General features: G+C 72.2%; 54 protein-coding genes, 1 pseudogene and 2 riboswitches (1 of these 57 cut by a window edge). Of the genes and pseudogenes, 31 read left to right on the forward strand and 24 right to left on the reverse strand.

Annotation, left to right across the window (positions count from 1 at the left end; genetic code table 11):
• The 5 genes from lpdA to cobU form a co-directional block, all read right to left on the reverse strand.
• Nucleotides 1–9: the start of a dihydrolipoyl dehydrogenase gene (lpdA, locus tag E6W39_RS30260; RefSeq protein ID WP_141636202.1), read on the reverse strand. Its footprint begins 1380 nt before the window's first position; the window shows 9 of its 1389 coding nt (coding positions 1–9); the start codon lies at nucleotides 7–9; the stop codon falls past the left edge of the window.
• Nucleotides 10–424: 415 nt separating this feature from the next.
• Nucleotides 425–1915 (reverse strand): leucyl aminopeptidase, encoded by a 1491-nt coding sequence (locus tag E6W39_RS30265; protein WP_101380001.1) that lies wholly within the window; start codon nucleotides 1913–1915, stop codon nucleotides 425–427.
• 147 nt (nucleotides 1916–2062) lie between these two features.
• The gene (locus tag E6W39_RS30270; protein WP_141638032.1) at nucleotides 2063–2848 is read right to left on the reverse strand and encodes an adenosylcobinamide-GDP ribazoletransferase; all 786 of its coding nucleotides are present in this window, start codon (nucleotides 2846–2848) and stop codon (nucleotides 2063–2065) included.
• Entirely contained in the window at nucleotides 2845–3960 is a 1116-nt protein-coding gene (locus E6W39_RS30275; protein ID WP_141636203.1) for a nicotinate-nucleotide--dimethylbenzimidazole phosphoribosyltransferase, read from the reverse strand. The genes E6W39_RS30270 and E6W39_RS30275 overlap by 4 nt, the downstream gene beginning before the upstream one ends.
• A gap of 154 nt (nucleotides 3961–4114) precedes the next feature.
• Nucleotides 4115–4678 carry a bifunctional adenosylcobinamide kinase/adenosylcobinamide-phosphate guanylyltransferase gene (cobU, locus tag E6W39_RS30280; RefSeq protein ID WP_407658501.1) on the reverse strand — a complete coding sequence of 188 codons (564 nt, stop codon included), beginning with the start codon at nucleotides 4676–4678 and terminating at the stop codon, nucleotides 4115–4117.
• A gap of 98 nt (nucleotides 4679–4776) precedes the next feature.
• Between cobU and E6W39_RS30285 the strand changes: the two genes are divergently transcribed.
• On the forward strand, nucleotides 4777–4980 hold the full coding sequence (locus tag E6W39_RS30285) for a hypothetical protein (protein ID WP_141636205.1): 204 nt from the start codon (nucleotides 4777–4779) through the stop codon (nucleotides 4978–4980).
• A 19-nt stretch (nucleotides 4981–4999) separates the two neighbouring features.
• Here E6W39_RS30285 and E6W39_RS30290 read toward each other — a convergent pair whose 3' ends face one another.
• Nucleotides 5000–5716 carry a class I SAM-dependent methyltransferase gene (locus E6W39_RS30290; protein WP_180356416.1) on the reverse strand — a complete coding sequence of 239 codons (717 nt, stop codon included), beginning with the start codon at nucleotides 5714–5716 and terminating at the stop codon, nucleotides 5000–5002.
• A gap of 224 nt (nucleotides 5717–5940) precedes the next feature.
• Nucleotides 5941–6537 carry a DUF3043 domain-containing protein gene (locus E6W39_RS30295; RefSeq protein WP_141636206.1) on the reverse strand — a complete coding sequence of 199 codons (597 nt, stop codon included), beginning with the start codon at nucleotides 6535–6537 and terminating at the stop codon, nucleotides 5941–5943.
• A gap of 243 nt (nucleotides 6538–6780) precedes the next feature.
• On the opposite strand from E6W39_RS30295, the gene E6W39_RS30300 reads away from it, so the two are divergent.
• Nucleotides 6781–7584, forward strand: a complete 804-nt coding sequence (locus tag E6W39_RS30300) for a PspA/IM30 family protein (protein ID WP_141636207.1) — start codon at nucleotides 6781–6783, stop codon at nucleotides 7582–7584.
• A gap of 35 nt (nucleotides 7585–7619) precedes the next feature.
• Nucleotides 7620–7913, forward strand: a complete 294-nt coding sequence (pspAA, locus tag E6W39_RS30305; RefSeq protein ID WP_141636208.1) for a PspA-associated protein PspAA — start codon at nucleotides 7620–7622, stop codon at nucleotides 7911–7913.
• Between the two features lie 76 nt (nucleotides 7914–7989).
• Here the strand turns inward: pspAA and nadA are convergent, their stop codons facing one another.
• Nucleotides 7990–9162, reverse strand: a complete 1173-nt coding sequence (nadA, locus tag E6W39_RS30310; RefSeq protein ID WP_141638033.1) for a quinolinate synthase NadA — start codon at nucleotides 9160–9162, stop codon at nucleotides 7990–7992.
• 217 nt (nucleotides 9163–9379) lie between these two features.
• Here nadA and E6W39_RS30315 point away from each other — a divergent pair, with 217 nt between their 5' ends.
• From E6W39_RS30315 to E6W39_RS30325, 3 genes are all read left to right on the forward strand, one after another.
• Nucleotides 9380–10306: an NADP-dependent oxidoreductase gene (locus tag E6W39_RS30315; protein ID WP_141636209.1), complete on the forward strand. Its 927-nt coding sequence runs from the start codon at nucleotides 9380–9382 to the stop codon at nucleotides 10304–10306.
• Nucleotides 10307–10400: 94 nt separating this feature from the next.
• Nucleotides 10401–10868, forward strand: a complete 468-nt coding sequence (locus tag E6W39_RS30320) for an Lrp/AsnC family transcriptional regulator (RefSeq protein ID WP_101379992.1) — start codon at nucleotides 10401–10403, stop codon at nucleotides 10866–10868.
• 152 nt (nucleotides 10869–11020) lie between these two features.
• A complete protein-coding gene (locus E6W39_RS30325) occupies nucleotides 11021–12388 on the forward strand; it encodes a pyridoxal phosphate-dependent decarboxylase family protein (protein WP_141636210.1) in 1368 nt (455 codons plus the stop codon).
• Between the two features lie 34 nt (nucleotides 12389–12422).
• Here the strand turns inward: E6W39_RS30325 and E6W39_RS30330 are convergent, their stop codons facing one another.
• Nucleotides 12423–13292: a GNAT family N-acetyltransferase gene (locus tag E6W39_RS30330; RefSeq protein WP_141636211.1), complete on the reverse strand. Its 870-nt coding sequence runs from the start codon at nucleotides 13290–13292 to the stop codon at nucleotides 12423–12425.
• A 195-nt stretch (nucleotides 13293–13487) separates the two neighbouring features.
• Here E6W39_RS30330 and erpA point away from each other — a divergent pair, with 195 nt between their 5' ends.
• The gene (erpA, locus tag E6W39_RS30335) at nucleotides 13488–13841 is read left to right on the forward strand and encodes an iron-sulfur cluster insertion protein ErpA (RefSeq protein WP_101379990.1); all 354 of its coding nucleotides are present in this window, start codon (nucleotides 13488–13490) and stop codon (nucleotides 13839–13841) included.
• A 75-nt stretch (nucleotides 13842–13916) separates the two neighbouring features.
• Here the strand turns inward: erpA and E6W39_RS30340 are convergent, their stop codons facing one another.
• Nucleotides 13917–14597, reverse strand: a complete 681-nt coding sequence (locus E6W39_RS30340) for a hypothetical protein (protein WP_141636212.1) — start codon at nucleotides 14595–14597, stop codon at nucleotides 13917–13919.
• 113 nt (nucleotides 14598–14710) lie between these two features.
• Nucleotides 14711–14917 (reverse strand): hypothetical protein, encoded by a 207-nt coding sequence (locus tag E6W39_RS30345; RefSeq protein WP_141636213.1) that lies wholly within the window; start codon nucleotides 14915–14917, stop codon nucleotides 14711–14713.
• A gap of 207 nt (nucleotides 14918–15124) precedes the next feature.
• On the opposite strand from E6W39_RS30345, the gene E6W39_RS30350 reads away from it, so the two are divergent.
• Nucleotides 15125–16099: a carbohydrate kinase family protein gene (locus E6W39_RS30350; protein ID WP_141636214.1), complete on the forward strand. Its 975-nt coding sequence runs from the start codon at nucleotides 15125–15127 to the stop codon at nucleotides 16097–16099.
• On the opposite strand, the gene E6W39_RS30355 is transcribed toward E6W39_RS30350, so the two are convergent.
• The gene (locus tag E6W39_RS30355) at nucleotides 16096–17514 is read right to left on the reverse strand and encodes a cysteine desulfurase/sulfurtransferase TusA family protein (RefSeq protein WP_141636215.1); all 1419 of its coding nucleotides are present in this window, start codon (nucleotides 17512–17514) and stop codon (nucleotides 16096–16098) included. The genes E6W39_RS30350 and E6W39_RS30355 overlap by 4 nt on opposite strands.
• Nucleotides 17515–17864: 350 nt before the next feature.
• Here E6W39_RS30355 and ctaC point away from each other — a divergent pair, with 350 nt between their 5' ends.
• The 4 genes from ctaC to E6W39_RS30375 all read left to right on the forward strand — a co-directional run bounded on the left by ctaC (nucleotide 17865) and on the right by E6W39_RS30375 (nucleotide 22354).
• The gene (gene ctaC, locus E6W39_RS30360) at nucleotides 17865–18719 is read left to right on the forward strand and encodes an aa3-type cytochrome oxidase subunit II (protein ID WP_141636216.1); all 855 of its coding nucleotides are present in this window, start codon (nucleotides 17865–17867) and stop codon (nucleotides 18717–18719) included.
• Nucleotides 18716–20482 (forward strand): aa3-type cytochrome oxidase subunit I, encoded by a 1767-nt coding sequence (gene ctaD / locus E6W39_RS30365; RefSeq protein WP_141636217.1) that lies wholly within the window; start codon nucleotides 18716–18718, stop codon nucleotides 20480–20482. Before ctaC ends, ctaD begins: the two co-directional genes overlap by 4 nt.
• The gene (locus E6W39_RS30370) at nucleotides 20482–20898 is read left to right on the forward strand and encodes a cytochrome c oxidase subunit 4 (RefSeq protein WP_101379984.1); all 417 of its coding nucleotides are present in this window, start codon (nucleotides 20482–20484) and stop codon (nucleotides 20896–20898) included. Before ctaD ends, E6W39_RS30370 begins: the two co-directional genes overlap by 1 nt.
• A 238-nt stretch (nucleotides 20899–21136) precedes the next feature.
• Nucleotides 21137–22354, forward strand: a complete 1218-nt coding sequence (locus tag E6W39_RS30375; RefSeq protein ID WP_407658640.1) for a L,D-transpeptidase — start codon at nucleotides 21137–21139, stop codon at nucleotides 22352–22354.
• Nucleotides 22355–22385: 31 nt separating this feature from the next.
• On the opposite strand, the gene E6W39_RS30380 is transcribed toward E6W39_RS30375, so the two are convergent.
• From E6W39_RS30380 to ctaE, 5 genes are all read right to left on the reverse strand, one after another.
• Nucleotides 22386–22766 (reverse strand): GntR family transcriptional regulator, encoded by a 381-nt coding sequence (locus E6W39_RS30380; protein ID WP_228718416.1) that lies wholly within the window; start codon nucleotides 22764–22766, stop codon nucleotides 22386–22388.
• Between the two features lie 152 nt (nucleotides 22767–22918).
• A complete protein-coding gene (gene qcrB, locus E6W39_RS30385) occupies nucleotides 22919–24571 on the reverse strand; it encodes a cytochrome bc1 complex cytochrome b subunit (RefSeq protein ID WP_141636220.1) in 1653 nt (550 codons plus the stop codon).
• Nucleotides 24568–25662: a cytochrome bc1 complex Rieske iron-sulfur subunit gene (gene qcrA / locus E6W39_RS30390; protein ID WP_141636221.1), complete on the reverse strand. Its 1095-nt coding sequence runs from the start codon at nucleotides 25660–25662 to the stop codon at nucleotides 24568–24570. The genes qcrB and qcrA overlap by 4 nt, the downstream gene beginning before the upstream one ends.
• The gene (gene qcrC / locus E6W39_RS30395) at nucleotides 25659–26468 is read right to left on the reverse strand and encodes a cytochrome bc1 complex diheme cytochrome c subunit (RefSeq protein WP_141636222.1); all 810 of its coding nucleotides are present in this window, start codon (nucleotides 26466–26468) and stop codon (nucleotides 25659–25661) included. Before qcrC ends, qcrA begins: the two co-directional genes overlap by 4 nt.
• Before the next feature lie 146 nt (nucleotides 26469–26614).
• A complete protein-coding gene (gene ctaE, locus E6W39_RS30400) occupies nucleotides 26615–27235 on the reverse strand; it encodes an aa3-type cytochrome oxidase subunit III (protein WP_101379978.1) in 621 nt (206 codons plus the stop codon).
• Between the two features lie 312 nt (nucleotides 27236–27547).
• Between ctaE and E6W39_RS30405 the strand changes: the two genes are divergently transcribed.
• The 3 genes and pseudogenes from E6W39_RS30405 (at nucleotide 27548) to E6W39_RS30415 (ending at nucleotide 30829) form a co-directional block, all read left to right on the forward strand.
• Nucleotides 27548–27970 carry a hypothetical protein gene (locus tag E6W39_RS30405; protein ID WP_141636223.1) on the forward strand — a complete coding sequence of 141 codons (423 nt, stop codon included), beginning with the start codon at nucleotides 27548–27550 and terminating at the stop codon, nucleotides 27968–27970.
• 167 nt (nucleotides 27971–28137) lie between these two features.
• Nucleotides 28138–29211, forward strand: coding sequence for an anthranilate phosphoribosyltransferase (gene trpD, locus E6W39_RS30410; protein WP_141636224.1), 1074 nt, complete (start codon nucleotides 28138–28140; stop codon nucleotides 29209–29211).
• Nucleotides 29212–29291: 80 nt separating this feature from the next.
• Nucleotides 29292–29411: riboswitch (SAM riboswitch) on the forward strand.
• A gap of 51 nt (nucleotides 29412–29462) precedes the next feature.
• A pseudogene (locus E6W39_RS30415) lies at nucleotides 29463–30829 on the forward strand (aminotransferase class V-fold PLP-dependent enzyme).
• Nucleotides 30830–30883: 54 nt separating this feature from the next.
• Here E6W39_RS30415 and E6W39_RS30420 read toward each other — a convergent pair.
• Both E6W39_RS30420 and E6W39_RS30425 read right to left on the reverse strand, forming a co-directional pair.
• Nucleotides 30884–31165 carry an Lrp/AsnC family transcriptional regulator gene (locus E6W39_RS30420; protein WP_101379974.1) on the reverse strand — a complete coding sequence of 94 codons (282 nt, stop codon included), beginning with the start codon at nucleotides 31163–31165 and terminating at the stop codon, nucleotides 30884–30886.
• Complete coding sequence (locus E6W39_RS30425; RefSeq protein ID WP_228718418.1) at nucleotides 31162–31935, reverse strand: rhomboid family intramembrane serine protease; 774 nt, start codon at nucleotides 31933–31935, stop codon at nucleotides 31162–31164. The genes E6W39_RS30420 and E6W39_RS30425 overlap by 4 nt, the downstream gene beginning before the upstream one ends.
• 171 nt (nucleotides 31936–32106) lie before the next feature.
• On the opposite strand from E6W39_RS30425, the gene E6W39_RS30430 reads away from it, so the two are divergent.
• From E6W39_RS30430 to E6W39_RS30455, 7 genes are all read left to right on the forward strand, one after another.
• On the forward strand, nucleotides 32107–32352 hold the full coding sequence (locus tag E6W39_RS30430; protein WP_141636226.1) for a hypothetical protein: 246 nt from the start codon (nucleotides 32107–32109) through the stop codon (nucleotides 32350–32352).
• Between the two features lie 113 nt (nucleotides 32353–32465).
• Nucleotides 32466–33875 (forward strand): NYN domain-containing protein, encoded by a 1410-nt coding sequence (locus tag E6W39_RS30435; RefSeq protein WP_141636227.1) that lies wholly within the window; start codon nucleotides 32466–32468, stop codon nucleotides 33873–33875.
• Between the two features lie 199 nt (nucleotides 33876–34074).
• Nucleotides 34075–35100, forward strand: a complete 1026-nt coding sequence (locus E6W39_RS30440; protein ID WP_141636228.1) for a C40 family peptidase — start codon at nucleotides 34075–34077, stop codon at nucleotides 35098–35100.
• Between the two features lie 342 nt (nucleotides 35101–35442).
• Nucleotides 35443–35550, forward strand: a riboswitch (cyclic di-AMP (ydaO/yuaA leader).
• A gap of 24 nt (nucleotides 35551–35574) precedes the next feature.
• Nucleotides 35575–36666 (forward strand): C40 family peptidase, encoded by a 1092-nt coding sequence (locus E6W39_RS30445; RefSeq protein WP_141636229.1) that lies wholly within the window; start codon nucleotides 35575–35577, stop codon nucleotides 36664–36666.
• 177 nt (nucleotides 36667–36843) lie between these two features.
• Nucleotides 36844–37233 (forward strand): hypothetical protein, encoded by a 390-nt coding sequence (locus E6W39_RS43750; protein ID WP_323809108.1) that lies wholly within the window; start codon nucleotides 36844–36846, stop codon nucleotides 37231–37233.
• Entirely contained in the window at nucleotides 37131–37922 is a 792-nt protein-coding gene (locus E6W39_RS30450; RefSeq protein WP_323809109.1) for a C40 family peptidase, read from the forward strand. Before E6W39_RS43750 ends, E6W39_RS30450 begins: the two co-directional genes overlap by 103 nt.
• A 20-nt stretch (nucleotides 37923–37942) precedes the next feature.
• On the forward strand, nucleotides 37943–39121 hold the full coding sequence (locus E6W39_RS30455) for a hypothetical protein (RefSeq protein ID WP_141636230.1): 1179 nt from the start codon (nucleotides 37943–37945) through the stop codon (nucleotides 39119–39121).
• A gap of 14 nt (nucleotides 39122–39135) precedes the next feature.
• On the opposite strand, the gene E6W39_RS30460 is transcribed toward E6W39_RS30455, so the two are convergent.
• Entirely contained in the window at nucleotides 39136–40521 is a 1386-nt protein-coding gene (locus tag E6W39_RS30460; RefSeq protein ID WP_228718419.1) for a glycosyltransferase 87 family protein, read from the reverse strand.
• Between the two features lie 244 nt (nucleotides 40522–40765).
• Between E6W39_RS30460 and E6W39_RS30465 the strand changes: the two genes are divergently transcribed.
• Entirely contained in the window at nucleotides 40766–41920 is a 1155-nt protein-coding gene (locus E6W39_RS30465; protein WP_141636231.1) for a glycosyltransferase family 4 protein, read from the forward strand.
• 89 nt (nucleotides 41921–42009) lie between these two features.
• Here E6W39_RS30465 and E6W39_RS30470 read toward each other — a convergent pair whose 3' ends face one another.
• The gene (locus E6W39_RS30470) at nucleotides 42010–43803 is read right to left on the reverse strand and encodes an AMP-dependent synthetase/ligase (RefSeq protein WP_141636232.1); all 1794 of its coding nucleotides are present in this window, start codon (nucleotides 43801–43803) and stop codon (nucleotides 42010–42012) included.
• A gap of 327 nt (nucleotides 43804–44130) precedes the next feature.
• On the opposite strand from E6W39_RS30470, the gene E6W39_RS30475 reads away from it, so the two are divergent.
• The 4 genes from E6W39_RS30475 (at nucleotide 44131) to E6W39_RS30490 (ending at nucleotide 47203) form a co-directional block, all read left to right on the forward strand.
• The gene (locus E6W39_RS30475) at nucleotides 44131–44565 is read left to right on the forward strand and encodes an SRPBCC family protein (protein WP_101379965.1); all 435 of its coding nucleotides are present in this window, start codon (nucleotides 44131–44133) and stop codon (nucleotides 44563–44565) included.
• Nucleotides 44565–45743, forward strand: coding sequence for an ArsA family ATPase (locus E6W39_RS30480; RefSeq protein ID WP_141636233.1), 1179 nt, complete (start codon nucleotides 44565–44567; stop codon nucleotides 45741–45743). The genes E6W39_RS30475 and E6W39_RS30480 overlap by 1 nt, the downstream gene beginning before the upstream one ends.
• Before the next feature lie 56 nt (nucleotides 45744–45799).
• Nucleotides 45800–46078, forward strand: coding sequence for a DUF5304 family protein (locus E6W39_RS30485; RefSeq protein ID WP_141636234.1), 279 nt, complete (start codon nucleotides 45800–45802; stop codon nucleotides 46076–46078).
• Between the two features lie 180 nt (nucleotides 46079–46258).
• Nucleotides 46259–47203, forward strand: coding sequence for an ROK family glucokinase (locus E6W39_RS30490; protein ID WP_141636235.1), 945 nt, complete (start codon nucleotides 46259–46261; stop codon nucleotides 47201–47203).
• Nucleotides 47204–47264: 61 nt separating this feature from the next.
• On the opposite strand, the gene E6W39_RS30495 is transcribed toward E6W39_RS30490, so the two are convergent.
• On the reverse strand, nucleotides 47265–47792 hold the full coding sequence (locus E6W39_RS30495) for a hypothetical protein (RefSeq protein WP_180356412.1): 528 nt from the start codon (nucleotides 47790–47792) through the stop codon (nucleotides 47265–47267).
• Between the two features lie 27 nt (nucleotides 47793–47819).
• Nucleotides 47820–48602 carry an alpha/beta hydrolase gene (locus E6W39_RS30500; RefSeq protein WP_141636236.1) on the reverse strand — a complete coding sequence of 261 codons (783 nt, stop codon included), beginning with the start codon at nucleotides 48600–48602 and terminating at the stop codon, nucleotides 47820–47822.
• A gap of 167 nt (nucleotides 48603–48769) precedes the next feature.
• Here E6W39_RS30500 and E6W39_RS30505 point away from each other — a divergent pair, with 167 nt between their 5' ends.
• Genes E6W39_RS30505 through E6W39_RS30515 form a run of 3 tightly spaced genes read left to right on the forward strand, consistent with a single transcriptional unit; the run spans nucleotide 48770 to nucleotide 51455 of the window.
• On the forward strand, nucleotides 48770–49588 hold the full coding sequence (locus E6W39_RS30505; protein ID WP_141638035.1) for a lysophospholipid acyltransferase family protein: 819 nt from the start codon (nucleotides 48770–48772) through the stop codon (nucleotides 49586–49588).
• A 38-nt stretch (nucleotides 49589–49626) separates the two neighbouring features.
• Nucleotides 49627–50781, forward strand: coding sequence for a MacS family sensor histidine kinase (macS, locus tag E6W39_RS30510; RefSeq protein ID WP_228718420.1), 1155 nt, complete (start codon nucleotides 49627–49629; stop codon nucleotides 50779–50781).
• Between the two features lie 5 nt (nucleotides 50782–50786).
• The gene (locus tag E6W39_RS30515; protein ID WP_141636237.1) at nucleotides 50787–51455 is read left to right on the forward strand and encodes a response regulator; all 669 of its coding nucleotides are present in this window, start codon (nucleotides 50787–50789) and stop codon (nucleotides 51453–51455) included.
• Here the strand turns inward: E6W39_RS30515 and E6W39_RS30520 are convergent.
• Nucleotides 51422–53380, reverse strand: a complete 1959-nt coding sequence (locus E6W39_RS30520) for an anthranilate synthase family protein (RefSeq protein WP_141636238.1) — start codon at nucleotides 53378–53380, stop codon at nucleotides 51422–51424. The genes E6W39_RS30515 and E6W39_RS30520 overlap by 34 nt on opposite strands.
• A gap of 289 nt (nucleotides 53381–53669) precedes the next feature.
• Between E6W39_RS30520 and E6W39_RS30525 the strand changes: the two genes are divergently transcribed.
• Nucleotides 53670–55019 carry a class II 3-deoxy-7-phosphoheptulonate synthase gene (locus E6W39_RS30525; protein WP_101379958.1) on the forward strand — a complete coding sequence of 450 codons (1350 nt, stop codon included), beginning with the start codon at nucleotides 53670–53672 and terminating at the stop codon, nucleotides 55017–55019.
• The last annotated feature ends 105 nt before the right edge of the window (nucleotides 55020–55124 follow it).

Raw genomic sequence — 55124 nt, forward strand, 5'->3', positions numbered from 1 at the left:
GTTCGCCACGTCACGTCCTCCATGCAATGGGTGTGGATCGTCCGGGCCGGTGCTGGTTCCGCCAGTACTGGTTGTCCAGGTGTCGGAAGCCCTTGTGAGGCGCCCAGTCGTGCCGGAAATACATCTTCGCACTTGTTCACCGCGACTGATGTCCGGGTCCGTGCCCCGGGGGTCGGACGGCCCGGTCCGCACCCCGCCGGGACCCGGGTTGACCCCCGTCTGCGCAGGTCAAGGCCGTGATCAGGCGGTTCTGGCGGGCCGCCGCGCCCGACCCGCCCCGGCGCGATTCCACTGTGTGGAACAAAGTTTCGCCGGAGGCGAACAGGGAGATGAACGGGATTCGGCGGGCTACCAACCGGTAACCAGGCGCAAAAGTCAACAGGGCCCGGTGCGAAAAGCACCGGGCCCTGTTCGAGGGGTCGGGTCAGCCCGCGGTCTCGACCGCCAGCTGCACCAGGGTGCGCACCGCGCTGCCGGTGCCGCCCTTCGGGGTGTAGCCGTACGGGGCGCTCTCGTGGAACGCCGGGCCGGCGATGTCCAGGTGCGCCCACTCGATGCCGTCGGCCACGAACTCCTTCAGGAACAGGCCGGCCACCAGGCCGCCGCCCATCCGCTCGCCCATGTTGGCGATGTCGGCGATCGGGGAGTCCATGCCCTTGCGCAGCTCAGCCGGCATCGGCATCGGCCAGGACTGCTCACCGGCCCGGCCGGCGATCGCGTGCAGCCGGTCGCGGAACTCGTCGCTGCTGCTCAGCACACCGAAGGTGCGGTTGCCCAGGGCCAGCACCATGGCGCCGGTCAGGGTGGCCACGTCGACGATGGTGTCCGGGTTCTCCTCACCGGCCCGCACGATCGCGTCGGCCAGCACCAGGCGGCCCTCGGCGTCGGTGTTGAGCACCTCGACGGTCTTGCCGCCGTACATGCGCAGCACGTCACCCGGGCGGGTGGCGGAGCCGGACGGCATGTTCTCGGCCAGCGCCAGCCAGCCGGTGACGTTGACGGCCAGGCCCAGCCGCTTGGCGGCGACCACGGCGGCGAACACGGCGGCGGCGCCGGACATGTCGCACTTCATGGTCTCGTTGTGGCCGGCCGGCTTCAGCGAGATGCCGCCCGAGTCGTAGGTGATGCCCTTGCCGACGAAAGCGAGGGTGGCCTTGGCCTTCGGGTGGGTGTAGGCGATCTTCACCAGCCGGGGCGGGTTGGTCGAGCCGTTGCCCACGCCCAGCAGGCCGCCGAAGCCGCCCTTGGTGAGCGCCTTCTCGTCCAGCACCTCGACCTTGAGGCCGTACTCCTTGCCGACGGTCTGCGCGATGGTCGCGAAGATCTTCGGGTTGAGGTCGTTCGGCGGGGTGTTGATCAGGTCGCGGGCGCGGTTCATCTCCTCGCCCAGCACGGTGGCGCGCTCGATCGCGGCCTTGGCGTCCTTGCTGCCCTTGCGGCTGGTCAGCACGGTGAGCTCGCCGACCGGCTCCTTGCCGCCCTCCGAGGTGCGGTAGACGGTGAAGTCGTACGCACCCAGCAGGCCGCCGAGCGCCACGGCCTCGACCTCCTCGGCCGAGTCGGCCGGCAGCAGCAGGCCCGCCTTCTTGGCCCCGGCCAGGGTGCGCGCGGCGACACCGGCGGCGCGGCGCAGCGCCTCGCCGTCGAAGCCGTCCTCGGAGGCGTCACCGAGGCCGACGGCCAGCACGAAACCGGCCTTGACACCGGCCGGAGCCGGCAGCTTGGTGGTCTCGCCCTCGGCGCCGGTGGCACCCAGGGTGGTGAGCAGATCGGTCAGCTTGCCTTCGAACGCCTCCGCCACGGCCTCTGCGCCGGCGGCGACCACCAGGCCCTTGGGGCCCTTGGCCACGCCGATCACCAGGGCGTCCGCGCGCAGCGCGGTGGCGGAGGAGGTGCTCACAGACAGTGCAGTCACGTATTGTGTCCTGTTCTTTCGCGGTCCACGGCCGGATTTGCGGCATGGCTACAGCCCAAGCATGCTCCGTCGTGGCGGCGCAGGGCTACGGTGCGCATGGTAGTCCGCGGGTTGGGATGCCGTGCCCCCTGGGATGCAGACGGTTCTTCAGGGACCCAGTGCGAGAGCGGCCAGCGCGGCCATGGCGGCCGTCTCCACCAGCGCACCCAGCACGTCCCCGGTGATCCCGCCGAACCGCCGCACGCAGCGCCGCAGCAGGAAGACGGCCGCCAGCTGACCGAGGATCAGGGCCAGCGCATACCGAGGGTGACGGCCGACCAGTGCCACCGCGCCCGCCGTCAGCACGGTCACCGCGAGTGCCGCCCGGGTCGGCACGGTCGCGGCCACCATGGCGCCCAGCCCGCCCGGTCGGGCGGCCGGCACCTGCTCCCGGCAGCCCCACAGCAGCGCACAGCGGCCGGCCGCCCCGGCGGTCAGCGCGGCAAGCAGACCCCGCCCCGCCGAGTGCCCGAACTGCTGGGCCAGCACGGCGATCTGACCTGCCATCAGCAGCACGAGGGTGAGTACGCCGAACGGGCCGATGTCGGACTGCTTCATGATCCGCAGCGCGTCCTCGGCGGGCTTGCCGCTGCCCAGGCCGTCGGCCACGTCGGCCAGCCCGTCCAGGTGCAGCCCGCGGGTGAGCACGGCCGGCAGCGCCACCGCGGCGACCGCGCCGAGCAGCGGCCCGGCGCGCCAGCAGAGCAGCGCGCCGACGGCCCCGGCCAGCGCCCCGACCAGCAGGCCGACCAGCGGCGCGGCCAGCATCGCCCGGCCGCCCGCCGCCCGGTCCCAGCGCTCGACCCGGACCGGAAAGACCGTCAGGGTGCCGAACGCGAACCGCAGTCCGGCCAGCCGCAGTCCGGGCGACGGCTGGGCATCCGGCGTGCTCAGAGCTTGCCCAGCAGCTCGGCGGCGGTCGGCAGCGGTCGCGGCCGGCGGGGCGTGGACGGCAGCGCCGGCTCGAACAGCTCCTCGGCCAGGGTGTCGGAGGCGGCCTGCAGCAAGGGCAGCGCCAGAGCCGAGCCGACGCCCTCGCCCATCCGGGTGTCCTGCTCGTGCAGCGGGGTCAGGGTGAGCCGGTCGTAGGCCTTGGCCAGCGCCGGCTCGCCGGTCAGCACGGCGGCCCGCCACCACTCCGGGGCCCGGAACGCCACCCGCTGCGCGACCAGCGCGCAGGCGGCCGACACCACGCCGTCCAGCACCACCGGCAGTCGGCGCACCGCGGCCTGCAGCAGGAACCCGGTGATCGCCGCGAAGTCGGCGCCGCCGGTGGCCGACAGCAGCGCCAGCTGGTCGCCGAGCACCGGGCGGGCGCGGCGCAGCGAGTCGCGGATCGCGGCGCACTTGACCATCCAGACCTGGTCGTCGATGCCGGAGCCGCGGCCGCAGACCGCGGCCGCGTCGGTGCCGCAGAGCGCGCCGATCAGCACCGCCGCGACCGTGGTGGAGCCGACCCCGAGGTCGCCGAGCAGCACCAGGTCGGTGCCGAGCTCGGCCTCCTCGTCGGCCAGCGCGGTGCCGACCGCGAACGCCGCGGCGGCCTCCTCGCGGCTGATCGCGTCCATCCGGTCGATCCGGCCCGAGCCGCGGCGCACCCGGTGCGCGGTGACGTCCTCGGGGAACTCCTCCAGCGGGGCGTCCACCGCCACGTCGACCACCCGCACGCCGGCGCCGTAGCGGCGGGCCAGCCGGGCCACCGGGGCGGTGCCGTCCAGCACCGCGTGCACCCGGCGGGCGGTGCCGCCGGTCGCGGGCAGCCGGGAGACGCCCAGCTCGGCGATGCCGTGGTCACCGGCGAACAGCAGCACCTTGGGTGCGGTGACCGGTCGCACGGGGGAGGCGCCCTGGACCGAGGCGAGCCAGTTGCCCAGCTCCTCCAGGCGTCCCAGCCCGCCGCGCGGCTGCTCCAGCTCCTGCCAGCGCTGCTCCGCGGCCCGGCGGGCGGCGTCGTCCGGCCGCTCGACCTGGGCGGCGAACATGTCGAGATCCACGGTGGTGTCCATCGCGGGGAACCTTACCAATCAGGTCTGGAGGGGCCGCCAGTAGTCGGGGCGGCGTCGCGACGCCCGGACTCTCTCCCCCAGCCTTCGGCCGGGAGGTGCCCCATCGTCGGCGCCGCCCAGACTCGGCCCGGACGCCGCTCCTCGATCCACCCCACTACTGGCGGCCCCTCTGGGCGTCCTTCACCGTCATCACCTGACCGGCCACCACCAGCAGCACCTGGTCGGCGGCCTCGGCGACGGCCATGTTGAGCCGCCCCAGGGTGTCCCGGAACCGCCGGCCGGCCGCGGTGGCGGGCACCACGCCCAGCCCGACCTCGTTGCTGACCAGCACCACCTGACGCGAGGTCAGCCGGACCGCCTCGGCCAGCTCGGCGCACCGCCCGGCCACCGAGGCCTCGGCGGACCGGACCCAGTCGCCGTCGTCCCAGGCGCCGGCCCGGTCCATCACATGGGTCAGCCACAGGCCCAGGCAGTCGATCAGCACCGGGGCCGGGTCGGCCCCGTCGGCCAGCACCGCCTCCAGGTCCCAGGTCTCCGCGGTGCGCCAGCCGGCCGGCCGGCGCCGCCGGTGCAGCTCGACCCGGGCCGCCCACTCGGCGTCGCCCTCACGGTTGCCGCCGGTGGCCACGTAGAGGACGTCGGGGTGCTCGCCGAGCAGCTGTTCGGCCCGGGTCGACTTGCCGGACCGGGCCCCGCCGAGGATCAGGGTGCGTGTCATACGCTCCATCCTGGCCCACCGGGGTTGACCGGTGGCAGGGCGGGCAGCCTGCCTGTCTGGAGCTCGCACGACAGAGACGACCGAGACGGAGTGGACCCATGGCGTGGACGTGGCAGTACCTGGGGGCGGACGGCGCGCAGCTGGACCCGGCGAGCGGCTCGGCCGAGGAGTTCTCCAGCCAGGGCGATGCGGAGAGCTGGATCGGCGAGGAGTGGAAGGGCCTCAAGGAGGACGGCGTCGACACGGTGGTGCTGCTGGAGGACGGCGCGAAGGTCTACGGGATGAGCCTGCAGGAGGGCTGACGGTCCGCCGGGGCGGGCACTACTTGGTGCCCACCAGGTGCAGCAGCGCGGCGACCTGGCGGTACGGGTCCTCGCGCCCGGCCCGCTCCTCGGCGTCCAGCAGCTGGCCGAGCTGGCGCCCGTCCACCGGGGCGGCGTGGTCCGGCGTCGCGTCGGTGAAGACCCGCACGCCGTACCAGTGCCGCAGCGGCACGGACACCTCGCGCAGGGTGGTGGCCAGATCGGCGAGCCGGTCGGCGCGGGCGCTCAGGCCGAGCCGGTTGGTGTAGTGGTCGGAGTCGAAGGCCTGCACGGCGGCGCGCCAGTCGCCGGTGAGGCCGGCCCGCATGGCCAGTGCGTCCCGGTTGCGGGCCAGCAGCGAGAGCAGGCCGCCGGGGGCGATCATCCGGGCCAGCGAGGCGATCAGCGGGCCGGGGTCGGGCAGGTACATCAGCACCCCGTGGCAGAGCACCACGTCGAAGCTGCCCGGGTCGAACCAGCGCCCGCAGTGGTGGCCGTCGCCGCTGAGCAGCCGGACCCGGTCGCGCACCTCGGGCGACTCGGCGCCGAGCAGCGCCTGGGCGGCGCCCAGGGTGACCGGGTCGGAGTCCAGGCCGGTGACCCAGTGGCCGGCCCGGGCCAGCCGGATGGCCTGGGTGCCCTGGCCGCAGCCGACGTCCAGCACCCGCAGCGGCTCCTGGACCACCCGCATCCCGAAGTGCTGCAGCAGCTGCTCGGCCAGCTGGCGGCCCACCATCTCCTGGCGGACCAGGTTGTGCAGCCCGCCCTGCCGCTCCAGCCAGGCTCCGGCGCCGCCGGCGAACGAGCCGCTGCGGGCGGGCAGGCCGTGCTGCGGGTAGCCGTTGCCAGTCGGGGCGGGGTCGCGCTCGTGCCCGCCGTCGGTCTGGCCGGGCAGCGCGTACAGGCCGGGCCCCGTGCCCGTGGCGGCGGGGGCCCAGTCGTACGGCAGCGGTTCCGCGGTCAGGGGTGCTCGCCCCGCTTCACCTGCGGCTTGGGCAGCCGCAGTCGGCGCAGCTGGAGGTTGCGCATCAGGCCGTACATCACGGTGCCGCGGCTGTCGGTGTCCGGGAACCGGTTGGCCAGCGCCCGGCGCAGGCCCAGGCCGAGCCGCACGAAGTCGACGATCACCAGGATCAGGAAGATCAGGAAGAGCAGCGTGGAGAGCAGCTGCAGGGCCGGCACCCGCACGATGCTGAGGATCAGGATCAGCACGGCGAACGGGAGGAAGAACTCGGCCACCGACCAGCGGGAGTCCATGTAGTCGCGGGCGAACTTGCGCACCGGGCCCTTGTCACGGGCCGGCAGGGCGCGCTCGTCACCGTTGATCAGGGCCTCGCGCTGCTTCTCGCGCTCGGCTCGAAGCCGCTCCCGGGACTGCCGGGACGCCTCCTTGCGGTCCTTGGGCACGCTCACCCGGACGCGGCGGTTGGCCTGGGCCTCGCTGCGCTTGGGGGTGGGGCGGCCCTTCTTCGCCTGCGGGTCGCGGGGCTGGGCGTCGTCCTGCTCGGCCAGCGCGGTGGCGGAGGAGGTGGCTTCATCTGAACGGCGTCGGAACACGATGACAAGGGTACGGGGTGGTCGTCCCGTACGGCTGCCCCCGTCCGGGCGGGCCGTGAGTAGGGGGTGCAGATCCACCCAGGGGATGAGGCCGGGGCATGGCCGGTCGTAGCAGTCTTGTTGCAGCGGAGTGCACTGCGGTGACGGCCCCGCTGCACCTACACTCGCAGTAGATAATTCGGTACGAGATAGCAATCCGCAGCCCGGAGAAGGGGGCACCCGAGGCCCATGAGCGACGGAATCATGAAGCGTATGGGGCTAATCTTCCGCTCCAAGGCGAACAAGGCCCTGGACCGGGCGGAGGATCCCCGCGAGACGCTGGACTACTCGTACCAGAAGCAGCTCGAGCTGCTGCAGAAGGTCCGCCGGGGTGTCGCCGACGTCGCCACCTCGCGCAAGCGGCTGGAGCTCCAGCTGACCCAGCTCCAGCAGCAGTCTGCCAAGTACGAGGAGCAGGGCCGCAAGGCGCTGTCCCTGGGCCGGGAGGACCTGGCCCGGGAGGCGCTGACCCGCAAGTCCGCGATGCAGGGGCAGATCAACGACCTCCAGGTGCAGTACCAGCAGCTGCAGGGCGAGGAGGAGAAGCTCACCCTCGCTTCCCAGCGGCTGCAGGCCAAGGTGGACGCCTTCCGCACCAAGAAGGAGACCATCAAGGCCACCTACACCGCTGCCCAGGCGCAGACCCGGATCGCCGAGTCGTTCTCCGGCATCTCCGAGGAGATGGGCGACGTCGGCCTGGCGATCCAGCGGGCCGAGGACAAGACGGCGCAGATGCAGGCCCGGGCCGGCGCGATCGACGAGCTGCTCGCCTCCGGCGCGCTCGACGACCCGAGCGGTCTGCGCAAGGACGACATCGAGGCCGAGCTGGAGCGGGTGGCCGGCGGTAGCGACGTGGAGCTGGAGCTGGCCCGGATGAAGGCCGAGCTGAGCGGCGGCTCCACCGGCCCGGCGGCGCTGGAGCAGGGCAACGGCGGCGGCGCGCAGCAGCACCAGAACGGGCACGGCCAGCAGGACACCCCGCCGCCCACCATCAACTACCAGAAGTAAGTCCACCGGCTCGAACAGCAGGGAGAAACACCGGCATGATCATGCGGATCATGGCTGAGGGCCAGTTCGAGGTGGCGGACGAACACCTGAACCGGCTCAACCAGCTCGACGACGAGCTGCTCAAGGCGCTGGACTCGGGCGACGAGGGCAAGTTCCGGACCGCTCTGGACAACCTGCTCGGTGCGGTGCGCGAGGCAGCCGTCCCGGTGGCGGCGGACTACCTGGGCCCGTCCGACTCGATCCTGCCGCGCGACGGCGCCACGATCGAGGAGGTCCGGGAGTTGCTGCGGACCGAGGGCGACGGCCTGATTCCGGGCATCCCGGAGTAACCGCCGACCGACGTCGAAGGGGCGGCACCCGCACTGCGGGTGCCGCCCCTTCGACGTGAGGCGACGTGAAGAATCGTTACGGCAGGGCCAGCATCCGGTCCAGGGCGGCCTTGGCGAACTTCTCGGTCTCCGGGTCCACCGTGATCACGTTCGGTACCCGGCCCTCGACCAGCGACTCCAGCGCCCACACCAGGTGCGGCAGGTCGATCCGGTTCATCGTGGAGCAGAAGCAGACCGAGCGGTCCAGGAAGACGACCTCCTTGTCCGGGTGCGCCTTGGCGAGCCGGCGGACCAGGTTGAGCTCGGTGCCGATGGCCCACTTGGAGCCGGGCTCGGCGGCGTCCAGCGCCTTGATGATGTACTCGGTGGAGCCCACCAGGTCGGCGGCGGCGACCACCTCGTGGCGGCACTCGGGGTGCACCATCACGGTGACGCCCGGGATCCGCTCCCGGACCTCGGCCACCGAGTCCAGGGTGAAGCGGCCGTGCACCGAGCAGTGCCCGCGCCACAGGATCATCTTGGCGTTCCGCAGCTCCTCGGCGGTCAGGCCGCCGTTCGGCTTGTGCGGGTTGTAGAGCACGCAGTCGTCCAGCGAGAAGCCCATGTCCCGCACCGCGGTGTTGCGGCCCAGGTGCTGGTCCGGCAGGAACAGCACCTTCTCTCCCTGCTCGAAGGCCCACTCCAGGGCCCGCTTGGCGTTGGAGGAGGTGCAGATGGTGCCGCCGTGCTTGCCGGTGAACGCCTTGATGTCGGCGGAGGAGTTCATGTAGGAGACCGGCACGGTCACGTCGGCGATGCCGGCGTCCCGCAGCACGTCCCAGCACTCGGCGACCTGCTCGGCGGTGGCCATGTCGGCCATCGAGCAGCCGGCCGCCAGGTCCGGCAGCACGACCCGCTGCGCGTCGCCGGTCAGGATGTCCGCCGACTCGGCCATGAAGTGCACACCGCAGAAGACGATGTACTCGGCCTCCGGACGGGCCGCCGCGTCGCGGGCCAGCTTGAAGGAGTCACCGGTGACGTCGGCGAACTCGATGACCTCGTCGCGCTGGTAGTGGTGGCCCAGGATGAAGACGCGGTCACCGAGCTTGGCCTTGGCGGCGCGGGCACGCTCGATCAGCTCCGGGTCGGAGGCGGGCGGCAGATCGCCGGGGCACTCGACGCCGCGCTCGCTGTTCGGGTCGGCCTGGCGGCCGAGCAGCAGCAGGGCCAGCGGCGTGGCCGTCGGCTCGGTGAAGGTGCTGTCAACGATGGTGGTCACGGGCGGCTGCCCTCCTGTGCGGCCGGACACTACCAGCCTTCTCGTCTATCTGACGCTATCTATCATAACCCTGTTAGCGTCACTCTGACGATGGACATCGTGTCGATGTGACGCGATCGTCTCGACGGATCGGCGTGACGTCAGGTCGACTCGACTCAGTGCGCGCGCGCCCCGGCGATCATGGCCGGGAGCGTGTTTGCTGGGCTCTATGAAGGCAATCGCGATCCAACGGTACGGCGGCCCCGAGGTCGTCGAGTTCCTGGAGCTGCCCGACCCCAAGCTGGATCCCGACGCGGTGCTGGTCCGGGTCAAGGCGGCCGGCCTCAACCCGGCCGACCGGCACATCCGGGAGGGCACCGCGGACGCCGTGCTGGAGGTGCGGTTCCCGCTGGTCCTGGGCTGGGACGTGGCCGGCGTGGTGGAGCGGGTGGGCCCTGCGGTGACCGAGTACCAGGTGGGCGACAAGGTGATCGGCTACGTCCACAAGGACTGGGTGCAGAACGGCACCTTCGCCGAGCTGGTCGCCTGCCCGGTGCGCACCCTGGCCCGCAAGCCCGCCTCGCTCGACTGGGCGCAGGCCGGCGGGCTGCCACTGGCCGGGCTGACCGCCTACCAGGGGCTGCACCGGGCGCTGGCCGTCAAGCCGGGCGAGACGGTGCTGATCCACGCGGCGGCCGGCGGGGTGGGCAGCATGGCCACCCAGATCGCCGTCGCCCTCGGCGCCCGGGTGATCGGCACCGCGAGCGAGCACAACCACGGCTATCTGCGTTCGCTGGGCGCCGAGCCGGTCGCTTACGGGGAGGGGCTGGCCGACCGGGTCCGGGAGCTCGCCCCGCAGGGTGTGGACGCCGCCTTCGACCTGGTCGGCGGCTCGGCGCTGGAGGTGTCCCGGGAGCTGGTCGCCGACCCGGAGCGGATCGCCTCGGTCGTCGACACCGCCGTGGTCGACCACGGCGGCCGCTACGTCTGGGCGCGCCCCGACCCGGCCGGCCTCGCCGCCCTCGGGGACCTCGCCGACAGCGGCCGGCTCACCGTCAACGTGGCCGCCACCTTCCCGCTGGCCCAGGCCGCCTCCGCCCAGGAACTGCTGGCCGAGCGCCGCACCCGCGGCAAGATCGTGCTGACCGTGGACTGATCACCGGATGGTGGACTGATCAGCAGGGTTCGGGAGAATGGGGGCGGCGGTAACCGCCGTCCGCAATCCGAACCCTCTGGGAGACCGGCCAGCCATGAGCACCAGCAGACCCCCGTCCGAGCTGGGCGGAGTCTCCCTGGACGAGACCGACCGCCTGCTGCTGGCCCATCTGGGCCGGGACGGCCGGGCCTCGTACGCGGAGATCGGCCTGCTCGCCAACCTCTCGGCGACCGCCGTGCGCCGCCGGATCGACCGGCTGCGGGCCCGCGGCGTGGTGCGCGGTTTCACCGTGGTGCTCGACCCGGAGCTGCTCGGCTGGCAGACCGAGGCCTTCGTCGAGGTCTACTGCCGCGAGCGGACCGCGCCGGAGGAGATCCTGGCCAGCCTGCGCCAGTTCCCCGAGGTGGTCGCGGCCTGGACGGTCACCGGCGACCCGGACGCCCTGGTCCACCTGCGGGCCGCCGACACCCGCCACCTGGAGGCGGTGATCGAGCGGATCCGCAAGGAGCCCGGCGTCCAGCGCAGCCGCAGCTCGGTGGTGCTCTCCCGGTTGATCGGCTGACCCGCGGGCCGCTGGGACCGGAGCACGCAGGAATCCTGCGCCAGGGCCGCCGAAGACGCTCGAAAGCTGCCTGGACCGGCGCATTCGGACGCGCGGGTGACACCCCGCGCTGCCTACGCTGATCCGAGTTGTTCAGCCGAAGGAGTACCCCTGTGAGCACCGCACCCAACCGCATGCACCGGCCCGACAACGAGCTGGTCGACCTGGTCTTCGGCTACATGCGCGAGCGGCTGCAGTACGACCCGGTGCCGCTCGACCACCCCGGGGACGGCGAGCAGCTGCGCGCGCACCTGGCCGGCCTGCTGAACGAGCACGGCAACAACCCGGCCGATGTGCTCAAGCTCTACGACCACGAGCTGTCCCGCGCGGTGATCTCCGCCGACAGCCCGCGCTACCTCTCCTTCATCCCGTGCGCGCCGACCAAGGCCGCGCTGCTCTTCGACATGGTGGTCTCCTGCGCCTCGCTGCAGGGCATCTCCTGGCTGGAGGCGGCCGGTGCGATCGCCGCCGAGAACCAGGTGCTGCGCCTGATAGCCGACCGGGCCGGGCTGCCCGAGACGGCCGGCGGCACCTTCGTCTCCGGTGGCTCGGCCGGCAACCTCTCGGCGCTGGTGGTGGCCCGCGACACGGCCCGCCGCAAGCTGGGCGTCGGCCCGGAGGCCCGGCTGCGGATCGCGGTGGCCGACCAGGTGCACTCCTCGGTGAAGAACACCTTCAACATCATCGGCGTGGAGGCCTTCAAGGTCCCGACCGTGGACCGCCGGTTCACCGGCGAGGCGCTGCGGGCCGCGCTGGCCGCCGACCCCAACCCCGAAACCGTCATCGCCGTGGTCGGCACCGCCGGCACCACCAACGAGGGCATCATCGACGACCTGCAGGGCCTGTCCGAGGTCACCCGGGAGCGCGGCCTGTGGTTCCACGTGGACGGCGCGTACGGTGGCGCCGGCCTGTTCGCCCCCTCGATCCGGGAGCGCTACAACGGCATCGAGCACGCCGACTCCTTCGTCGTCGACCCGCACAAGTGGCTGTTCGCGCCCTTCGACTGCGCCGCGCTGCTCTACCGCGAGCCGCGCCTGGCCAAGGCCGTGCACACCCAGGACGCCGGCTACCTGGACGTGCTGCACCACGAGGGCGACGAGTGGAACCCCACCGACTACGCCTACCACCTGACCCGCCGGGCCCGCGGCCTGCCGCTCTGGTTCTCGCTCGCGGTGCACGGCACCCAGGCCTACACCGACGCGATCGAGGAGGGCCTCACGCTGGCCCGGGACACCGCCCAGCTGATCCGCGAGACCGAGCACCTGGAACTGCTGCACGACCCGCAGCTCTCCGCGGTCTGCTTCCGCCGCACCGGCTGGACCGAGCAGCAGTACTACGACTGGTCGCACCAGCTGCTCGCCGACCAGATCGGCTTCGTCACCCCCACCGGCTGGGACGGCGAGACGGTGGCCCGGTTCGCGTTCCTGCACCCGGGCACCACCATGGAGATGGTCCGGGAGATCCTGGACACCATGGCCTGACCACGGCCTTGAAGGACCTACAAGCTGTGCTCGATCACAAGAAGGCGCCGCTGGGCAGGTAGGCGGTCGGCGGGCGCATCCCGCGCAGCGCCAGATAGCCGGCGTTCTCCAGGGTCAGCCCGAGGTCCAGGCCGACGTCCACCGCCCACTCCTGCTCCGCGGTGGCGTGCTCCACCTTGGCCCGGGCGCCCTGCGGCACCCGGGCCAGCGCCTCGCGCAGCAGCCGGGCCGCCAGCCGGCGGGAGGTGGCGGCCAGCAGTTTGACCGTCCCGCCGTCCCGGTAGCAGTAGCCGCTTCCGGCCAGGGTGTCGACCACCAGCAGTTCGTCGTAGTGCGCCAGCATCAGCCGGTGGTCGACCCCGTGCGCGGCGCCGCGCACCCGGCGGTCGATGGAGTCCAGCAGGTCCAGCTGGCGTTCGGTGCCGCGGTGCACCGGCAGCTCGCCCACCTCCCGCAGCGCCGACCGGTCTATCTCGCCGGTCAGCCGCATGGCCGGGTAGAGGCTGAAGCCGGCCCGGCGGTAGCGGCGGGCGGCGGCCGGGTCGGTCGAGACGGTCATCATGCCGCGCAGGCAGCCGCGCCCGTGCCCGGCGGCCCGGTCGAGCAGCAGCCGCCCGATTCCCTTGCCCTGGAAGTCGGGCAGCACCGCCGTGAGCGCCAGCACCCACACACCCTCGCGGCGCAGCGAGAGCGCGAACCCCACCGGCCGCCCGTCCACCACCGCCAGCCAGCAGCCCTGGGGGTCGTGGGCGACCAGATGCCTGGTCCGGGCCCGGTGGAAGACGTTCTCCGCCTCGGTGGGCCGGTGCGCCGGCCCCGGGGAGAGCGGGCTGAAGGCGGCCAGCGCGATCTCCCGGACGGTCTCGGCCTCGGCATTCGAGTCATGCAGCTGACGCAGGATCATCCGACCATCCTGGCGGCTCGGCCCCGACCCGCGTCGATGATTTCGCGCATGTGCGAGCATGGAACGGACAACGGGAACGGGCGGCGCCCGGCACCGTGCAATCCACAAGACGCCGGATCCACTGCCCGGAATCAAATCGGGCAGCCGCTGGTTGGCACTGGCGGCACTACGTCGTCATAGACCGGGAGTAAGCAGATGACCGTCCAGGACGAGACCACCGTCGAGAGTGGTCTGCTCCTTACCGATGCCGCTGCGGCCAAGGTGAAGGCCCTGCTGGACCAGGAAGGCCGCGACGACCTCGCGCTGCGCGTCGCCGTGCAGCCGGGCGGCTGCTCGGGCCTGCGGTACCAGCTCTTCTTCGACGAGCGCTCGCTCGACGGCGACGTCGTCAAGGAGTTCGGTGGCGTCAAGGTCGTCACCGACCGGATGAGCGCCCCTTACCTCGGCGGTGCCACGGTCGACTTCGTCGACACCATCGAGAAGCAGGGCTTCACCATCGACAACCCGAACGCCACCGGCTCCTGCGCCTGCGGCGACTCGTTCAGCTAAGTCGCCGGGCGGATCGGAAAGGGGCGGCCCCCGGAGCACTCCGGGGGCCGCCCCTTCGTCATGCGCGCGGTGCGGTCAGTTGCCGGCGCTGACCGGGCCACCGCCCGGCGCCGACTCCAGCGGCACCGGGGAGCTGTCCCGCAGGCTCACCACCGAGCGGCCGTTCAGCGGCTGGGCGAGGGTGCCCACCACGGACTGGCGCTTGGACAGCGCCGGGCACTGCTGACCGGCCGGCGCGGGCTCGGCGATCACCACGTCCACCCCGACCACGCCGCCCGGCTTCTCGTTGATCTTCAGGCCGTACTTGTCGCAGATGCCGCCGGTGAAGAAGACGGTCAGCTGGTTGCCGTTGGAGAGGTAGCTCTCCGGCTTGAACGCGGTGGCGGGGTGGATCGGGTCGACCGGGAGCGGTGAGCCGGGGGCCTGGGTCTTGAGCGGAGCCGAGGGGTTGCCCCCGGGCAGGGCGCCGCTGCTGCCCCCGGAGGCGCCGGCCTTGCCGGTGGCCGGGGCGCCGGACGGGGTGGCCGAGGAACCGGCGGACGGCGCACCGGAGGCCGAGCCGCTCGGCGCGGGGGAGGCACCGGTCGAGACCGAGGCGCTCGTGCCGCTCGCGGCGGTCTTGCCGCCGCTGCTGCCGCACGCGCTGACCGCCGCCGAAACCGAGAGCAGCAGCGCGGCGGCCGCCAGTGCCCGCCGGCGGCGGCTCGGCCGACCGGTCGGTGCGGCCGGGTGGGGAGCGGTGGTCTTGTCGTCCATGGTGCGACGTCCTCCAGTGTTCGGCGGATCCTTGCACAGCGTTGGCTGCGCGGATCTGACGTGGCACGGAGGAAACAGGTTCCCGACCGGGCGGGAGAATTTTCAGCCCGGGTTCACAGGCCGTACTCCGCCATCCCGGCGACCAGCTCCCTGGTCCTGGCCGGCACCGTGATCGGGCCGCCGGGCGCACTGCCGGGCTCGGCAGTGCCCTCCAGCAGCGGCCAGAAGACGCCGAGCCGCCGCGAGGAGTCCAGCAGCGCGTCGAGGGTGTCCGGGTCGGCCTCGCCGGGCAGCTGGACGGGGGAGTGACTGGGCAGCATGGAGTGCGCTCCGATCGCCGGCCGCGGCACCGTCGCCGCGGCGTCCGGAGCCCGGGTGGGCCCCGCTGATCGCGACCCTAGGCCGCGCCGCCGGGAGCGGCCAGACCTACCCGCAGGTAGTCGCTCGGACGGTTGGCGGGATGCGGCCGCACACCGGCCGGTACCGTAGGGGGGTTGGCCAGCCGTCCCCGATGAGGAGACCCTCCCGTGCGCATCGCCGTCGCCGCCTCGATCGCCACCGATCATCTGATGACCTTCCCGGGTCGGTTCGCCGACCAGCTGGTCCCGGAGCAGCTGCACACCGTCTCACTCTCGTTCCTGGTCGACTCGCTGGAGATCCGCCGCGGCGGCGTCGGGCCGAACATCGCCTTCGGCATGGGCCTGCTGGGCCTGCGGCCGGTCCTGGTCGGCGCGGCCGGCGCCGACTTCGCCGAGTACCGCTCCTGGCTGCAGCGGCACAACGTGGACACCGACTCGGTGCACATCTCCGAGACCCGGCACACCGCGCGCTTCATGTGCACCACCGACGAGGACCACAACCAGATCGCGTCCTTCTACACCGGCGCGATGGCCGAGGCCCGCAACATCGAGCTGCAGCCGGTCGCCGAGCGGGTCGGCGGGCTCGACCTGGTGCTGATCGGCGCCGACGACCCGCAGGCGATGGTGCGCCACACCCAGGAGTGCCGCACCCGCGGCTACGCCTTCGCCGCCGACCCCTCGCAGCAGCTGGCCCGGCTGGACGGCGACGACATCCGCGAGCTGGTGGACGGTGCCGCTTACCTGTTCACCAACGAGTACGAGGCCGCGCTGATCGAGTCCAAGACCGGCTGGAGCGGCGAGGAGATCCTGACCCGGGTCGGCACCCGGGTCACCACGCTGGGTGCCAAGGGCGTGCGGATCCAGCGCCAGGGCGAGCCGGACCTCACCGTGCCGTGCCCGCCGGAGCTGGTCAAGGCCGACCCGACCGGGGTCGGCGACGGCTTCCGGGCCGGCTTCGTGGCCGGCCTCGCCTGGGGCCTGGGCCTGGAGCGGGCCGCCCAGATCGGCTGCATGCTGGCCACCCTGGTGATCGAGACCGTCGGCACCCAGGAGTACGAGCTGCGCACCGGCCACTTCCTGGAGCGCTTCGGCGCCGCCTACGGCGAGCCGGCCGCCGCCGAGCTGTCGGCCAAGCTCGGCTAGCTGACCCGCCGCACCAGGTAGGCGAAGCCCCGGTCCGCCCCGTAGGCGTCGGCCGGGGCTTCGCCCTCGTAGGCCTGCCCGCGCATCTCGCACCAGGCCGGGATGTCGAGGCGGGCGGCCTCGTCGTCGGCCAGCACCACCACCAGCCCGCCCACCGGCACCTCGCCGATCCGCTTGGCCAGCTCGATCACCGGCAGCGGACAGCGCTTGCCCAGTTGATCGACCACCAGTTCGGAACCGGCCGCACCCGCGGGCGCCGGCAGGTCCAGCCCCAGCGGTTCGCGGACCCGGGCGACCAGTTCGGGCAGCACCGTGAGGAACCGCTCCACCTGCTCGGCGGTGGTCCCGGAGGGCAGCGAGAGGCGCACGTTGCCCTCCGTCAGCACACCCATCGCGGCCAGCACATGGCTCGGGGTCAGGGTGCTCGACGTGCAGGAGGAGCCGGAGGAGACCGCGAAGCCGGCCCGGTCCAGCTCGCCGAGCAGCACCTCGCCGTCCACGTAGAGGCAGGAGAAGGTGACGATGTGCGGCAGCCGGGCGACCGGATCGCCGACCACCTCCACCTCCGGCACCAGCCGCGGCACCGCGGCCCGGATCCGCTCCACCAGGGCGTGCAGCCGGGCGTTCTCGGCCGCCGCCTCGGCCTGGACGGCGCGCAGCGAGGCCGCCGCGGCCACGATCGCGGGCACATTGACGAAGCCGGGCACCCGGCCGCCCTCCCGCTCGTCGGCCGACAGCGCGGAGTTGAACCGGCTGCCCTTGCGCACCGCCAGCACCCCGACCCCGGGCGGCCCGCCCCACTTGTGCGCACTGGCCGTCAGCAGCGACCAGCCGGCCGGGACCGGCAGCCGCCCGGCGCTCTGCGCGGCGTCCACCAGCAGCGGACAGTGCTCATTCCCTTGGGCATGGAGCAGCTCGGCGGTCTCGGCCACCGGCTGGACCGTGCCCACCTCGTGGTTGGCCGACTGCAGCACGGCGAGCGCGGTGTCCGGCCGCACCGCGGCGGCGAACTCGGCGGGGGAGACCCGGCCCTGCCGGTCCACCGGAACCGCCGCCACCTCCCCGCCGTCCGCCTCGAACCGCTCCGCGGTGTGCAGCACGCTGGAGTGCTCCACCGCCGAGTGCACCAGGTGACGGCCCGTCCGGCGGCGCCCGCGCAGCGCGCCGAGCATGCCCAGCTGGACGGCCTGGGTGCCGCTGGCGGTGAAGGAGACCTCGTCGGGGCGGGCGCCCAGCACCTCGGCCACGGTCTCGCGGGCGGCGTCGAGCAGCATCCGGGCCTGCCGTCCGGAGCGGTAGAGCCGGGCCGGGTCGGCCCAGCCCTCGTCCAGCGCTGCGGTCAGCGCCTGCCGGGCGACGGGGTGCAGTGGGGCGGTGGTGGCGGCGTCGAAGTAGACGTTCTCAGTGGGCGGCACATCCGACACGCTATCCGGCCCTCACGGCCCGTCAGCCGAGCCCCGCGACGGTGAGGATTTTGTCCGCTTCGTCCCCGCCCGACGGACCGTCACCCGGTCGGCTCAGCGGTATCACTCGATGGGGTGTACGGGCCCCGAAAGCCCGCGATGACCTGGGAGTCCGCACCTGCCGGGGCTGATCGGGTAGGCGGGCGGCGCGTTACCGGGACCTGCTCGTCAGGTCCACATAAGCCTGGAGTAGGGTTTGGCCCGCATAAGCATTCAAACCGTGCCCGTGGGCGGGTCGCCGGGGAGGCTCAGCGTACTCCCGGGGCGGCGCGATCGCGGGCGAGACTTCGGGAAGGCGCTACGTGAGTCCCAACGGCTCCGACCGCTCGCCGCGGCGCACGATGCGGCGGAAGCTGCCTCAGGCGCTGGCACTGGGCCTCGTCATCGCGACCGCTACTGGCTGCTCGTCCAACGACCTGCCCAGGCTTGGCATGCCGAGCCCCGTCACCTCCACTGGGCACCTCGTCCTTCAGATGTGGCAGGGGTCCTGGATCGCGGCGCTGGCAGTCGGCGTACTGATGTGGGGTCTGATCCTCTGGAGCGTGATCTTCCACCGGCGCAGCCGCACCGGTATCGAGATCCCGCCGCAGACCCGGTACAACGTGCCGATCGAGGCGCTGTACACCGCGGTCCCCATCGTCATCGTCTCGGTCCTCTTCTACTTCGTCGCCCGCGACGAGGCGAAGCTGACCTCGGTCTCCGCCAAGCCGCAGCACTACGTCAACGTGGTGGGCTTCCAGTGGAGCTGGGCGTTCAACTACGAGAACACCGAGAACCCTGACCCCAACAGCCAGACCGCCGCTTACGACGTGGGCACCCCCAAGGACGTGCCCGTGCTCTGGCTGCCCGTCAACGAGTCGGTGCAGTTCCGGCTGACCTCCCGCGATGTGATCCACGACTTCTGGCCCGTCAACTTCCTCATGAAGATGGACGTCATCCCGGGCGTGGTGAACAAGTTCGAGGTCACCCCGACCCAGATCGGCGAGTTCGACGGGAAGTGCGCGGAGCTCTGCGGCGTGGACCACTCCCGGATGCTCTTCAAGGTGAAGGTCGTTTCGCACGACGACTACGTGAAGCACCTGCAGGACCTGCGCGCCCTGGGCCAGGCCGGCGCGGTGCCCTCGGGTATCACGAGCATGGGAAGTGAAGAGAAGTGACCCTCCTCAACGAACCCGCCGCGGCCGGCGGGGCCGGGGGCACCGTCGCGGCGGGCAAGGTCAAGCGCCCCCGTACGCCCGGCGCCACCATCATCAAGTGGCTGACAACCACCGACCACAAGACGATCGGCACGCTGTACCTCGGTACCTCGTTCGCGTTCTTCCTGATCGGTGGCATCCTGGCGCTGGTGATGCGCGCAGAGCTGGCTCGTCCCGGGACTCAGATCCTGTCGAACGAGCAGTTCAACCAGGCCTTCACCATGCACGGCACGATCATGCTGCTGATGTTCGCCACCCCGCTCTTCGCGGGCTTCGCGAACTGGATCATGCCGCTCCAGATCGGTGCGCCCGACGTCGCGTTCCCGCGGCTGAACATGTTCGCCTACTGGCTCTACCTGTTCGGCTCGCTGATCGCGGTCGGCGGCTTCCTCACCCCGCAGGGTGCGGCCGACTTCGGTTGGTTCGCCTACTCGCCGCTGTCGGACGCGGTCCGCTCGCCGGGTGTCGGCGCCGACATGTGGATCATGGGTCTGGCCTTCTCCGGCTTCGGCACCATCCTCGGTGCGGTCAACTTCATCACCACCATCATCTGCATGCGCGCCCCCGGCATGACGATGTTCCGGATGTCGATCTTCGTCTGGAACGTCCTGCTGACCGCCGTGCTGGTGCTGCTGGCCTTCCCGGTGCTCGCCGCCGCGTTGTTCGCCCTGGAGGCGGACCGCAAATTCGGGGCACACGTATTCGATCCGGCCAACGGTGGAGCCTTGCTGTGGCAACACCTGTTCTGGTTCTTCGGTCACCCTGAGGTGTACATCATCGCGCTGCCGTTCTTCGGCATCGTGTCGGAGATCATCCCGGTCTTCAGCCGCAAGCCGATGTTCGGCTACTCCGGCCTGATCGCCGCGACCATCGGCATCGCCGGCCTCTCGGTGACGGTGTGGGCGCACCACATGTACGTCACCGGCCAGGTGCTGCTGCCGTTCTTCTCCTTCATGACCTTCCTGATCGCGGTCCCGACCGGTGTGAAGTTCTTCAACTGGGTCGGCACCATGTGGAAGGGCTCGCTGAGCTTCGAGACCCCGATGCTCTGGACGGTCGGCTTCCTGGTCACCTTCCTCTTCGGTGGTCTGACCGGTGTGCTGCTCGCCTCGCCGCCGATCGACTTCCACGTCTCGGACTCGTACTTCGTCGTCGCCCACTTCCACTACGTGGTCTTCGGCACCGTCGTCTTCGCGATGTTCGCCGGCTTCCACTTCTGGTGGCCGAAGATGACCGGCAAGATGCTGGACGAGCGCCTCGGCAAGATCACCTTCTGGACGCTGTTCATCGGCTTCCACGCCACCTTCCTGGTGCAGCACTGGCTCGGCGCCGAGGGCATGCCCCGCCGCTACGCCGACTACCTGGCCTCGGACGGCTTCACCACGCTGAACACCGTCTCGACCATCGGTTCGTTCCTGCTCGGCATGTCGATCCTGCCGTTCCTCTACAACGTCTGGAAGACCGCCAAGTACGGCGAGAAGGTCGAGGTCGACGACCCGTGGGGTTACGGCCGCTCGCTGGAGTGGGCGACCTCCTGCCCGCCGCCGCGGCACAACTTCCTCACGCTGCCGCGGATCCGCTCCGAATCCCCGGCGTTCGACCTGCACCACCCGGACATCGCCCAGCTGGACTACCTGGAGCTGCACGGCCACACGGCCAAGCACCTGGAGGGCGTCATTCCGGCCGAGTACGACAAGCCGGGCAAGAAGGAGGGCGGTGCCTGATGAAGGAACAAGGCAAGATCTTCGCGGGCTTCGCCGCCTTCATCCTGATCATGGCGATCGTGTACGGCGTCTGGACCGACTCGAGCAAGGGTCACCCCGAGGCAGCCGGCACCACGGCACTCTTCCTGGCCTTCGGCCTGTGTGCCTTCATCGCCTTCTACCTGGGCTTCACGGCCCGACGGGTGGACCTGGGCGCGGGCGACAACCCCGAGGCCGAGGTCTCGGACGACGCCGGTGAGATGGGCTTCTTCGCCCCGCACAGCTGGCAGCCGCTCTCCCTGGCGATCGGTGGCGCCCTCGCTTTCTGCGGCGTCATCTTCGGCTGGTGGCTGATGTTCTGGGCCGTCCCGATCATCCTGATCGGCCTGTACGGCTGGGTCTTCGAGTTCTACCGCGGCGAGAACCGGAACCAGTAGGTCCGGCACCCGACGCACCGGCGGGACCCCTCTTCGGAGGGGTCCCGCCTCTTTTGTTGCTCCGCCCGGGTGGCAGATTCACCCCGGCGGGTGCAGCGGCGTGCGGGCAGCGGATCGAGGTGCGGTGATGTTCCTACGATCTGATGCATCGTCCGAGCCTCAGGAGGATCCGGTGGCCGTCAGATGGGCAGGAGACCGGGGGAGCAGTACCGCGCGGGGCCGTCGTAGGGCGGTCTGGCTGGCACTCACCCCGCTGCTGGCCGGGCCGCTCGCGGCCTGCTCCGGCAGCGGCGACTCAATAGCCACGCCGCACACGATCGACGCCGGCCGTCTGGTGCACACCTCGGCCGGGGCCGACGCCGACCCGGGCAAGCCGTTCACGGTGACCGCACAGGGCGGCACCGTCACCGACGTGACGCTGAGCGGTCCGGACGGCAAGCAGGTGGCCGGCGCGCTGGACCCCGACGGGCACGGCTGGCACAGCACCGCCCCGCTGCTGCCGGCCACCCACTACCGCGCTCGGATCGCGGCCGCCGACCGCCGCGGCGGTCGCGGCCAGACCACCGCGGAGTTCACCACCAAGGCGGCCGACATCACGCTCACCGTGGCGCTCGGCCCCGACCTGGGCCGGGACACCTACGGCGTGGGCGAGCCGCTGACCGCGGAGCTGTCCGAGCCGATCACCGACCCCGCCTACCGCCAGCGCGTCGAGCAGGCCCTCACGGTGACCTCCATGCCCGCGGTGACCGGCGCCTGGTACTGGGTGGACGCCAAGAACCTGCACTTCCGCCCGAAGGACTACTGGCCCACCGGCGCCAAGGTGAAGCTCGGCTGGGCCGGCCAGGGCACGGCGATCGACGACCACGGGATGTACGGCGGCCCGGCCACCGGCGTCGCATTCACGGTCGGCGACCGGGTGGAGGCCGTCGTGGACGCCGCCAGCGACCAGCTCACCTTCAAGCGCAACGGCCAGGTGGTGAGCACCATGCCGGTCACCACCGGCAAGCCCGGCTTCGACACCCGCAACGGCATCAAGGTGGTGCTCGGCCAGGAACGCTCGGTGCAGATGAAGAGCGAGACCATCGGCATCGCCGAGGGCAGCAGCGAGGCCTACGACCTCCATGTCGAGTGGGCCACCCGGGTGACCTGGAGCGGCGAGTACGTGCACGCCGCACCCTGGTCGGTGGGCTCCCAGGGCGTCGCGAACGTCAGCCACGGCTGCACCGGCATGAGCACCGAGAACGCCAAGTGGTTCTACGAGAACACCCGGGTCGGCGACATCGTCCAGGTGGTCAACAGCAAGGGGCACCAGATGGAGCCGTTCGGCAACGGCTTCGGGGACTGGAACCTGAGCTGGGACGACTGGCTGAAGGGCAGCGCGCTGGGCAAGCCGGTCAGCACCGACGCCCCGCCGGCGGCCGCGCAGGCCGCCGCCACCCTGAAGCCGCAGTTCTAGCCGCCCCCATGGTCAGGGCGGCCCCTAGGCCCTAGGAGCGCCCCAGCCCCCCGTAGACGAGGTCCAGTGCGCCGGTGACGGCCGCCTGGGCCTCGTCGCGGTCCAGGCCCAGGCGGTGCACCCGCTCGGCGTACTCGTTGGCCGCCGTGCTGGCCAGCCGGTGCGCGGTGTCGCCCACCGCGGCCACCAGGGTGCCGCGCCGGCCGTGGGTCTCCACCACGCCGTCCGCCTCCAACTCCCGGTAGGCGCGGGCCACCGTGTTGGCCGCCAGGCCCAGTTGCTCGGCCAGCGCCCGCACGGTGGGGAGCTTCAGCCCGGCCGGCAGCGCGCCGGCCCTGGCCTGCTCGGCGATCTGCGCGCGCAACTGCTCGTACGGGGGAGTGGGGCCGGCGTGGTCGATGCTCAGCTGCACTTGCTGCGGCTCCTTCTGCGGGGGCTGACGAGGCGTCACCATATTGTGCACCCGCGACCGGGCGGCCCGAATATGCCAAGGGCCCCTGCCCGGCGGATGCCGGGCAGGGGCCCTCAGGTGGCTGACGCTGTGCTCTCTACCGAGAGCGGAGATCAGTGGTGGCCGTGGCCGCTGGTGATCTCGTGGTGCTCCTCGGCGGTCGGCTTGGTGATCTGGCCGTGCTCGCCGAAGTAGCCCTCGGACAGCTTGGCCCGGGTCTTGGTGAGCAGGCCGACCTTGCGGGCGACACCGTTCTCGTCGACCTCGGCGGGCAGCTCGACCGGCTCGTACTGCTCGTGCGAGGTGAGCGTGTGCAGCTTGTCCTGCGGGAGCTGGGCGTGCACCTCGATGAACTCACCGTGCGGCAGTCGCTTGATGACACCGGTCTCGCGACCGTGCAGCACCTTCTCCTTGTCACGGCGCTGCAGGCCGAGGCACCAGCGCTTGGTGACGAAGTAGGTGATGACCGGGACGATGAACGAGCCGGCACGCACGAAGTACGTGATGTCGTTCAGCGACAGGTGGAAGTGCGTCGCGATCAGGTCGTTGCCACCGCCGGAGAGCAGCACCAGGTAGAGGCTGATCCAGGCGGCACCGAGAGCGGTGCGGACCGGGGCGTTGCGCGGGCGGTCCAGGATGTGGTGCTCGCGCTTGTCGCCGGTGATCCAGGACTCGATGAACGGGTAGACCGCGATCAGCACCAGGACCAGCGGGAAGAGCATCAGCGGGATGAAGACACCCAGGTTCAGGGTGTGGCCCCAAGCCCGGATCTCCCAACCCGGCATGACACGGATCAGACCCTCGGCGAAGCCCATGTACCAGTCGGGCTGGGCGTCGGTGGAGACCTGGTCCGGACGGTACGGGCCGTAGGCCCAGACCGGGTTGACCGAGGCGATCGCGGACATCGCCGCGATGATGCCGAAGACCAGGAAGAAGAAGCCACCGGCCTTGGCCATGTAGACCGGCATCAGCGGCATGCCGACGACGTTCTTCTCGGTCCGGCCCGGGCCCGCCCACTGGGTGTGCTTGTGGTAGAAGACCAGGATCAGGTGCGCCACCAGCAGGCCGAGCATGACGCCCGGGATCAGCAGCACGTGGATGGTGAAGAACCGCGGCACGATGTCGGTGCCGGGGAACTCCCCGCCGAACAGGAAGAACGAGATGTAGGTGCCCACCAGCGGGACGGCCAGGATGGCGCCCTCCATGAACCGGATACCGGTACCGGAGAGCAGGTCGTCGGGGAGCGAGTACCCGAGGAAGCCGTCGAAGAAGCCCAGGAAGAGCAGCAGGAAGCCGAAGATCCAGTTGATCTCACGGGGCTTGCGGAACGCGCCGGTGAAGAAGACGCGCATCATGTGCACGAACATCGCCGCGACGAACACGATGGCGGCCCAGTGGTGGATCTGGCGGATCAGCAGACCACCGCGGACCTCGAAGCTGATGTTCAGCGTCGAGGCGTAGGCCTCCGACATCCTGATGCCGTTGAGCGGGGCGTACGAGCCGTTGTAGACGACCTCACCCATGCTCGGCTTGAAGAAGAGCGTCAGGTAGACACCCGTCAGGATGATGATGATGAAGGTGTAGAGGCAGATCTCACCGAGCATGAAGGACCAGTGGTCCGGGAAGATCTTGCGCAGGTTGGACTTGGCGAGGGAGTAGATCCCCAGCCGGCCGTCCAGGTAGTCCGCGGCGGCCTCGGCCTTGTTGGCGGGCTTGGCGCGGGTGCTGGCCGGTGCGGCCGTCTTGGCGCTGGCCGAGGAACTCATGCGTTGCGCTCCCAGAAGCTCGGGCCGACGGGCAGATCGAAGTCCTGGGTGGCGATCAGGTAGCCCGAGGCATCGGTGGTGATCTTCAGCTGCGGCAGCGGGTGGCCGGCCGGGCCGAAGATGACGCGGGCGCCGTCCGACAGGTCGAAGGTCGACTGGTGGCACGGGCAGAGCGCGTGGTGGGTCTGCTGCTCGTACAGCGAGATCGGGCAACCGACGTGGGTGCAGATCTTGGAGTAGGCGAGCACGCCCTCGAAGCCGAGAGCCGCGGACTTGGCGTCCTTGATGTCGCTCGGCTGGATGCGGATCAGCATCAGCGCGGACTTGGCGATGACCTGCTGGAAGTCCTCGTCGGACTCCTGCAGACCGTCCGGACGCAGCGCCGAGGGGCCGGGCTTGGCGAAGGTCAGCGAGCCGACCGCGATGTCCTCGGCCTTCATCGGCAGGTTGGTGTTGACGTTGATCAGGCGGATCGGGGTGGTCGGAGTGGCCTCCTTCCAAGCCGTGGTGTCCAGGCTCGTCCCCGGCAGCGGGCCGAGGTCGCGCAGCAGCACCACACCGGAGAGCGGGACCAGCGCCATCGAGCCGATCAGCGTGTTGCGGATCATCTTGCGGCGGCCGAAGCCGGACTCGCCGGCACCGGTCTTGAACTGCTGGATGACGTCCGCGCGGACCTCGTCGTCGGCCTCGATCGGGTGACGCTCGGCCGGCAGCTCGACGTCCGACATCAGGGTGCGGGCCCAGTGCACGGCGCCGGCGCCGATGCAGAAGAGCGCCACGCCCAGGGTCATGCCGAGCGCGAAGTTCAGGGCGCTGATGTGACCCAGCGGGAAGATGTAGACGATCTTCGCCGGGTCGATGGCCACGTACGAGGCGATGAAGCCGACGGTGGCCAGCATCGAGACGATGAACAGCAGCGACACCTGGCGTTCGGCCCGCTTGGCGGCCCGCTCGTCGATGTCTGTCCGCCGCGGCTCGTGGGGCGGCAGGCCCGGGTCCGCGAACGGGTTGTCGGCAGCGGCTACCTCGCCGTGCCCTTCGCCGGCGCCGTGCGCCTGCGGCAGCTTGTCGTCTGACATGTCCTGGCTCATGACTTCTTGGCCTTGGTGGTGTGGGCGGCAACCCAGATCGCGACGGCGATCAGGACGCCGAGGCCGAAGATCCAACCGAACAGGCCCTCGGTGACCGGGCCGAGGCTACCCAGCGAGAGACCACCGGGGTTCGGCGCCTCGTTGGCCTGGTAGCGGACGAAGGCCACGATCTCCTGCTTCTGCTTCTCCGGCATGGTGGTGTCCGGGAAGGAGGGCATGTTCTGCGGGCCGGTCTGCATGGCCTCGTAGATGTGCTTGGGGTCGACGTTCTCCAGCGACGGGGCGAACTTGCCCTGCGTCAGCGCACCACCCGCACCGGCGAAGTTGTGGCACTGCGAGCAGTTGGTGCGGAAGAGCTCGCCACCCTTGGAGATGGCGTCCGTCTCGGTCGCGGTGTACTGCTCCTGGGTCGGCGTCACCGGGCCGGGACCCAGCGAGGCGACGAAGGCGGCCAGCTGGTCGATCTCGGCCTGGCTGTAGATGCCCTTCTTACGGGGGACCTGGGCGCCGGGCTGCTGGGCGGGCATCCGGCCGGTGCCGACCTGGAAGTCGACGGCGGCGGAACCCACGCCGACCAGGCTCGGGCCCATGCTGGAGCCCTGGCCGTTCAGGCCGTGGCAGGAGGAGCAGCCGACGGCGAAGAGCCGCTTGCCCTCGTCGATCGCAAGCGACTGCGCGGAGCTGTCAGCCTGGGCCTTCTCGGCGGGCGCGAACGCGGCGTACAGCCCCCCGGAGGCCACGAGGGCGAAGAGTAGGACGACCAGCGCCGCCAGTGGGTGGCGCCGTCGTGCGGAGAGCTTTTTCACGGATTAACCCCGGTGTCAGGATCTGGTCGTCTGGTGGTGGTGGCCCGGTGCCGGTGACGGTAACCGGCAGGGGCGTGGGGCACGGGCAAAGGACCCGTCGCCGCTCGGGCATTCGGGTCCGGCCGGCGAGCCAGCGACCTGATCGGTTACTTGATCAGGTAGATGGTCGCGAAGAGGCCGATCCAGACCACGTCGACGAAGTGCCAGTAGTACGACACGACGATCGCCGCGGTGGCCTGCTCATGCGTGAACCGCTTGGCGGCGTAGGTCCGCCCCAGCACCAGCAGGAAGGCGATCAGACCGCCCGTCACGTGGAGCCCGTGGAAGCCGGTGGTCAGGTAGAACACCGTGCCGTACGGGTCGGAGGACAACGAGAGGTGGTCCTTCTTCACCAGCGAGGTGTACTCGTAGATCTGGCCGCCGATGAAGATCGCGCCCATCACGAAGGTGACCGTGAACCACGAGCGGAGCTTCTTGACGTCACCGCGCTCGGCGGCGAACACGCCGAGCTGGCAGGTGAGCGAGGAGAGCACCAGGATCGTGGTGTTCACGGAGGAGAAGGGGACGTTGAGGGCATGCGCCTTCTCGGCCCAGAAGTCTGGTCCCTTCACGGAACGCGCCGTGAAGTACATCGCGAAGAGGGCCGCGAAGAACATCAGCTCGGAACTCAGCCAGACGATGGTTCCGACACTGGTCATGTTCGGTCGGTTGACCGATCCATGCGCGTGCCCGGTTTCTGTTGCTGTTGCTGTCGCCACGACCGACATTATGTCGGTCCCTTATTCCGTCTTCACGCCGGGGGGTCTTCCTCGGAGTGTCCGGTGCGTGCGGTATGCCCGGATGCCCGCACCAGCGGCTTTGGTCCCCTCGGGTGCCCTCGGACGGGCTGTCAGGGCCATCCGCTGACGCTCCATCGCCCGCACGGGTGACGGTGACTCACGCAAGTGGCTCCAGCCGGATCCCGGTGCCGGCGAGGAGATCGTGCCGGATGCTCACCGGGACGGGGGAAGCGGGAGTAGCATCCGGAGGTGGTGGACGTGGTCTGGATCACATTCGTCTGACACATGGGAGCAGGTCCGATGACGTACGGCAGCGACGAGACGCTCACCGTCCTCGTCTACAGCGACGACCGCAACACCCGGGCGCAGGTGACCTCGGCCCTCGGCCGGCGCCCGGCCGCCGACCTGCCGGAGCTGGAGTACCTGGAGTGCGCCACCACTCCGGCGGTGCTGCGGGCGCTGGAGAAGGGCGGCGTGGACCTCTGCGTCTTCGACGGCGAGGCGGTGCCGGCCGGCGGGCTCGGCCTGGCCCGGCAGGTGAAGGACGAGATCTACGGCTGCCCGCCGGTGCTGGTGCTGATCGGTCGTCCGCAGGACAGCTGGCTGGCCGCCTGGAGCCGGGCGGACGCGGCGATCTCCCAGCCGGTGGACCAGGTGGCGCTGGCCGAGGCCGCCGCCACCCTGCTGCGCGCGCGGCTGGGCGCCCGCACCCTGTCCAGCTGAGCCGGGCCGGGTCCGATCCCGCCGGTCAAGACGGTCGGGGCAGCGCAGAGCGCGGAGCCGTCTCAGAGGAAGAGAAGGGCCGCCGTCCACCGGACGGCGGCCCTGCCGCGCTCGTTAGGCTGGCGACGACCTGTTTTGTCCGCACCGGATGCGAGCTGGAGTCGGCCATGGTGAACGTGAAGCCTGTGAGTGGCGGTAACCACCCCACGCAGGTGAGCCGCACCTGGCCGGACGTCCTGACGGTGCTGCTCGGCGGCGGCGACCTCGGCCGGGCCGACACCGCCTGGGCGATGGACCGGATCATGAGCGGCGAGGCCAGCCCCGTCCAGGTGGCCGGCTTCATGGTGGCGCTGCGGGCCAAGGGCGAGACGGTCGACGAGATCTCCGGCCTGGTCGAGGCGATGTACGAGCACGCCAGGCCGCTGGTCATCCCCGGGCCCGCGGTGGACATCGTCGGCACCGGCGGCGACCGGGCGAAGACCGTCAACATCTCCACCATGTCGGCGATCGTCGCGGCGGCGGCCGGCGCCAAGGTGGTCAAGCACGGCAACCGGGCGTCCTCCTCGGCCAGCGGCTCCTCCGACGTGCTGGAGCGGCTCGGCGTGCGGCTGGACCTGACCCCGCGCCGGGTCGCCGAGGTGGCCGAGGAGATCGGCCTCACCTTCTGCAACGCCGCCACCTTCCACCCCGCGATGCGGCACACCGCCGCCGCCCGGCGCGACCTCGGGGTGCCGACCGCCTTCAACATCCTCGGCCCGCTCACCAACCCCGCCAGGGTGACGGCCCATGCGGTCGGCTGCTTCGACACCCGGCTGGCCGGCCTGATCGCCGGAGTGCTGGCCGAGCGCGGCTCCACCGCCCTGGTCTTCCGCGGCGACGACGGACTGGACGAGCTGACCATCTGCGACAGCTCCCGGGTCTGGCTGGTGCGCGACGGGCAGGTGACCGAGACCGTGCTCGACCCGCGCGAGCTCGGCATCGAGCGGGTGCCGATCGAGGCGCTGCGCGGCGCCGACCCCGAGTACAACGCCCAGGTGGCCCGCCGGGTGCTGGGCGGCGAGCACGGCCCGGTGCGCGATGCCGTGGTGCTCAACTCGGCGGCCGCGCTGGTCGCCCTGGACCTCACCGACGCGCCGCTGGCCGAGCAGCTGGCCGCCGCGATGAAGCGCACCGCCGCCGCCGTGGACTCCGGCGCGGCGATCGGGCTGCTGGACCGGTGGGCGGCGGCCACCGACCGCTGACGCCCCGTCAGCCGGCCGGTCGTCCGGATGGTGGAAGCGCGGTTGACCGCGTCTCGACGGTGTGCATAAGGTCTGCGTCAGGTCATGAGTGACAGCGCGACAAGCCCCAGCTTGCTGTCCGGCAACCCTCCGTCCGTGGCGGGGTGCCCTGGGTGAAGACCGGGCTCGGCGGCGACAGGTCCGCAGGGCAAGCGCGGACCACCGGACGACACGCACCCCCGGGGTCCTGACCCCAGGAGGAGTGCGTTCCCATGACGTCCACCCAGCTGATCGCCGACTGCGCCGCCCCGCTCGCCGTGCTCGGCGCCGACGTCCAGGTGCCGCTGGTCTCCGGTGAGAAGGTCGGCTACGCCGCGCTCGACTACGCCGCCAGCGCCCCCGCCCTGCAGCGGGTCTGGGACGACGTGGCCGGCTACGCCCCTTACTACGGCAGCGTGCACCGCGGCGCCGGCTACCTCTCGCAGCTCTCCACCGACCTGTTCGAGCAGAGCCGGCGGACCGTCGCCGACTTCCTCGACCTGCGCGACGGCGACCAGGTGGTGTTCACCCGGGCCACCACCGACTCGCTCAACCTGCTGGCCGGCGCGGTGCCGCCCGGCACCCGGGTGTTCGCCTTCGAGACCGAGCACCACGCCTCGCTGCTGCCCTGGCGGCAGGCCGGACTGGCCGTCAGCTACCTGCGGGCGCCGCGCTCGCACGCCGAGGCGGTGGCCGCACTGGACGCCGCGCTGGCCGAACACCCCGATGGCCCCGGCTGCTCTGCGTCACCGGTGCCTCCAACGTCACCGGCGAGCTGTGGCCGGTGGCCGAACTGACCGAGACGGCCCACCGGCACGGCGCCCGGGTGGTGCTGGACGCCGCGCAGCTGGCCCCGCACCACCGCGTCTCGGTGCGCGAACTGGACGTCGACTGGGTCGCCTTCTCCGGCCACAAGCTCTACGCCCCGTTCGGCGCCGGTGTGCTGGCCGGCCGCGCCGACTGGCTGGACGCGGCCGATCCCTACCTGGCCGGCGGTGGCGCCTCGCGGACCGTGGCCCGGCAGGCGGACGGCGCGGTCGCCGTCGAGTGGCACCGCGGCCCGGCCCGGCACGAGGCCGGCTCGCCCAACGTGATCGGGGCCTATGCCATCGCCTCGGCCTGCCGGGCGCTCGCCGAGACCGGCTTCGACCGGCTGCGGGACCATGAGCAGCTGCTGATCGACCGCCTCACCGCCGGCCTCGCCGAGATCCCCGAGGTCCGGGTGCTCAACCTGTTCGGGGACGGCGCGCCGCGGGTCGGGGTGCTCTCCTTCGTGGTGAGCGGCTGGAACAGCTCGCACTTCGCGGCGGCGCTCTCCGCCGAGTACGGGATCGGGGTGCGGGACGGGCTGTTCTGCGCCCACCCGCTGGTGCGCACGCTGCTCGGCTCCCAGGACGCGGCGCCCTCGGCGTGCGGTGCGCCGGAGCCCTCGCTGCCGGGGGAGCGCAGCCTCAACGCGATCCGGGTCAGCTTCGGGGCCGGCACGCCGGGGGAGCACGTGGACCGGTTCCTGGCCGCGGTGCGCGAGCTGGTCACCGACGGGGCGCGCTGGACCTACCGCAACGAGGGCGGCCGCTGCGTCGCGGACACCCGGCGCTGACGGGAGGGCATCCGGCGTCGAGTAGCGGACGGCCGCCAGTCGGCGGCCGGGCCGTCAGCTGTCCAGGCCGATGGCGAACGCCGCCTCCAGGTCGTGCTGGGAGTAGGTGCGGAAGGCGATGTGGGTCTCGGTGCTCACCACGCCCGGCACCTTGTTCAGCCGACCCGGGATCACATCGGCCAGGTCGTCGTGCCGCCGCACCCGGACCATCGCCACCAGGTCGCACCCGCCGGTCACCGAGTACACCTCGCTCACCCCGTCGATCGCCGCGATGGCCTCGGCGATCTCGGGGGTCCGGTCGATGCTGGTCTTGATGAGCACAATGGCTGTGATCACGGCGTGGCTCCTGGTTGGGGGATGGGGTCAGGGTATCGGGCCCGGCGGCCCAGGGCCCAGAGGGCCAGGAACCCGCCGGCGAACCCGATCACATGCGCCAGGTAGGCGACCCCGGGCTCGCCCCGGCGCGCCGACCACCACTGCACGGCGAACCAGAGGCCCAGCACCAGCCAGGCCGGAAACCGCAGCGGCAGGAAGAACAGCACCGGCACCAGCGCGGTCACCCGGGCCTTCGGATAGAGCCGCAGGTACCCGCCCAGCACCCCGGCGATCGCCCCCGAGGCGCCGACCAGCGGCCGCAGCGCCTGCGCCCCCGAGTGCGCGGTGAGCGCGTAGCCGTAGGTCGCCAGCAGTCCGGCAGCCAGGTAGAAGAGGAGGAACCTGGACCGCCCGAGCCGCTGCTCCACCGCCGGGCCGAAGACGAAGAGGAAGAGCATGTTGCCCAGCAGGTGCAGCCAGCCGCCGTGCACGAAGAGCGCGGAGACCGCGGAGACCGCGGGCAGCTTGCCCGGGGTGGACTGCGGCGGGCAGCCCGGCAGCACCGGTGCCAGCCGGGTCAGCTGGGCGGGCGTCAGCGGACGGTCGGTCAGCAGCTCCGCCGGGATGGCACCCCAGCGCTGCTGGTAGTGCTGGGCCGCGCAGGCCCGGGCGGCGGGCCGGGTGCCGTAGGCCGGGTTGACCCCGCTCGGCCCGGCCAGGAAGACCAGGCAGTTCACCGCGATCAGCACGTAGCAGACCAGCGGCACCGGCTGCGCTCGGGTCGGGGGCATGAGCCGATCCATTCCGCGCCGCACCAGTGGTGACACCCCGGTGTACGGCGAGCGGGTGAGCCGTCCAGCAGGTGGACGGTCCGCTGTCCGGCGGCCGGCGCCGGCGGCTCAGGCCCTAGGCTTGGGGCCCTGGCCGGAACCCGCTCCGGACCAGCGATCGAGAGGACCCCCATGCCTGTCCCCGTGCCCACGGCCGAGACCCGCTGGCGCTGCACGCTCTGCGGCAATCTGACCCGATTCGACGTGACCAAGTCCTCCCGGGTCGTCGAGTTCGTCCACCTCGACCTGGCCGGCGAGCCGCAGGTGGAGGAGCGCGAGGTGCTCACCGAGACCCTGGAGTCGGTGCGCTGCCGCTGGTGCAACGCGGTCGACCAGGTGGAGCTGGTGCCCCGGCCGGACGCCACCGAGGAAGCCTGACACCCTGGACCCGCGAGGGTGCCGTGTCGTGCGTGGTGTTCGTGGCATGCCGCACACGAGACAATTGCACCGAGCGGTGTGTCAGGAGACCAGGGATCGGAGCCGAGGACGCGATGGACGCAGCGAGTCAGGCCGCCGAGCCCGAGGGGCCCCAGCCCGCCGGCGGTGAGCCGCTGCCGGCCGACGTCCCCAGCGAGGCCGGGGCCGAGTCGGCCGAGCAGCTGGACCGCCCGCTCCCCGAGGGCGTGCGCCGCCGGGTGGTGGGGCTGGCCGCCGACGCGCTCGGCGGGCTGCCGCTCACCGAACTGCCGGCCACCCTGCGCCCGTACGCCAAGTTCACCGCCGCCCGCCGCGCCCGCTACGCCGGCACCGCGGTGGCCGCGGCGCTTGAGGCGGACCCGGTGTTCCGGACCCGGATAGCGGACCGCCTGCGGGCCGGCCAGCCGGACCTGGTGGCGGCCCTGGAGGCCGGCCAGGTGCCGGGCGCCGCCGAGCCGCTGGACGTGGCCGCCGCCGCCTACCTGCTGCGCACCCGCGGCTGGACCCGCCTGGTGGCCGAGGCCGGCGAGCAGGCGGAGCGGGCCGAGGTGGCCGATGCGGCCGCCGAGGCCGCCCGGCTGCTGGAGAAGCTCCAGGAGGAGCTGGCCGCGACCAAGGCGCTGGCCCGGGCCGACCTGGAGCGCCAGCGCGCCGAGAGCGAAGGGGTGCGCCGGGAGCTGGAGGCGCTGCGCAAGAAGGTGCGCAGTCTGGAGAGCGACACCCGCCGGGCCCAGGCGGAGAGCCGCAAGCTGCAGGGCGAGCTGGACAGCGCCAAGGCGGTGGCCGCCACCGAGCGGACCGGCCTGGAGAGCGAGAACCGCCGGCTGCGCCACCGGGTGGCCGAGCTGGAGAGCACCCTGGAGTCCGGCCGCCGGTCGGCCCGGGAGGGGCGCAGCGTGGCCGACATGCGACTGCGGCTGCTGCTGGACACCGTGCTGCAGTCGGCCCAGGGGTTGCAGCGGGAGCTGGCGCTCCCGGTCACCCAGCTGCATCCGGCCGACCTGGTGGACGCGGTGGTGCCGGGCACCGCCTCGCCGCACGACGTGGCCCGGCGCGGGCTGGCCGAGGACGATCCGGCGCTGCTGGACCAGCTGCTGGCGATTCCTCAGGTCCACCTGGTGGTGGACGGCTACAACGTGACCAAGACCGGCTACCCGACGCTGCCGCTGGAGCAGCAGCGGATGCGGCTGCTCGGCGGCCTGGCGATGCTGGCGCAGCGCACCCAGGCCGAGGTGACCTGCGTCTTCGACGGGCAGGACCTGGACGTGCCGGTGATCATGGCGCCGCCGCGCGGGGTGCGGGTGCGGTTCAGCCGGACCGGGCAGACCGCGGACGAGCTGATCCGCCAGCTGGTCCGGGCCGAGCCGCAGGGCCGCCCGGTGGTGGTGGTCTCGGCCGACCGCGAGGTGGCCGACGGCGTGCGGAAGGCCGGCGCGCGCCCCGTCTCGTCGGTCCTGCTGCTCAACCGCTTGGCGCGCAGCTGAGCCGCCGTTCGCCTGCCGCCGGTCCGTCCGTCACCAGTTGAGCGCCGGTGAAGGCCCGGTGAAGGCCGTTCGACCGAAGGTGGTTCGCGGCCGGGGGAGTAGCGCAGGGTTCTGATGTTCAGTAGGGTCCGGCGTCAAACCTATTTTTCCGGCCACTCACCCGATCAGGTAGGCGGCCGGCAGAAGAAGGAGCGGTCCAGTGGCGTCCCACCGCCGTCCCAAGCAGCCGAGTCGTGCGCGGGTCTACGTGTTCACCGCCGCTGCCGCGACGGCGGTCGCCCTCTCCGCGCAGCCGGGCGCCTGGGCCGACCCGAAGCCGTCGGTGGACGACGTCAAGACGCAGGTCGACGGACTGAACCAGCAGGTCGAGGCGGCGTCCGAGAAGTACGACGGGGCCAACGAGCGCGCCACCCAGCTGCGCCAGCAGGCCACCCAGCTGCAGGACCAGGTGGCCCGCACCCAGCAGCAGGTGACGGACCTGGAGTCCGGCCTGGCGGCGGTGGCGGGCGACCAGTACCGCACCGACGGGATCGACCCCGCGGTCCAGGTGATGCTCAACTCCAACCCGCAGAGCTACCTGGACCAGACGGCCAGCATGCAGATGGCCACCACCTCCGAGACCGCCGCGCTGAAGTCGCTCATGGACCAGCAGCGCAAGCTGGACCAGGAGAAGAAGGAAGCCGCCGACACGCTGGCCGAGCTGGACCGCTCGACGCAGGAGCTGAACGCGGCCAAGACCGATGTGCAGGGCAAGTTGGCGGCGGCGCAGCAGCTGCTGGCCTCGCTGAGCGCGGCCGACCGGGCGGCGGTCACCGCCGACGACCACGCCTCGCGCAGCGACGTCCGCACGCCGATCGGCCTGCCGCAGGCCGGCGGTTACGCGGGCAGCGCGGTGCAGCAGGCGCTGACCCGGCTGGGCGACTACTACGTCTGGGGCGCCACCGGCCCGACCACCTTCGACTGCTCGGGCCTGATGCAGTGGTCCTACGCGCAGGCCGGCGTCTCGCTGCCGCGCACCTCGCAGGAGCAGGCCACGGTCGGCACCGCCGTGCCCAGCCTGGCCGACGCGCAGCCCGGCGACCTGGTGATCTACGGCGCCGACGCGCACCACGTGGGGATGTACATCGGCAACGGCAAGGTGGTGCACGCCCCGCACACCGGTGACGTGGTGCGGATCGCCGACGCCGCCTCGATCGGCCCGATCAAGACCATCCGCCGGGTCTGACCCGACCCCGCTGACTCCCCGTCGAGCCACCTGGCCGGCCCTCCTGCTGAGGGTCGGTCAGCGCGTGTCCGGGTCCCGAGCGGTCCGAGTTGTGAGCTGGGACACCTGTTCGTCTGCGTCTTGATCACCGATGGGTGACGCGCTTATCACGGACAGTCAAAGTTCGTAAGTAATTCCGACAAGGATTTGAACACATCACGGACCTGTTACTAGGGTCGGCTCCAGACCGATGCGATGGCGATCACCCGACCCGGGTGGCAGCGGAGGTCCCGCCGAGTTCGGAAAGCAGCCCGGGCAGTTGACGGCCCGAGGGGAGTCCCCGCGGGGGTGCTGTGGACCGGAGCCGGGGAACCACACGTTCCTCCGGGGTGAATCGGCGCCAGGTCGGCCCGCGGGCCGGTGAGGCGTCGTAGGGCATGCTTCCGGCCCGAACCCGTCAGCTCACCCGGTAGGCGGCCCGAGGAAGAAGGATTCGTGGCGTCCCACCGTCGTCCCAAGCCCGTCGGCCGAACTCGCGCGTCGATCCTGACCGCTGCTGCGGCGACCGCCGTCGCCCTGTCCGCACAGACCAGCGCGCACGCCGACCCGGCGCCGACGCTGGACCAGGTGAAGACCCAGGTCGACGACCTCAACCAGAAGGCCGAGGCGGCCAACCAGGCGTACATGACGGCCCAGTCCAAGCAGCAGACGCTGCAGAAGCAGGTCGGCGACCTGCAGGACCAGGTGGCCCGGCAGCAGGACCAGGTGACCAACCTGCAGAACGGCCTGGCCGGCGTGGCCGCCGACCAGTACGCCAACGACGGGATATCCCCGACGGTTCAGCTGATGCTGAACGCGAACCCGGACAGCTTCCTCAACCAGGCCGGCTCGATCAACCAGCTGAACACCAGCCAGGGCGAGACGCTGAAGGAGCTCCAGCAGGAGCAGCGCAAGCTCGACCAGGACAAGGCCGACGCGAGCGGCAAGCTGGCCGAGCTGGACTCCACCACCGCCCAGCTGAAGTCCGCCAAGGACGACGCCCAGGCCAAGCTGAAGGCCGCCCAGGACCTGCTCAACTCGCTCACCGAGCAGCAGAAGCAGGCCATCGCCGCGCAGGAGGCCCAGGCCGCCGCCGCTGCCAAGGCCGCCGCCAGCCAGGCCCAGAGCCAGGCCGGCCAGCAGGACGCCGCCTCCCGCGGCAGCGCCCGCACCGATCTGAGCAGCATCCCGGCCGGCTCGCACGCGCAGGCCGCGATCGCCGCCGCCGAGTCCGCGCTGGGCTCGCCGTACGTCTACGGTGCCGCCGGTCCGACCTCGTTCGACTGCTCGGGCCTGATGCAGTGGGCCTACGCGAAGGCCGGCGTCTCGCTGCCGCGCACCTCCGAGGAGCAGGCCACGATCGGCACCAACGTGGGCACGGACATCGCCAACGCGCAGCCCGGCGACCTGATCATCTACTTCTCCGACATGCACCACGTCGGCATGTACGTGGGTGGCGGGCAGATCATCCACGCCCCGCACACCGGCGCGGTCGTGCACTACGAGAACGCCACCGTGATGCCGATCGCGGCCATCATCCGCGTGTGATGCGCCCCTGACGGTTCGTCGGGAAAGAGCCCGGTCCCCGCTTCGGGGGCCGGGCTCTTTCGGCTGCATGTCCGATTCTTGGTCAAATATTCGTATTGGCAGGGGTTTGGACTCGTCCGCCCCGACTCGCTAACGTCGGCGCGGATCTGTTCCGCCGCCGATTGGAGTCGTCAGCCCATGACGATGCCGCAACGCCCGGTGCTCCCGGGCCGCACTCCCCAGCAGGGCGCCGAACGTCGGCTCTCCCGGGTGCTGGCGGTCACCGCCGCCGCGACCACGGCGCTGGCGATAGCGGCGGGCGGCGCGGCGCAGGCGGCGCCCGGCGGGCCCGGACCGGACCGGGCCGGCGTCAGGGCGCAGGTCGACCAGCTCTACACGGAGGCCGAGCAGGCGTCGGAGCGCTCCACCGCCGCCGAGGACGACGCCAAGCGGCTGCAGCGCGAGGCGACCGAGCTGCAGGGGCGGTGGCCCGGGACCAGGAGGCGGTCACCGAGACCCGCACCGCGCTCGCCGAGATCGCCGCCGCCCAGTACCGCTCCGGCGGGATGGACCCGGCCGTGCAGCTGATGCTCTCCGGCGACCCGACCCGCTACCTGGCCGAAGCCCGCAGCCTGGGGCAGGCGGGTGAGCAGCGGGCCGACTCGCTGCGCACGCTCCAGCAGCAGGAGCGCGCCCTGGACCAGCGCCGCGCCGAGGCGACCGCCAAGCTGGCCGAGCTGGAGGCGGTCCGCAGCACGCTGGCGCAGAGCAGGCAGCAGCTGCAGGACCGGCTGAAGAGCGCCCAGGCCCTGCTCGGCACCCTGACCGCCGACGACCGGGCGCAGCTGGCCGCACAGGACGAGCGGGACGCCGAGCAGCGCGCCACCCGCGGCACCGACCGGCTCGACCTGGGCAGCGCGCCGCCCTCCTCGGACCGCGCCGGCATCGCGCTGGCCGCCGCGCTGGGCAAGCTCGGGTCGCCCTACGTCTACGGAGCCACCGGGCCCGATGCCTTCGACTGCTCCGGTCTGATGTACTGGGCCTGGCGGCAGGCCGGAGTGACCCTGCCGCGCACCTCCCAGGCGCAGGCGTTCGGGGGGCGGCGGATCAGCCTGGCCGAGGCGCAACCGGGAGACTTGGTGATCTTCTTCAAGGACATGCACCACGTCGGCATGTACGTCGGCGGTGGCACGGTGATCCATGCCCCGCACCCCGGAGCCCAGGTGCGGTACGAGAGCGTCTCGGCGATGCCGGTCTCAGCGGTGGTGCGGGTCTGAGCGCCGTCGAGAGGCTGCCGGTGGAGAGCGCGGCACACGCCGGTGCGGCCAGTCGCGCCGGGGTGTCGCGGCGTACCGCGCTGCTGCTGGTGGCGGGGGCGCTCACCCAGCTCTCGCTGCCGCCGGCCGCCGCGCCGTCCGCCGACCGGCGGCCGGCGGACGGCCGGCTCGCCGCCGACCGGCTGACCGCGCTGCTCGCCCGCCGCGCCGACCGGCTGCGGACCGGCGAGCTGGCCGCGCTGCCGCTGGCCGAGCTCGACTACCGGCCGGTCGGCTGGGACGCCGGCACGGTCACCGCCGAGCTGCGGTACCGGCTGCTCGGCTACGACGACTACCCCGCGGTGCTGCAGCGCCGGCTCACCCTGGCCGGCGCGGCGGTGACGGGCGAGGGCGCGGCCCCGGACGCGGCCGCGGCGCCCTGGGACCTGGGCACGCCCGACCCGGTGCGCGGGGCGCGCTGCCTGGTGCTCGGCCCCGCCGGGTCGGCCGAGCTCGCCGCGCTGGCGGCGATCGGCGACCGCGCGGTGCCGGCCGTCAGCGCCGTCTGGGGGACCGGCTGGGCGCAGCGGCTGGTGCTGCAACTGCCGGGCAGCGAGCCGCAGTTCGCCCAGCTGCTGGGGGTCGACCCGGGCTCCTACCAGGACATAGCCGCGGTCACCAGCGCGGCGGCCGGTGCGCCGCTGCACACCCCCGCCGACCGGGTGATGGTCAATCCGGATGCCTTCCGGCAGCTCAGCGAGGTCGGCAAGCAGGTGGTGATCACCCATGAGACCACCCATGTGGCGACCCGCGGCGACACCCACCCCTGGACCCCGCTCTGGCTCTCCGAGGGGGTGGCGGACTGGACCGCCTACCTGACCACCGGCCGCACCGCCCGGCAGATCGCGCCCGAGCTGACCCAGGACGTGGCGGCCGGCAAGCTGCCCACCGCGCTGCCCGCGGACAGCGACTTCGCGGCCGGCGCCCAGGGCATAGCGCAGGCCTATGAGCTCGCCTGGCTGGCCTGCGACCTGATCGCCCGGCGGCACGGCCGACCGGTGCTGGTCGGCCTCTACCGCGCGGTGGGCGCGGCCGGGCCCGGCGCGGTGCGGGACCAGCGGCTCGACCAGGTGTTCCAGCGGCAACTGGGCTACGGGCTGGCGCAGTTCACCCGCGACTGGATCGGCGAGGTGGAGCGGCAGCTGTCGCCGCAGGCCTGACGCGGCCCCGGCGGTCAGTCGTCCAGCAGGCTCTGCTCGTAGGCGATGCCGGGGCGCACCGGGTAGGAGGACTGCTCGGGGCCGGGCAGCACCGCGGTGACCGCGGTCGGCTCGGGCCGCTCGCCCCGGGTGCTGATCCACAGGCGGCGGCAGGAGACCACGGTGGCGGCGATCAGCAGCAGGTTGCGCGCGGTGATGGTGGCCACGCCCAGCGGGTGGCTGTTCACCGTGTCGCTGAAGTTCACCGGGAACTCCAGGGTGGTCAGCAGCGTGGCGATCAGGATCATCACGGCCACCGGGCGCTGGCTGGTGCCGCGCACGGTGAGGCAGACCGCGGACAGGCCGATCAGCCACACCATGTACTGCGGGCTGATCACCCGGCTGGTCGCGGTGAAGATCAGCAGCGCGGCCAGCGCGGCGTCGTAGGTGGTGGCCGCCTGCCAGTGGCGGGCCCGCAGCCGCCAGTAGAGCAGCCAGCCGAAGCCGACCGCGGTGCCGGCCAGCGCGACCTTGGAGATGACGCTGACCCACGGGCCGAGCATCTCCACCGAGCCGTAGTTCATCTGCACCTGGCCGTGCCAGGAACCGAACAGCCGGGCGAAGTGGATCGGCAGCGCGCCCACCGACTCCACCTCGATGCCGCGGTTGGCCTGGAAGGTGAGGAACTGGAAGGCACCGTTCATGCCGGCGGCGAGCAGGAAGGCCAGCGAGGAGAGCGCGGCCAGTGCGCCGGTCCAGGAGCGGGTGGTGCGGCGGCCGCGCGGGGTGCCGGCCAGGGCGACCAGTGGCCAGAGCTTGAGCAGGCCGCCGAGGCCCAGCAGCATGCCGCCGAGCACCGGGCGGCGCAGCAGCACCAGCAGGCCGATCACCGCGATGGCGGTCACCAGGATGTCGTAGCGGTTGTAGACGGTGGGGCCGAGCAGCGGCACGCCGACCACCCACATCCACCCGCCGGCCAGGCTGCGGCCGCGACGGGCGCCGGAGCGGACCAGCAGCACCATGGCAGCCGCGTCGAAGATGCCGCAGCACACCCAGAACGAGACCAGGTAGGACCACGGCAGCAGGCCCGGCAGCAGTATCACCAGGGCGGCGCCCGGCGGGTACTGCCAGGTCACGTCGTCCATCGGGAAGGTGCCGGTCTGCAGCACCTCGTACCAGGCGTGGTAGATCAGCGTGATGTCGGTGCTCACGTCCAGGCCGATCTTGATCACCCCGGTGATCATCAGCACGATCAAGGTCCTGCTGACCACCCAGCCGGTGCTCACGGCCCAGAGCGCGCCCCGGGCCGGGACCGTCGAGCTGATGGCGGTGGCGCCTTCGGCGGGCGGAGCGGTCAGTGCGACGGTGCTACTGCCAACGCTGCCGGCCCGATCGTCCGGGCCGTCCTCCGCCAACACCACTGAGCTCCCTCATTCATCTCGCCATACGTCCGCACCGGACCGGGCCGACGCTGACTGGTCGTACGCCTGTCCGTACGCCTGTCGCCCTGCCTGTCTTCTGCATCTGTCTACCGGTTAGGACTGGTCCGGCAGGAAAACGGTTGCGGCCTGCACGTCCGTTCCCGCCGCGACGGCATGGTGACCTATCGTACGGACCGGCGGGGGAGAACCATGCACCCCCCCGACCGTGCGAGGCGTGGCCAGTATGCCGAAAACCCTCATCGTCACCAACGACTTTCCCCCGCGCCCAGGCGGAATCCAGCGCTTTGTCCACAGCATGGCGGTGCGCCAGCCGGCCGCTGAGATTGTGGTGTATGCCTCATCATGGCGCGGCTCGGGCGACGCTCCCGATCGGGTGACCCAGCGGTTCGACGCGGAGCAGCCCTTTCAGGTGATCCGGGACCGGGCCACCATGCTGCTGCCGACCCCGCGGGCGGCCCGGCGGGCGGCGCAGATCCTGCGGGCCGAAGGCTGCGACTCGGTGTGGTTCGGCGCGGCCGCCCCGCTCGGCCTGATGGCGCCCGCGCTGCGCCGGGCCGGCGCCCGGCGGCTGGTCGGCATGACGCACGGTCATGAGGCGGCCTGGGCCCAGCTCCCCGGCTCGCGGCAGATGCTGCGGCGGGTCGCCGAGGGCACGGACACGCTGACCTACCTGGGGGAGTACACCCGGGTGCGGATCGCGGGCGCGGTCGGCCCCGGACCGGCGGCGCGGATGGCGCGGCTGCCGCCGGGGGTGGACGAGCGGGTCTTCCACCCCGGCTCGGGGGGCGAGGCGGTGCGGGCCGCGCTCGGGCTGACGGACCGGCCGGTGGTGGTCTGCGTCTCCCGGCTGGTGCGGCGCAAGGGACAGGACACGCTGATCGCCGCGCTGCCGCGGATCCTGGCGACCGAGCCGGACACGGTGCTGCTGATCGTCGGGGGCGGGCCCTACCTGCCCCGGCTGCGCAGGCTCGCCGAGTCGCTCGGGGTGGCCGGCTCGGTGCGGTTCACCGGGGAGGTGCCGTGGCCGGAGCTGCCGGCGCACTACGGGGCCGGGGACGTGTTCGCGATGCCGTGCCGGACCAGGCGCGGCGGGCTGGACGTGGAGGGGCTCGGGATGGTCTACCTGGAGGCCTCGGCGACCGGGCTGCCGGTGATCGCCGGGGATTCCGGCGGGGCGCCGGACGCGGTGCGGGAGGGCGAGACCGGGTACGTGGTGCCGGGGCGGGCGCCGGAGGAGCTCGCCGAGCGGGTGGTGCGGCTGCTGCGGGACGCGGCGCTGCGGCGCAAGCTCGGTGAGGCCGGGCGCGCCTGGGTGGAGGCGGAGTGGCGGTGGGAGCTGCTCGCGGGGCGGCTGCGGGGGTTGCTGGGGGCTGACTGAGCGCTTGCTCGCCGCAGCCCGCCCAGGCGCCTGGATACGACCGAGCGCTTGCTCAGCGCATACCGCTGAGCAAGCGCTCGTTCACACCATTACTTCTGGTACAGCGCCTCGACCTCCGCCGCGAAGTCCTTCAGCACCACATTGCGCTTCAGCTTCAGCGACGGCGTCAGATAGCCGTTCTCCTCGGAGAAGACGGTGTCCAGGATGCGGAACTTCTTCACCGCCTCGGCGTGCGAGACGGCCTTGTTGCCCTCGTCCACCGCCTCCTGGAGGGCGGCCAGCAGCTGCGGGTCCTCGCGCAGCTCGGCCACGGTGGCGGGCTGCCGGTCGTTCAGCTCCAGCCACTTGGGCAGGAACTCCTCGTCGACGGTGATCAGGCAGCCGATGAACGGCCTGCGGTCGCCGACCACCATCACCTCGCCGACCAGCGGGTGGGCCCGGATCCGGTCCTCGATCACCGCCGGGGCGACGTTCTTGCCGCCCGCGGTGATGATGATCTCCTTCTTCCGGCCGGTGATGGTCAGGTAGCCGTCGTCGTCGATGCTGCCGATGTCGCCGGTGGCGAACCAGCCGTCCTGCAGAGCCTCGGCGGTGGCGGCCGGGTTGTTCCAGTAGCCGGTGAACACCTGCGGGCCCTTGAAGAGCACCTCGCCGTCCTCGGCGATCCGGCACGCCGAGCCGGGCACCGGCTGGCCGACCGTGCCGATCTTCGGCTTGTCGGCCGGGTTGAAGGCGGTGGCGGCGGCCGTCTCGGTCAGCCCGTAGCCCTCCAGCACCGTGAAGCCGATGCCCCGGTAGAAGTGGCCGAGCCGCTCGCCGAGCGGTGCGCCGCCGGAGATCGCGTGGGTGGCCCGGCCGCCGAGCGCGGCCCGCAGCTTGCTGTAGACCAGCTTGTCGAAGAGTGCGTGCTTCAGTCTGAGCACCAGCCCCGCGCCGCCCTGGTCCTGCGCCCGGCTGTAGGCGATCGCCACGTCGGCGGCCTGGTCGAAGATCTTGCCCTTGCCCTCGGACTGGGCCTTGGCCCGCGCCGTGTTGAAGACCTTCTCGAAGACCCGCGGCACGCCCAGGATCAGGGTCGGGCGGAACGAGGCCAGCTCGGCGGTGACGTTCTTGATGTCGCTGACGTGTCCGACCTTGGTGCCGGAGATCGCGGTGGCGATCGGGGCGATCCGGCCGAGGACGTGGGCCAGCGGCAGGAAGAGCAGCACCGACCCCTCGCCCTGGACGAACAGGTCGGGCAGCCGGGCCGTCACGTTGCCCAGCTCGTGCAGGAAGTTGCGGTGGGTCAGCTGACACCCCTTCGGGCGCCCGGTGGTGCCCGAGGTGTAGACGATGGAGGCGATCGAGTCGGGGTTCAGCGTGGCCCGGCGCTCAGTCACCGTGGCGTCGGCCACCTCGGCGCCCGCCGCGGCCAGTTCGGCCAGCCCGCCGCGCTCGATCTGCCAGGTCCGCCGGAGCTCGGGCAGGCTCTCCCGGACCGACTCGACCACGGCCGCGTGGGTGTCGGTCTCGGTGAGCACCGCCACCGCGCCGGAGTCGCCGAGGATCCACTGCACCTGCTCCGCGGAGGAGGTCTCGTAGACCGGCACGGTGATCGCGCCGGCGCACCAGATCGCGAAGTCGAGCAGCGTCCACTCGTACCGGGTCCGCGACATGATCGCGACCCGGTCGCCCGGCTGGACGCCGGAGGCGATCAGGCCCTTGGCCGCCTGGTGCACCTCGGCCAGGAACGCGGCCGCGGAGACGTCCTGCCAGCGGCCGTCCACCTTGCGGGCAAGCACCGCGTTCTGCGGGCTGCGCTCGGCGTTCTGGTGGATCAGGTCCGAGAGGTTGCCACCGCTTGGTACCTGGTAGAGGGCCGGAAGGCGGAACTCGTCGAGCACTGCTGCTCCTCGTCTGCGACGCTGCGGGACGGCAGGACGTTACTGCCCAGTAGTCGGATTCCGATAGAGGGTCAGGGCGGGTGTTCGAAGTGTCACATCCACGGACGAACCCTGACCGAACGCCGACCGTTGTAATTTGCACGATACGGCAGCCACCGGATGACCCCGGACGGCGGCGGCGTGCCGGCCGTCGGCCGCCCACCGGTGGTGACTCCTCGGTAACCCCCGCAGGCACAGGGGCCCGGCCCGCGCGCGATAGCCTTCGGGTGCATTGACCGGCACTGACGACCGGCCCGGGACACACGCGGGATACACGGAGGCCCACCCATGGCGGAACACACCAGGTCGAGCATCGTCATCGCGGCGACCCCGGCCGAGGTGATGGCGGTGATCGCCGACTTCGAGGCGTACCCCGCCTGGACGGGTGAGGTCAAGGAGGTCGAGGTGCTCGGCTCCACCGAGCAGGGCCGCGCCGAGCAGGTCCGGCTGCTGCTGGACGCCGGCGCGATCCGCGACGAGCACGTGCTCGCCTACACCTGGGACGACGACCGCGAGGTCTCCTGGACCCTGGTGAAGAGCCAGATGCTGCGCTCACTGGACGGCTCCTACACGCTGGCCCCGGTGGCCGGTGGCACCGAGGTGACCTACCAGCTGGCCGTGGACGTCAAGATCCCGATGCTCGGCATGATCAAGCGCAAGGCCGAGAAGGTGATCATCGACCGCGCCCTGGCCGGTCTGAAGAAGCGCGTCGAGAACCCCTGATGCCGCGTCTGGTGCTGGTCACCGGGGACGCCGCGGCGATCCCCGCGGTGGCCGCCGCGAGTGCCGTGCACGCCGCAGGCCAGGGTGAGCGCACCCTGCTGCTGGCCGCCGACGACCCGCACCGGCTGCTGGACGAGCACCTCGGCACCCGGCTGAGCGCCGCCGACACGGAGGTCAGGCCCGGCCTGTGCGCGCGCCGCCTGGACGAGCAGCAGGCGTTCCGGCAGGCAGTGGCCGGCCTGGACGGGCGCCTGCGCACCGGCTACGACCTGCTCGGCGTCGACCCGCTGGAGCCCGACGAGCTGACCGCGCTCCCCGGCACCCGCGCGCTCGCCCTGCTGCACGCCCTGCGCGGCCCGGCCGACGGCAGGCCGTTCGACCAGGTGGTGGTCGCCGCCCCGCCGCCCGCCGAACTGACCGAGGCCCTCGCCCTCCCCGAGCAGCTCGACCGCTACCTGGCCCGGCTGCTGCCCGAGCAGCGCCAGGCCGCCCGCGCGCTGCGCCCGCTGCTGGCCGCGGTGGCGGGGATGCCGGCGCCCGCCGAGTGGCTGCACGCCGCCCGCGGCTGGGCGGCCGCCGAGCTGGCCGCCACCCGGTCGGTGATCGAGTCGCCGCACACCTCGGTGCGGCTCGCGGTGAGCGCCGCCGACTGCTCGGTGCCGGGCCTGCGCCGGGCCGCCGCAGGCCTGGCGCTCTTCGGGCACCGGCTGGACTCGGTGGCCGTGCACGGCGCGCTGCCCCGGCAGGCGGCCGACTCCGCCGACCCGTGGCTGGCCGAGCAGGCGGCGGCCGAACGCGACCGGCTGGCCGCCATCGACCTGGGCGTGCCGCTGCTGACCGCCGACCGCAGCGCCCACCAGGTGGACCGGCTGGCGGCCCAGCTGTTCGGCGACCGGCCCGCGCCGGAGCCGGCCGAGCGCTGGCCGTGGACCGCGGAGGACCGCCGCGCCGAGGACGGCGTGCTGGTCTGGCGGCTGGCCGCGCCCGGCGCCGACCGCGCCGACCTGGAGCTGGTGCGCCGCGGTGACGAGCTGGTGGTCGGCCTCGGCCCGTACCGGCGGATCCTGCCGCTGCCCGGCGCGCTGCGCCGCTGCACGGTGGCGGGCGCCGCGTTGCGTGACGGCGAGTTGACGTTGCGCTTCGCACCGGACCCGGCCCTCTGGCCCGAGCGCGGGTAGCCGGTAGCGTCGAACTCGAGGATCGCTGGAGAACGATCACTGGAGAGAGACGCGTCATGAACGATTCAAGCCCTGTCGACAACCCTTTGGTCGACGAGGTGCGCAAGCTGGTGTCGGCCGTCGGAGAGCAGGCCCAGCAGGTCCTGGGCCGCTTCCGGGACGACAACCCCGAGGTCTACCAGCACCTGGCGGCCGCCGGGAACGAGTTGCTGGCCGCCTACCGGGCGGTCCTCGACGGCCAGGAGCGCCGCTGGTCGCAGCCCGCGCCGGCGGATTCCGAGCGGATCGACCTGGACGCCGAACCGGACGCCGGGCCGGACCGCCAAGACGTCTAGACCTTATGACCGTGCGGCATCCGGCGGCTACCGACCGGATCGAATCGTACGACTTTTGAAGCCTCTCGGCGGGGTTCCCAGGACGTTGGCTTCGGATAATGTATGGCGAAGTGTGTACTGGAGCACGGCCGGGCGGTACCGTTTCCGCTCATCGGGCACGAGCGAATGACTGAGGGACACATGGCTCTGACCATCGGCGTCGACGTCGGCGGGACCAAGATCGCGGCCGGTGTGGTCGACGAGAGCGGCGAGATCCTGGCGCGCACCCGGGTGCCCACTCCGGCCGACCCGCAGTGGGCGGTCGACGCCATCGCCCAGGCGGTCCGCGAGCTCAAGGAGGAGTTCCCCGAGGTCGTCGCGGTGGGCGTGGGCGCCCCCGGCTTCGTCGACCGGGACCGTTCCACGGTGATCTTCGCGCCCAACATCGCCTGGGAGAACGAGCCGCTGCGCGGCCGGATCGAGGAGCTCACCGGTCTCGCCGCGGTGGTGGAGAACGACGCCAACAGCGCGGCCTGGGCCGAGTTCAAGTTCGGCGCGGCCGCTGACCACTCCGACATGGTGCTGATCACCGTCGGCACCGGCATCGGCGGCGGCATCGTGCTCGACGGCCGCCTGCACCGCGGCCGGTTCGGCGTGGCCGGCGAGATCGGCCACCTCAACATGGTCCCGGACGGCCTGCCCTGCGGCTGCGGCGGCAAGGGCTGCTGGGAGCAGTACGCCTCCGGCCGGGCGCTGCGCCGCTACGGCCGGGAGAAGGCCGCCGCCGACCCGGTGGCCGGCAAGAAGATGCTGGAGCTCAACGAGGGCGTCGCCGAGACCCTGCGCGGCATCCACATCACCGAGGCGGCCGAGGGCGGCGACCCGCTCGCCCTGGAGGTTTACGAGGAGGTCGCCGACTGGCTCGGCCGCGGCATGGCCGACCTGGCCGCCCTCTTCGACCCGGGCGTCTTCGTGCTCGGCGGCGGGGTCTCGGACTCCGGCCGGCTGCTGCTCGACCCGGTCGCCAAGGCCTTCGAGCGCTATCTGACGGGCGGCGCGCTGCGCCCGCGCGCCGAGGTGGTGCTGGCCTCGATGGGCTCCGCCGCCGGCATCGTGGGCGCCGCCGACCTGGCCCGCACGCGCTGACGCACCATCAACACGCCGCTGCCCCCGGGAGGTTCCTCCCGGGGGCAGCGGCGTTCGGACGTCACACCACCGCGCCGCCGTTCGGCGGCTCGGGGTCGTCGGGGTCGCGGTCCTTGAGGCGGGCGATCAGGGTGACGAAGCCGGCGAGGAAGGCGGGCAGGCCGACCCAGGCCGGCCAGCCGGCGACCTCGTGCCAGAAGAAGACGTCGAACAGCAGCAGGGCCGGACCGCCGAGGACGCCGATCCAGGCGAGCTTGGCGGTGGTGTCGCCGGTCGGCAGCGGGGGCGGCTCGGGCGGGACGAAGTGGCCCTCGTCCGGATCCTCGGCGGCCGCCCAGTCGCGCGGGCCGGCGGCCGGGGTGCGGGGACGCGGCTGCGGGGTGAAGCCGGCCACGTCCGTGCGGCTGCGGATGTTCTCGATCTCGGGCCAGTCCGGGCGGCTCAGGTCGACGGGGTCGTCGAACTGCGCCACCAGGGCGGCGAAGATCGCGTCCTGCTCGGCCTGACTGGGGGTCGGCCGCGGCTCGGTGTCCTTCGGGCGCTCCTCGCCGTCCCCCGCGGGGGTGTTCTCCTGCTCGTGCTCGTGCACTGCCGGCCCTTCGGTCCTGGTGGGCCCTCAGCCCCGCTGGTCGGTGGCCTCGGTGGGCTTCGTCGCCCTGGACAACCGCCGGACGAACCCGAGGGATTCCCCGAAGATCAGTTCGGCGTCGTGGTCCAGGGTCGCCACGTGGAAGCTCTGCTCGCAGAGCCGCTCCGTCACATCGACCGAGGATATCCGGGCGAGGACCAGAGCGGAGTTGGCCGGCGAGACCACGTGGTCCTGCGGGCTGCGCAGCAGCAGCACCGGTTGGCCCACCGCCGGCAGCGCCTGCTGGACCTCGCGCCAGAACCGGCTCAGCGACCAGGCCGCGTGCAGCGGGACCCGGTCGTAGCCGAGCTCCACGGTGCCCGGGCGGGCGATGTCACTGGCGATCCCCGGCCGGCTCGGGACCAGATGGCGCAGCACCGGCAGCAGCGCCGTCGCCGGGTTGTCGGACCGCACCGAGGGGTTGACCACCACCACGCCGCTGACCCGGTCGCCGTGGTCGGCGGCCAGCTTCAGCGCCAGGCCGCCGCCCATCGACAGCCCGAAGACGAAGACCTGCTCGCACTCCTCGGTGAGGAGCAGCAGCTCCCGCGCGGCCTCGGCGTACCAGTCCTGCCAGCGGGTGACCTGCAGATCCTGCCAGCGGGTGCCGTGACCGGGCAGCAGCGGCAGCGAGACGGTCAGACCGGCCGCGGCCAGCCGCTCGGCCCACGGCCGCAGCGACTGCGGGCTGCCGGTGAAGCCGTGGCAGAGGAGCACGCCGACCGGACCGGCGCGGTGGTGGAAGGGCTCGGCACCGGGCAGCAGGGGCATCCGGGGCTCCTCGGCGAGGGATCGGGTAGATCCAGATCGTCCCACGGCACGGGGCGGGCGTACAGACCTCGTGGACGCCGCACCCCCTCGGGTGCGTCCGACGCGCGATCGGGGCATTAGGATCGACCGGTCTGCAACACAGGAGGTCCGGGTTGTTCTACCGACTGATGAAGATGATCGTCGCGCCGATGCTGCGGATCTTCTTCCGGCCGTGGACGGAAGGAATGGAGAACATCCCGGACGAGGGGCCGGCGATCATCGCGAGCAACCACCTGTCGTTCTCGGACTCCTTCTTCCTGCCTGCACTGATGAAGCGTCGAGTCACCTTCATCGCCAAGGCCGAGTACTTCAACACGCCGGGCCTCAAGGGCCGGCTGACCGCGGCGTTCTTCAAGGGCGTCGGCCAGCTGCCGGTGGACCGCTCCGGGGTGCGCGGTGCCGGCGAGGCCGCGATCCGCAGCGCCATCGCGGTGATCGACAGCGGCGAGCTGTTCGGGGTGTACCCCGAGGGCACCCGGTCGCCCGACGGCAAGCTCTACCGGGGCAAGGTCGGCGGACTGGCCCGGGTCGCGCTGCAGACCGGCGCGCCGGTGATCCCGGTCGCGATGATCGGCACCGAGAAGGTGCAGCCGCCCGGCCAGGTGATCCCCAACTTCGGGATCCGCCCGGGCATCCGGATCGGCCGCCCGATGGACTTCTCCCGCTACCAGGGCATGGAGAACGACCGGTTCATCCTGCGCTCGGTCACCGACGAGGTGATGTACGAGATCATGCGGCTGTCCGGCCAGGAGTACGTGGACATCTACGCGACCGCCGCCAAGCGGCAGATCGCGGACGAGAAGAAGCGCGCCGAGGCCGAGCGCCGGGCCGAGCAGCGGGCCGAGCGGGCCGCCGAGAAGGAGCGCCAGGCGGCCGAGAAGGCGGCCCAGGCCGAGGCCGAGAAGGCCGAGAAGGCCGAGGGTTCGGAGCAGGACGGCAGGAGCTAGGTCCGCGATCGGGGGACGGGGACGGGGGCGGGGCGGCGATGGCCGAGCTGCGCAGTGGCGCGAGCGGGGCGGTGGCGGCCGGCGGGATGTCGGTGGAGCTGCCGCTGTGGCGGGCGATCAGCGTCTTCCGGGTGCTCGCGCTCGGCTATGCGCTGGCCCGGTACGGCGCCTCCTACCGCCACTTCGCCCACCCGGTCCCCGGCTGGATCTACCTGGGCGGCCTGGTGGTCTGGACGCTGGCCACGCTGCGCGCGTTCGGCAGCCCGACCCGGCTGTTCTGGCCGGTGCTCGCCGTCGACCTGGGGATCGCGGTCTACGGCGTGGTGCTGAGCGGGCAGATCGACACCCCGCAGCGGATCGCGGCCGGCTCCCTCACCCTGCCCACCATCTGGGCGGCCGGCACCGTGCTCGGCTGCGCGGCCAAGGGCGGCTGGCGCCCGGCCGTGACCGCCGGCCTGGTGATCGGCGCCGCCAACCTGCTCGGCCACGGCGGGATCACCGGCGACAACGTGCACAACTGCGTGCTGCTGCTGGTGGCCGGCTGCGCGATCGGCTACGTCATCGAGCTGGCCCGGGCCAGCGAGGCCACCCTCACCAAGGCGCTCAAGCTGGAAGCCGCGACCAGGGAACGGGAGCGGTTCTCCCGGGACATCCACGACGGCGTGCTCCAGGTGCTGGCCCTGACCCAGCGCCAAGTGCGCGGCGAGCTGGGCCGGCTGGCGGGCGAGCAGGAGCGGGCGCTGCGCGCGCTGATGACGGGCGGGCCGCTGCCCGGGCAGCGCGACGGCGAGCCGGCGGACGGGCCGCGTGATCTGCGGGAGCTGCTGACGCCGTTCGGCGACGAGCGGATCACCGTCGCAGCGCCGGCCACCGAGGTGCTGCTGCCCGCCCAGGCGGCCGCGGAGCTGGCCGCTGCGGTCGGTGCGGCCGTCGACAACGTGCGGCGGCACGCGGGTGACGCGGCCCGGGCCTGGATCCTGCTGGAGGACGAGCCCGAGGCGGTGACCGTCTCGATCCGCGACGACGGCCCGGGGTTCGCGCCGGGCCGCCTCGCCGAGGCGCGCGCGGCCGGGCGGCTCGGGGTGGTCCAGTCGATCGAGGGCCGGCTGCGCGATCTGGGCGGCACGGCGAGCTTCCACTCGGCGCCCGGCGAGGGCGTGGAGGTCGAGTTGACGGTGCCCAGGGAGGGCTGACGGTGATGGACGGGCTGCGGGTGATGGTGGTCGACGACCACCCGATGTGGCGCGAGGCGGTGGCCCGCGACCTGGCGGACGCCGGGTTCGGGGTGGTGGCGACCGCGGGGGACGGACCGGAGGCGGTGCGCCGGGCCAAGGCGGCGGCGCCGCAGGTGCTGGTCCTCGACCTCAACCTGCCCGGGCTGCCCGGGGTCGAGGTCTGCCGCCAGGTGGTGGCCGCCGACCCTGCGGTGCGGGTGCTGGTGCTCTCCGCCAGCGGGGAGCACGCGGACGTGCTGGAGGCGGTGAAGGCCGGGGCCACCGGCTACCTGGTGAAGTCGGCCGGCCGGGACGAACTGCTGGACGCGGTGCGGCGCACGGCGGCCGGCGACCCGGTCTTCACGCCCGGCCTGGCCGGCCTGGTGCTGGGCGAGTTCCGCCGGCTGGCCGCCGCGCCGGCCCCCGCCGGACCGGACCGGGGGGAGCCGGCGGTGCCCCGGCTGACGGCGCGGGAGACCGAGGTGCTGCGGATGGTGGCCAAGGGCCTGTCCTACCGCCAGATCGCCGAGCGGCTGGTGCTCTCGCACCGCACGGTGCAGAACCACGTCCAGAACACCCTGGGCAAGCTGCAACTGCACAACCGGGTGGAGCTGGTCCGCTATGCGATCGAGCAGGGACTGGACGAGGCCTGACGCGAGCCCAGCAGGTCGGCGACGATCTGCGGGCCCTGAAGGGTGAGCACCGACTCCGGGTGGAACTGCAGCCCGGCGAAGCCCGGGCCGCGCACCGCGACCACATCGCCGGTGGCCGGGTCGTGGGCCACCTCGATGCCGCCGGCGGCCAGTCGGGCTAGGCCGTCGGGGGTGCAGCGGGCGGTGAAGGTGTTGTAGAAGCCGACCGTGCGCGGCGTGCCGAACAGGTCGACCTGCTCCTGGGTGCCCTGGTAGACCTGGGCCTTGCGGTGCAGGTCGAGGCCGAGGGCGGCGCAGAGCAGCTGGTGGCTGAGGCAGACCGCGAGCAACGGCGCCGGCCGGCTGCCGGAGAGCGCGGCCGCCAGCGCATCGGCGACGATCGGCCGCAGCACCGCCATCTTCGGGTCCGCCGCGTCGGCCGGGTCGCCGGGGCCGGGCCCCAGCACCAGCGGCCCGGTGTGCGCGGCCACCCGCTCGGGCAGGCCGGGGGCGTCGAAGCGGACCACCTCCACCCGGTGGCCGAGCGAGCGCAGCAGATGGGCCAGCATGGTGGTGAAGGTGTCCTCGCCGTCCACCACCAGGGTCGGTTCGGGCTGCGCCGGCGGCAGCGGCTGCTGCATCCGCAGCCAGAAGGGGGCCAGCCCGGCCCGCCGGGCGTCCAGCGCGGCCTGCACCCGGTGGTTCTCGGCGAGCCGCGGGGCGGTGCCGTGGCCGGGCAGCCGGGTCGGGGCCGGCCGGGCGCCGAGCGCGGCCAGCACCCCGGCGGCCTTGGCGTGCGTCTCGGCCACCTCGCAGGCCGGGTCGGAGTGCCGCACCAGGGTGGCGCCGACCCGCACCACCAGCGAGCCGTCGGCCGGGTCGATGTCGGCGGTGCGGATGCAGATCGGCGAGTCCAACTGCTGGCCGCCGCCCGCCGAGCGCCCGATCAGCGCCAGCGCGCCCGCGTAGTAGCCGCGGCCCGAGGTCTCGTAGCGGCGGATCACCCGGGCGGCGTTCTGCACCGGGCTCCCGGTGACGGTCGCCGCGAACATGCTCTCGCGCAGCACCTCGCGGACGTCCAGCGAGGTGCGGCCGCGCAACTCGTACTCGGTGTGGGCGAGATGGGCCATCTCCTTGAGCCGGGGGCCGAGCACCTGGCCGCCGAGGTCGCCGACCGCGCACATCATCTTGAGCTCCTCGTCGACCACCATGGTGAGCTCCTCCAACTCCTTGGGGTCGTGCAGGAATTGGAGCAGCGTGTCGAGGGTCGGGCCGCCGGCCGGATAGCGGTAGGTGCCGGAGATCGGGTTCATCACCACCGTGCCGCCGCTCTGCCGGACGTGGACCTCGGGGGAGGCGCCGACCAGCAGCCGCTCACCGGTCGAGACCAGGAAGGTCCAGTAGGCGCCGCGCTCCTGGGAGAGCAGCCGGCGCAGCAGGCTCAGCCCCAGCCGGGGGGACCAGTCCCGGAGCGTGGCGCGGAAGTCGCGCCGGATCACGAAGTTGGCGCCCTCACCGCGCCCGATCTCGTCCTCGATCACCCGCCGGACGATCCCGGCGTACTCCTCGTCGTCGATGTCGAAGGCGCCGTCGGTCAGCGCCACCGGCAGGTCCGGCAGCGCGGCCAGCACCTCGGCCAGCGGCAGCGCGTACTGCTCGGTCACCGCCAGCGCCTGCAGCGGGGTGCCGTCGTCGTGCACCTCGAAGCCGCGCTCGCTCAGCTGCCGGTACGGGACCAGCGCCAGCAGGTCGTGGCGCGGCCGGCCGTCGGCCGGGGCGCCGGTCGGCAGCGGCAGCTCGGCCAGCGTCTCGTACCGGCCGACCTCGCCGATCAGCAGCTCCACGGTGTCCGGCGCCAGCCGCGGGGTACGGCGGTGCAGCAGGGCGAAGGCGGGCGCGCCGGGGGCGGTCAGGCGGGCGAGCAGGGCGGCGGTGGAGCTGTTCATCTGCAACCTCATTCCGAGGATCAAGGTCGCTCCACCGGGCGGGCCGCAGGTGCCGGAAAAACCGACGGCCGCCCGAGGGCGGCCGTCGTGTCGTCTACTGGGAACGCGCGATCCGTGGGCCACCTCGGGGGATGGTCCACCACCAGGAGAAGGTGTGCGGCGCGGTCATGGAAAGGACCATAGCGGATCGGCTCCCCAGGTGGGCCGCGCGGGAGGAATCGTCCACATCGCGTCTCACTACGTGGTTAGGCGAGGTAAATCGGTCGACGCACCCCGTAGCCTTGGCTGCGTGACCGTGACAACTGAGACATCTAGGACAGCCTTCCCCTGGCAGTCCCTGCCCGCGGCGCAGCAGCCTGAGTGGCCGGACCCGGAGGCGCTGCGCAACGCCCTTACGGAACTCGCCTCGTATCCGCCGCTGGTGTTCGCCGGCGAGTGCGACCAGCTGCGCGCCCGGCTCGGTGCCGTCGCGCGTGGCGAAGCCTTCCTGCTGCAGGGCGGCGACTGCGCGGAGGCCTTCGACGGGGTCTCGGCGGAGCACATCCGCAACAAGCTCAAGACCCTGCTGCAGATGGCCGCCGTGCTCACCTACGCGGCCTCGGTCCCGGTGGTCAAGGTGGGCCGGATCGCCGGCCAGTACTCCAAGCCGCGCTCCAAGGCGACCGAGACCCGCGACGGCGTGACCCTGCCGGTCTACCGCGGCGACTCGGTGAACGGCTTCGAGTTCACCCCCGAGGCCCGCCGCCCGGACCCGGAGCGGCTGAAGCGGATGTACCACGCCTCCGCCGCCACCCTGAACCTGGTGCGCGCGTTCACCACCGGTGGCTACGCCGACCTGCGCCAGGTGCACGCCTGGAACCAGGACTTCGTGCGCAACTCGCCGGCCGGTCAGCGCTACGAGCGGCTGGCCAAGGAGATCGACAACGCGCTGAACTTCATGCAGGCCTGCGGGGTCACCCCGGAGGAGTTCCGCACCGTCGAGTTCTACTCCTCGCACGAGGCGCTGGTGCTGGACTACGAGACCGCCCTGACCCGGGTGGACTCGCGCACCGGCGAGCTCTACGACGTCTCGGGCCACATGGTCTGGATCGGCGAGCGGACCCGCCAGCTGGACCACGCGCACATCGAGTTCGCGTCCAGGATCCGCAACCCGATCGGCGTCAAGCTCGGCCCGACCACCTCGGTCGACGAGGCGCTGACCCTGATCGAGCGGCTCGACCCGGACCGCGAGCCGGGCCGGCTCACCTTCATCACCCGGATGGGCGCGGGCAAGGTCCGCGACCGCCTGCCGGAGCTGGTGGAGAAGGTCACGGCCAGCGGCGCGCAGCCGGTGTGGATCTGCGACCCGATGCACGGCAACACCTTCGAGGCGGAGACCGGGCACAAGACCCGCCGCTTCGACGACGTGCTGGACGAGGTCAAGGGCTTCTTCGAGGTGCACCGCGCGCTCGGCACCCACCCGGGCGGCATCCATGTGGAGCTGACCGGTGACGATGTGACCGAGTGCGTCGGCGGCGGCGACGAGGTGCTGGTCGACGACCTGCACCAGCGCTACGAGACGGCCTGCGACCCGCGGCTCAACCGCAGCCAGTCGCTGGACCTGGCCTTCCTGGTCGCGGAGATGTACCGCGAGCACTGAGGCGAGCGCGAAGGCAGTGTGACGAAGGCCCTGTCCCCGAACGGGGGCAGGGCCTTCTCGTACCGTCCAGCAGTTCGGTAAGGTAAGCCTTAGCTCACCGGCGCC

This window comes from Kitasatospora acidiphila, assembly GCF_006636205.1.
Lineage (GTDB): Bacteria > Actinomycetota > Actinomycetes > Streptomycetales > Streptomycetaceae > Kitasatospora > Kitasatospora acidiphila.

What these genes read in the sequence shown, in the direction of transcription:
- E6W39_RS30275 (WP_141636203.1), bottom strand. Translation starts at nt 3,960, where the DNA reads ATGGACACCACCGTGGATCTCGACATGTTCGCCGCCCAGGTCGAGCGG.
- cobU (WP_407658501.1), bottom strand. Translation starts at nt 4,678, where the DNA reads ATGACACGCACCCTGATCCTCGGCGGGGCCCGGTCCGGCAAGTCGACC.
- E6W39_RS30285 (WP_141636205.1), top strand. Translation starts at nt 4,777, where the DNA reads ATGGCGTGGACGTGGCAGTACCTGGGGGCGGACGGCGCGCAGCTGGAC.
- E6W39_RS30290 (WP_180356416.1), bottom strand. Translation starts at nt 5,716, where the DNA reads ATGGTGGGCCGCCAGCTGGCCGAGCAGCTGCTGCAGCACTTCGGGATG.
- E6W39_RS30300 (WP_141636207.1), top strand. Translation starts at nt 6,781, where the DNA reads ATGAAGCGTATGGGGCTAATCTTCCGCTCCAAGGCGAACAAGGCCCTG.
- pspAA (WP_141636208.1), top strand. Translation starts at nt 7,620, where the DNA reads ATGATCATGCGGATCATGGCTGAGGGCCAGTTCGAGGTGGCGGACGAA.
- E6W39_RS30315 (WP_141636209.1), top strand. Translation starts at nt 9,380, where the DNA reads ATGAAGGCAATCGCGATCCAACGGTACGGCGGCCCCGAGGTCGTCGAG.
- E6W39_RS30320 (WP_101379992.1), top strand. Translation starts at nt 10,401, where the DNA reads ATGAGCACCAGCAGACCCCCGTCCGAGCTGGGCGGAGTCTCCCTGGAC.
- E6W39_RS30330 (WP_141636211.1), bottom strand. Translation starts at nt 13,292, where the DNA reads ATGATCCTGCGTCAGCTGCATGACTCGAATGCCGAGGCCGAGACCGTC.
- erpA (WP_101379990.1), top strand. Translation starts at nt 13,488, where the DNA reads ATGACCGTCCAGGACGAGACCACCGTCGAGAGTGGTCTGCTCCTTACC.
- E6W39_RS30340 (WP_141636212.1), bottom strand. Translation starts at nt 14,597, where the DNA reads ATGGACGACAAGACCACCGCTCCCCACCCGGCCGCACCGACCGGTCGG.
- E6W39_RS30345 (WP_141636213.1), bottom strand. Translation starts at nt 14,917, where the DNA reads ATGCTGCCCAGTCACTCCCCCGTCCAGCTGCCCGGCGAGGCCGACCCG.
- E6W39_RS30370 (WP_101379984.1), top strand. Translation starts at nt 20,482, where the DNA reads ATGAAGGAACAAGGCAAGATCTTCGCGGGCTTCGCCGCCTTCATCCTG.
- qcrB (WP_141636220.1), bottom strand. Translation starts at nt 24,571, where the DNA reads ATGAGTTCCTCGGCCAGCGCCAAGACGGCCGCACCGGCCAGCACCCGC.
- qcrA (WP_141636221.1), bottom strand. Translation starts at nt 25,662, where the DNA reads ATGAGCCAGGACATGTCAGACGACAAGCTGCCGCAGGCGCACGGCGCC.
- ctaE (WP_101379978.1), bottom strand. Translation starts at nt 27,235, where the DNA reads ATGTCGGTCGTGGCGACAGCAACAGCAACAGAAACCGGGCACGCGCAT.
- E6W39_RS30405 (WP_141636223.1), top strand. Translation starts at nt 27,548, where the DNA reads ATGACGTACGGCAGCGACGAGACGCTCACCGTCCTCGTCTACAGCGAC.
- trpD (WP_141636224.1), top strand. Translation starts at nt 28,138, where the DNA reads ATGGTGAACGTGAAGCCTGTGAGTGGCGGTAACCACCCCACGCAGGTG.
- E6W39_RS30425 (WP_228718418.1), bottom strand. Translation starts at nt 31,935, where the DNA reads ATGCCCCCGACCCGAGCGCAGCCGGTGCCGCTGGTCTGCTACGTGCTG.
- E6W39_RS30430 (WP_141636226.1), top strand. Translation starts at nt 32,107, where the DNA reads ATGCCTGTCCCCGTGCCCACGGCCGAGACCCGCTGGCGCTGCACGCTC.
- E6W39_RS30435 (WP_141636227.1), top strand. Translation starts at nt 32,466, where the DNA reads ATGGACGCAGCGAGTCAGGCCGCCGAGCCCGAGGGGCCCCAGCCCGCC.
- E6W39_RS43750 (WP_323809108.1), top strand. Translation starts at nt 36,844, where the DNA reads ATGACGATGCCGCAACGCCCGGTGCTCCCGGGCCGCACTCCCCAGCAG.
- E6W39_RS30465 (WP_141636231.1), top strand. Translation starts at nt 40,766, where the DNA reads ATGCCGAAAACCCTCATCGTCACCAACGACTTTCCCCCGCGCCCAGGC.
- E6W39_RS30475 (WP_101379965.1), top strand. Translation starts at nt 44,131, where the DNA reads ATGGCGGAACACACCAGGTCGAGCATCGTCATCGCGGCGACCCCGGCC.
- E6W39_RS30480 (WP_141636233.1), top strand. Translation starts at nt 44,565, where the DNA reads ATGCCGCGTCTGGTGCTGGTCACCGGGGACGCCGCGGCGATCCCCGCG.
- E6W39_RS30485 (WP_141636234.1), top strand. Translation starts at nt 45,800, where the DNA reads ATGAACGATTCAAGCCCTGTCGACAACCCTTTGGTCGACGAGGTGCGC.
- E6W39_RS30490 (WP_141636235.1), top strand. Translation starts at nt 46,259, where the DNA reads ATGGCTCTGACCATCGGCGTCGACGTCGGCGGGACCAAGATCGCGGCC.
- E6W39_RS30500 (WP_141636236.1), bottom strand. Translation starts at nt 48,602, where the DNA reads ATGCCCCTGCTGCCCGGTGCCGAGCCCTTCCACCACCGCGCCGGTCCG.
- E6W39_RS30505 (WP_141638035.1), top strand. Translation starts at nt 48,770, where the DNA reads ATGAAGATGATCGTCGCGCCGATGCTGCGGATCTTCTTCCGGCCGTGG.
- macS (WP_228718420.1), top strand. Translation starts at nt 49,627, where the DNA reads ATGGCCGAGCTGCGCAGTGGCGCGAGCGGGGCGGTGGCGGCCGGCGGG.
- E6W39_RS30515 (WP_141636237.1), top strand. Translation starts at nt 50,787, where the DNA reads ATGGACGGGCTGCGGGTGATGGTGGTCGACGACCACCCGATGTGGCGC.
- E6W39_RS30520 (WP_141636238.1), bottom strand. Translation starts at nt 53,380, where the DNA reads ATGAACAGCTCCACCGCCGCCCTGCTCGCCCGCCTGACCGCCCCCGGC.